Origin of the sequence: Longibacter salinarum, from assembly GCF_002554795.1 — a bacterium.
Lineage (GTDB): Bacteria > Bacteroidota > Rhodothermia > Rhodothermales > Salinibacteraceae > Longibacter > Longibacter salinarum.
On sequence record NZ_PDEQ01000005.1, the window covers coordinates 115,344 to 173,014 of the forward strand.

The window sequence follows — 57,671 nt, forward strand, 5'->3', positions numbered from 1 at the left end:
GCACCTGACTCGCATGATATCGGAAGCGGCCGAGCGGGCAATGAAGTCATAACGAGCGACGCCGTGCCATATCACACCTCTATGTCGTCTCCTTCGCCCTTCGCACTCCGCTTTTCGCCCTCGGATCACCCCACCCGGGCGAAAGAATCCTGGCGTGGGCGGTACTCCGCGTCGTATCGGTCTCGGATGCGGCTGTGCTCCGGTGCATCGAGCTCGGGGTCGCGTTCGACGAGTTCCTGCGCGCCCTCCCGCGCCTCCTCGATCAGATCCTCGTCTTCCGTGATGTCGGCGATCTTCAGGTCCGGCAGACCGCTCTGGCGCGTGCCGAAGAAGTCGCCGGCGCCGCGGATCTGCAGGTCGCGCTCGCTGATCTCGAAGCCGTCGTTCGTATCGACCATCGCCTGCAGACGCTCCTTCGCCTCGGCCGACCGCTTGTAGCCGGCCATGAGGATGCAATAGCTCTGAATGTCGCTTCGCCCGACGCGTCCGCGGAGCTGGTGCAGCTGGCTGAGACCAAATCGCTCGGCGTGCTCAATGATCATGAGCGTCGCGTTGGCGACATCCACGCCCACCTCGATCACCGTCGTAGACACGAGCAGGTCGATCTCTCCGTTCTTGAACCGGCGCATCGTGGCGTCCTTCTCGTCGGACTTCATCTGACCGTGGACGAGCCCGACAGTGTGATTTGAAAACTGCTTCTGCAGCTTCTCGTAGCCGCTGACGGCGTCCTTCAGGTCGACCTTTTCACTCTCCTCTACGAGCGGATAGACGACGTACGCCTGCTGCCCCTTCTCCAGCTGGTCCTGGACGAAGGCGTAGACCTCGCCGCGCCGCTTCTCGGCGCGAAGCACCGTTTTCACCGGCTTGCGCCCGGCCGGCATCTCGTCCATGATCGACACATCGAGATCGCCGTAGAGCGTCATCGCAAGGGAGCGCGGGATGGGCGTTGCCGTCATCAGCAGCATGTGCGGACGGTCGCCCTTGTCGAAGATGGTCGCCCGCTGCGCCACACCGAACCGGTGCTGCTCGTCAACGATGGCAAGACCGAGCCGGTCGAACTGCACCTCCTCCTGGATGAGCGCGTGCGTACCCACGGCCACGGGCGCATCTGCGGAGCGAACGGCCCGAAGCGCCTCTTCTCGCTCGCTCTTGGACTGGCTCCCGATCAGAAGGCGCGGCTCGATACCAAGCGGGTTCAGATACTTGCGCAGGTTGGTGTAGTGCTGCTCCGCGAGGATCTCCGTCGGTGCCATAAACGCGCTCTGATAGCCGCTGTCGAGCGCATGCATCATGGCCGCGACGGCAACGACGGTCTTTCCGCTTCCCACGTCGCCCTGGACCAGCCGGTTCATCTGTGTGCCGGTCTGCGTGTCGGCAATCACGTCTTTGAGCGCCCGCTTCTGCGCTCCGGTCAACTCGAAGGGCAAAACCTCGCGGACGAACTGGCGCGTGTAGTCGCCCGGCTCGTCGAACATCGGCCCCGCGATCTCGCTACGGGACTGGCGCATGTCCGCCAGAAGTAGCTGGATGTAGAAGAGCTCCTCAAACTTCAGGCGAGTGCGGGCGCGGGATAGCTCTGACTGCGACTTCGGGAAGTGAATGGCCCGGAGCGCGACTCGCCCCTCCATGAGTTCAAACCGGTCCGTCATCCAGTCCGGTAGCGGTTCCTCGAGCTTCAGACCGTGCTCCTTGAACAGGTTGTACACCACGCGGCGGATGCTGCGGCTGTTGAGACCGACCTTGTCCATCGCCTCGCTGCCCGGGTACAGCGCCACGATCCGGCCGGTGTCGAGCAGAGCGCTCTCACCCTCCAATTTGTCGTAGTCCGGGTGCGTCATCGAAAACCACCGGCCGTACTTCTGCACTTTGCCGTGGAACGCGACGCGTTCACCCACCTCGAAGACCTTCGGAATAAACCAGATGCCCTGAAACCAGGTGCATTTCATCTTTGCGCCTCGCTCCCCTTCAAGGATGAGTTCGAAGCGCTTGGACCGCTTGCCCGGAACGATATCCTTGGCGCGGACCGTCCCCACGACCGTGACAGGGTCGCTGCTTTCACGGAGTTGCCCGACGGGCGTAATGGTCGAGCGATCGAGGTAGCGACGCGGATAGAAATGAAGGAGGTCGCGGACCGTCCGAACCCCAAACTGATCGTCCCAAACCTCCGCCCGACGCTCCCCCACGCCTTTCAGATAGCGGACCGATTCCTGGAGAAAGTCGTCGCTCATGATCCCTCGGCGGCAGCCTGATCGAATCCCGGATTCATGTCCGACATACCGACAGCGGCGATATCCGGACGATCAGGTACACACAGGATACACAGTCTGCGTTCCGAGAGGATTGGTTCCTCGTGAATGGTAGATCGCGGATCGGATTTACTCCCTCCAAAGGAGTCACAATCACCGAGCTACGGAAAAACCCTGACCGTACAGGTCAACTACACTGCGCGACCGGCAGCGCAAACCAACTCTGAACTTTGAACTCTGTACTTTGAACTATTTACCGTACAGCGATACAGCTGACTTCCACGCGTGCGTTGCGCGGAAGGGCGGCGACCTGCACGGCCTGACGAGCCGGCGGGGTCTCGTTGAAGTACCGAGCGTAGACTTCGTTGACCTGCGCGTAGTCGTTCACGTCGGTCAGGAAAACCTCACACCGGACGACGTTCTCGAAGTCCATACTGGCTGCATGGAGGACGGCACCCAGGTTCTCGAGAACACGCTCGGTCTCCTCCTCTACGGAGCCCGAAATCATGCTACCGGTTTCCGGATCGATGGCGATCTGACCGGACACATACAGTGTGTTATCCACCAGAATTCCCTGGCTGTACGGACCGATCGCGGCCGGGGCGAGCGGCGTTTTCACAGTCGTACGAGACGTACGCGTTGAAGACGAACTGGACATAAAGAAGCGGGGGATCGGCACCTGAGAACTGACAGCTTACAACATCTACTTCGCCCCGGCACAGTACAAGCGAATATTGAGGAAAGACACCCCGTCCCCTGTGAGTTATCTGGGAAGAGAAGGACAATACGGGTACAGAAAAGACAGTAAGCGCCTTCACCGGGCAGTGACGTCCCCCCGGACGTTGAATCTGACAGCCCCTCGCGGTGCCCTCCAGCGTCTCAAACCCGGAACGTCTAGTCATACGACGCCGTTTTCATTCTCTGCACGCGGGAAAACCGCATTTTATAGAACGATCTGGAAGATTCATGAGCAGCAAGGGACGCGTACTGGTCGCGATGAGTGGCGGCGTGGACTCGTCGGTGACGGCGGTTCTCCTGGCCGAGCAGGGCTACGATGTGGTCGGGATTACCATGAAGACATGGGACTACTCGACCAGTGGGGGGCGAAGTGACAAGGAAGTCGGCTGCTGCACGCTGGAGTCGATGAATGATGCTCGCGCAATTGCGCTGAAGCACGACTTCACGCATTTCATCGTCGACATCCGGGAAGAGTTCGGCGACTGGGTCATCAACCGGTTCACGAACGACTATCTCGCCGGCCGGACACCGAACCCATGCGTTCTGTGCAACACGCATATCAAGTGGGCCGCCCTTCTCCGACGCGCCGACGATCTCGACTGCGAGTACATCGCGACAGGGCACTATGCTCGCGTTCGTCACGATGAAGAGTCGGGGCGCTACCTCCTCCAGCGAGGGAAAGACAGAAATAAAGACCAGAGTTACGCGCTCTGGGGCCTTCCGCAGGAGCACCTGTCCCGCTCGATCTTCCCACTGGGCGAATACACGAAGCCCGAGATTCGCCAGATGGCATCCGATTTCGGTCTCGACCGCGTGGCCCAGAAGCCCGACTCGTACGAAATCTGCTTTATCCCCGATAACGACTACGGTCGGTTTCTGAAAGATCGGGTGGACGGCCTGGAGGAAGAGGTAAGCGGAGGTGACTTCGTCCTGAAGGATGGAACGGTCGTTGGCCAACACGAGGGGTATCCGTTTTACACCATCGGGCAACGCCGTGGGCTTGACCTCGCACTCGGCCACCGCGTGTACGTGACGCACATCAACCCCGACACGAATACGATCACCGTCGGGCCGAAGGAAGACCTGATGCAGCAAACGCTGACGGCGCGTGAGATCAACCTGGTCAAGAAGCCATCGATTGACGAAGAGCAGCCAGCCTGGGGCTCCATCCGATATAATGATGATGGTGCCGGATGCCTGGTGTGGCAACCGGATGATGATACCCTCAAAGTGGCGTTCGCTGAACCGCGGCGCGCTATTACCGCCGGGCAGTCGGTCGTGTTGTACGAGGGCGATGATGTTCTTGGCGGGGGGTGGATCCACGAGGTCGGCTCGGACCCCGATGCGACGGAGCGCGTCCCGCAGGTCGATGTCCTGGAATCCGATGTCGGCATCCTGAGCTAACGTTTCCCTTCTCGCTTTCCTTTACGTCCCTGCCTTTCGCCCATGCGATGTGCTCTGACTCTACTTCTTGGACTGGTCCTCGCGTTCGGCACGGCTGGCTGCTTGACCAGTGACTCCACGCCGGCGAACCCACCGTCCGCTTCGCAGGATACGTCACAACACTCTGACAACACCGTGACCGGCACAGGCACCATCTCATTCGTGGATCTCGAAGGCGGCTTTTACGCCATTACATCCGACGACGGCGTGAAATACGACCCAACCGGCAGCCTCGAAGAGGATTTCCAGCAGGAAGGATTGCGCGTCCGATTTACCGTCCGCCCGAAGGAAGATGTCATGACGACACGTATGTGGGGGACGCCCGTCGAAGTGGAAGAGATCGAGCGCATCGAAGACGAGTAGCGTTGCTGCGCATTTCTACTGTTCGCTACGCATAATCCAGCTTGACCGTGTGCGGGCAGAGACGTCAGAATTCTCGGATAGACGCTTCCGAGATCTCCGCACGGTAATCCGTCCGTTTGTGCTTTAGACTGCAAGACAGTACGACACTGCCGGATCGGTCTCCACAGTTGGGGCTGGCGGACGCTCCTCGTCCGATCTCCTGCTTGGGACGGGGCCGTTCTTTGTCTTCCGCTTCCACTCAAATCCCGGAGACCATGTTGAAAGGCAAAGGTACGATTTCATTCGTCGACCAGAAAGGCGGATTCTTTGCAATTCACGCCGATAGCGGTGCACAATACAACCCTGGCGGGCTGCACGAGAAGTTTCACAAAGAGGGACTTCGTGTCCGATTTGCGGTCACGCCGAAAGAAGGTTCTATGGTCGAAGAGCAGTGGGGCACGCCGGTCGAGGTCCACGAGATCGAAATGCTGGACGAAGAGTCTACCCCTGACATGAGGCAGTAGGCAATGGCGGACGGAAACGGTCGAAGAAGCCACCTTAGTACGAGATCGAAACTCGTTGCTTCTGTCTATCGGGTCAACGCAGCCGTCCAACTTCATTCGTGCTCTCGGCTAGGTTGCGTCGAGCTGATTGACGTCGCACATGTCGTAGATCCGTGAGACGGTACGCTCGAACTTCTCGGCAATGGCCTGCGCGATGCCCGCGTGCGCGTCGCGGTCGAACCACTCCTCCGGCGGATGGGCGGCGCTGAAGTGAACGTCAGGAGCATCCGGGGCGAGGTACAGATCATCAATCACCCGTAGAAGCCGGAGTGCGTCGTCCGTGTCGTGAATCTGAATTCCAGGCACATAGAGAGACTGCGCCTCCATCAGCGCCCGCATGAGCACAGGATGCGGCGTCTCGGTCGTCTTCCGCCGCAGCTCTGAAAAGGGCAGCCATAGCGCCTGTTTTTCGTCGGACTCGTATGCCGCGCGAATGGCTTCGTCCGCAGTCTGCTCTGGCCCGATCCACCCGCTCCCCGGTCGCTTCTTTTTCTGTGACCGTCGGTAGTCTTCTCCGCCGACGAACAGCACATCGTACTGCTCGCGGAACGTTTCCCGGAGAAACCGGCGGAATCGGCCCGGCCCCACCTTGTTTGACAGAAACTGTTCGGGTTCGACATTGCTCGTCGCCAGTAGACGAACGCCGCGCTGCTCCAGCGTCTGCAGTACCAACACCAGTCGTGCCTCGTTGGCAGCATCGTCGATCTCGATTTCGTCGAGGCACAGTACCTCACAGCGATCGGCTACACGTTCCGCGAACCGCGCCGGGTGCTCCGTGAGGCGAAAGAGCGCGTTCGAGTGCAGAAATCCGCAGGGCACGTCCGGGGTAAGGGCGTGGTACGCCGACGCCAGCAGGTGCGTCTTGCCCGTTCCAACGGGGCCGACGAGGTAGAGCCCCTTTGACTGACGGCTTGACTGGGAGAACAATCGCCGCATTCGCTGCCCGAGCGTAGGCACGGTTTGCGCATTTTCCACAAACCGACGGACGGCACGAACGGCTTCCTCCTGACTCGACGTTTTCGCTCGATACGACGAGAAGGTCGCGTCGGAAAAACGATCCGGAAGTGAGAGCATCGGCGATAAGAGCGGAAAATCCCAGGGTCCACGGTCCTCCATTGGCGTTATAGGCACATCCCGGCCACGGATGTGAAGACGCCACAGACCGTACGTATGCGTATCATGAAGGACGGATGCGTAGGAACACTGAATTTCCCACAGCGGTTAAATTTCTGTCTTAACCTCTCACATTGCAAGCCGAGTGTAGTGATGCCAAGGGATCTGTCCACCGGACAGTCAGCCGTATCGGTCCCCGTGTCGCGCACCACAACGTACCTCCATGGATCGGAAAGACTTGACGCGGATCGACGACTACACGTGGGAAATCCCCCAGTCTTTCCGTGAGGGTATGCGCGTCCCGATCCGGATTCTCGCCAACGAGGAGCTGGTCGACGACATCATCACCGGCGAAGCCATCGAACAGGCGGTTCAGACGGCCCATCTTCCGGGCCTTGTCGGTCACCTCGTGGTGATGCCGGATGTCTACTCCGGTCAGGGTGCGCCCGTAGGCATTGTGGCGGCGTCGAAATATCCTGCTGGAGCGATTGCTCCCGGCGCCATCGGTCACGACATCAACACCGGTGTCCGCCTCCTCGGGTCGAGCATCAAGCGGGCAGACGCGGACGACCTGATGGATGAGCTCGCCGACAAGCTCCACGAGTTCATCCCGTGTGGAGTGGACGCCGAGGGCTCCCTTCAGCTGAGCAAGAGTGAGATTGACCACGTCGCGCAGTCCGGCGCGCAGTGGGCACTGCGGAAGGATATGGCCAAGCAGGATGACCTGGTTCGGGCCGAAGAGGGAGGACGCCTGAACGAAGCCAACCCGTCGAAAGTCAGTGAAACGGCCCGCGCGCTCGGCGCCCAGCAACTCGGCACACTCGGAGGCGGTGAGCACTTCATCGAGATCAGCTACGTCGATGAAGTCTTCAACCGCGCCGCGGCCATCACGATGGGCCTCAAGGAAGGCCGTCTCACGGCTCAGATCCACTGCGGCTCTCGTGGATACGGCCGCCAGGTCTGCGCCGACTACATCGAGCGCTTCCAGGACGTTGCAGACAAGTACGACGCCCACCCGCCGAACCCGAACCTTGCGTTCGTCCCCCTGGACGCGTCGGAGGCGGAGGACTACATGGGTGCAATGCGAGCCGCGGCCAATTACGCATATGCCAATCGCCAGGTGCTCGCTCATCGCGTGCGCGAAGCCTTCGACGAGGTCATCGAGGGGGGCGGCGACAGTCTGCGCACCGTGTACGACGTAGCACACAACCTCGGCCAGGTCGAGATGCACGAGGTGGAAGGAAAGCACATGCGCTGCTACGTCCACAGGAAAGGTGCTGCTCGCGCCTTCGGTCCCGGCACGCCCGGCATTTCGCTCCCGTACCGCGCGCTCGGCCAGCCGGTCATCGTTCCGGGCAGCATGGGAGAAACGTCGTGGGTCATGCTCGCAACGCGCGATGCCATGTCGAAGAGCTTCGGTAGCGCCTGTCATGGTGCCGGCCGCACGATGAGCCGCCACGAAGCCAGCTATCAGGGTGAGGCGATACTGGACGACCAGCTCGAGAACCGCGGCGTCCGCGTCCGGTCGGGCGATACCTCCACCTCCGGCGGCGTACAGCTCAAAGAAAATATCGATGCCGTGGTCGACACGGTCTCCGGTGCGGGCCTTGCCGGCAAGGTCGCCCGACTCAAGCCGCTTGCCGTCGTCCACGGATAGGAGACCGGTCGCCCTTCCAAGGCATCTCATTCCAGAACCGCCGCCTTCCCTGTGCAATTCTGCATGGGTGGAGCGCGGTGGTTTTCTATTGGTGGTCCCAAAAACTCCGTGTCGAGGAGCCCTGCTCCTGCAGTGGGCATGTCCCCGACATCGAGTTGACGGAAAAGAATTAAAACGAGTGGTTACGTTTAACCCGCCGTCAAATCATTTTCACGCCTCCAGCACGACTACGGGGTAACGTCCCGAATCCGGTTTCTTCATTTGTACGTAGGCGAGTATTGAGAATCGAAATCACTAGTCCTCCCCCGCTTACGTGCTTCGTTTTCGAGACCTTTACAGTATTCATGCGGCGTGAGTAGCATACTGCATGTTGTCGGAGCCGCAGTAATAACGTGACATTGGCGCTGACGTGCGCACCCGTCTATCGGCCGAATAAGCCTTCAAGACGAGCAAACCCTGGGGCCGCAAACACCCCAGAAACGCGCGACACAACCGTTCATGCACTTCACTTAACGACAGTTTGCCCGCACACAGGAAGTTTTCCTCACTCGGGATCCGGGGACACCCCGCAACTGGCGCATCCCCGCCTGTCACCCTCAGGTATGCAGCGGCTTCGTCCATGCTGCCGCCTCATTTCTGTCTTTGAGACGTGAGTCCGATCTACCATGAAACAAGAAAAGAACGCTCCATACATTCTCGTTGTCGAAGACGACAGCGAACTCAGCACCTCGCTTATGCTCTTTCTAGAGTCCGAGGGGTATCGCGTCAAACTTGCCGAAGACGGTGAGTCCGGTCGTGAAGAGGCTACGCGCCTCCCCGGCTACGACCTGATCGTTCTCGACGCCAAACTGCCGGATAAGAGCGGGTTTCAGGTTCTTCGCCAGGCGCGCACCGAAGGCGTGCAGACTCCTGTTCTGATGCTTACGGGACTCGGCGATCACGAGCACAAGATGCGCGGCTTCCACCTTGGAGCCGATGATTACCTGACCAAGCCGTTCGCTACGGAAGAACTGCTGGCACGGATCGAGGCTCTCCTGCGTCGCGAGGCGCAGGCGCATGAGGAAGGCGGCGTGTTCCACGTTGGTGGACTCGATGTTGACCTCAACGAGCATACCGTCACACGGGACGGATCGAGCGTCAGCTTGACCGATCTGGAGCAGTCGCTGCTTGAGTATTTGCTCCGCCGCCGCGGTCGTACCGCCACGCGCGAACAGATTCTTCGCGATGTGTGGGACCTTCCCGCCGAGGTGGAGACGCGTACCATCGACCGCCATGTCAACGCCCTCCGCGACGTTATGGATGGCACCGACGAAAAGTCGTGGGCGATTCAGAGCGTGTATGGTATTGGCTATAAACTGGTCGGTGCCGAGCGCTCCAGCGCCAGTCCTGCCGCCACAGCATGATGCCAACAAACGTCCCGGATCGGTAGCACAACCCCTCAAACGCAGAGCGGGCGAACGGAGCCATCACTGGCCGTTCGCCCGTTTCGCTTTTCGTCGCGTGGTGGATTTCCGCGTGGTGTAGACGTTAACCTCAGGCACAACGCCTATGGCGACGTCTCTGTCTCAGTATGCTACTTATCCTCGAAACGATACCCGATGCCGTACACGGTTTCGATGTACGTGGGCGCCGACGGGTCCGGCTCGATCTTCTTTCGGACCGACGCCATGTGACGGTCGATCGTCCGGGTGATGATGTTTTCGTCGATCCCCCAAACATCCCGGAGCAGCTGCTTCCGCGTCACGGTGCGGCCCTCGTGCTGGATCAGGTAGCGAAGGATGTCGAACTCGAGAGCGGTGAAGTTAATCTTCTCGTCGCCACGGTAGGCCTCGTGGGTCGTGAAGTTCACCTCTACATCGCCGATCTCGTAGACGTCCATCGGGGCCTCCGACGGCGGCATGGTCCGCTGCAGAATCGCTTTGACCCGAGCCGCGAGTTCTTCGACGTTGAACGGCTTCGTGATGTAGTCGTCTGCGCCGAGCCCGAATCCCTTCAGCTTTGACTCTTGCTCGCCCCGGGCCGTGATCATGAGAACGGGCGCGCTGAAACCCATTTCCTGCGACTCACGGAGGACCTCGAAGCCGTCTTTCTTCGGCAACATCACATCCAGGAGGACGACATCGCATTCGTCCATCTCCTCCATTTTGTCGAGGGCGTCGACGCCATCCTCGGCGGTATCGACATCGTAGCCTTCGAGCTCGAAATACTCCTCCAGACCCATGAGGATGTCGGGGTCATCCTCAACAATGAGCATCTGGTAATTGCGATCCGTCGTCTTCGGCATAGAAGCGGGCGTATATGTAAAATCAGAAGTGGCGTATAGGTATATGACCGCGCGGCCGCGCCGCCCCGGTGGCCGCGTCGAGTCATTCGATCTAATATAACAATCTGCGCACAGTAACCAAATGAATGACCCCGCCACTCGCGTCGCTCACGGATTAGTTACGACCGGTACGACTCCGACGGCACTCGGCCCCTCACGTATTTCCAGATTCCTCCGTTCGTGCAGAATCAACCCACTCGGTCACGGCATACATGGATCATAGAAATACGACCTAGATGTTGACCTCCTCTCGAATAGCGACTGCTGGTGCGCATGACGAACGACGCGAAAACGTTTCTCTTCGACCTTCTCGACACTCCAAGCCCGACGGGCTTCGAAGCCACCGGCCAGCGCGTCTGGGCCGACTACGTCCGTCGGTTTGCTGATGACGTGCAGAGCGACGCCTACGGTACGGCCTGGGCAACCCTGACGGGTGCCGACGACGACAGTCCATCGGTCATGTTCGATGGACATGTCGACGAGATCGGCTACATGATCAGCCACATCACGGACGAAGGATTCTTGCACGTCAACCGTATCGGCGGCTCCGACCGTGCGATCGCTCGAGGCCAGCGGGTGCGCATCCTCGGTAATGACGGCGCGGTCCTGGGCGTCGTTGGCAACACGGCCATTCACCTGCGCGACAAAGACGACAACTCCATTCCGGAGGTGCACGAACTGTTCGTTGACATCGGAGCCTCCAGCGCGGACGAAGTCAAGGAACGGGGTCTGCGCGTCGGCCATCCAATGGTCATGGACGTGGCTCCCGCCGACCTCACCGACACCCGCATCACCGGCCGTGCCATCGATAACCGCCTCGGCGGATTCATTATTGCGCAGGCGCTCGAGCGTCTGGCGGAGAGCCCGCCCGCATGGACCGTGCACGCGGCCAACTCGGTGCAGGAGGAGATCGGCGGCCACGGTGCCCAGATGATCACGCACCGCCTGAACCCGGATGCTGCGATCGTCTTTGACGTGACGCACTCGACGGACTCGCCCGGCATCGACGCTGCAAAGCACAGCAATATCAAGATCGGCAAGGGCCCGACCGTCACGCACGGCACCTCAAATCACCCGGACCTGGTCGACCGCGTCATCGAGGTGGCCGAAGCGAACGACATTCCGCTGCAACACGAGCCTAGCTCTCGGCGCACGGGAACGGACACCGACTCGATCTTCAAGACGCGGCGCGGCGTGCCGAGCGTTCTGCTGTCCGTTCCGCTTCGGTACATGCACTCCACCGTCGAGGTCGTCGACACGGAGGATATCGAGCACTGCATCCAGCTCTACGTGGAGGTCACGCGCTCGCTACAGGCCGATGAGCAGTTCCACGTCTCGATTTAGCACCTGTCCGACCAGGGTGGATAGAGCCCGAGACAGGCGCATTGCATTGATGTAACCTCCCCGACGCCGAATACCGGGCAGACCATTCAAAAGAAGAAACGCCGCCGTGGCCCAGAGCCCGGCGGCGTTTTTATATGCGTCGCTACCTTAACACGTCAACACGTTCACACCTCAACACATTCACACTTCAACACGTCCATACGTTCACACGTCCAAACCACCGTTCCGCGCCTTACGGACGACACTGAATGCCATCTCCAGTGTCTGCTCATAGTTGAGGCGCGGGTCGACGTGCGACTTGTACGCGCGCTCCAGATCGGCTTCCTGCAGTCCGCGAGCACCGCCGATGCATTCCGTGACGTTCTCTCCCGTGAGCTCGAAGTGGACGCCGCCCAGCATGGAGTCCTCCGCTTTGTGGATGTCGAAGGCCTGCTCCAGCTCGCCGAGGATATTCGCAAATCGACGGGTTTTGATTCCGCCGTTCGTTTTCTCGGTATTGCCGTGCATCGGATCGCAGATCCACAGGACCGGATGCCCGGTCGCCTGAACCGCATGTAGCAACGGTGGGAGGCGTTCGCCGATCTCGTCGGCTCCAAACCGCGTGATCAGGGTGAGGCGGCCCGGCTCCTTCTCCGGGTCCAGGTGGCGCACGAGGGAAACGAGCTTCTCGCGTGTCATGTCGGGGCCGACCTTCAGGCCCAGCGGGTTTGCGATGCCGCGCATGTACTCCACGTGCGCGCCGTCGAGCTGATTGGTCCGCTTGCCGATCCAGGGGAAGTGTGTCCCGAGGTTATACGCGCCCTGGTTGTGCGGAACTGTCCGCGTAAGCGCCTCCTCGTACGGCAGCAGCAGGGCCTCGTGGCTCGTGTAGAAGGTGACACGATCCATCGAGTCCGCCCGCCGGCCGGCGACGACATCGAGAAAGCTGAGGGTATCCTCGATCGACTCGACGATGGCGTGATACTCGTCCGCCAGCGGCGAATGCTGCATAAAGTCGAGATCCCAGTACTCCGGGTGACGGAGATCCGCGAAGCCCCCTTCGACGAGCGAGCGCACCAGATTCAGGGTCAGACCCGACTTCATGTAGGCTCGCTTGAGCCGCTGCGGGTCCGGTCTACGCGCCTCTTTCGTAAACGCCGGGTCGTTGATGATATCGCCCCGATAACTCGGAAGGGTGGTACCATCTTGCGTTTCCGTATCCGATGATCGCGGCTTAGCATACTGACCGGCGAAGCGCCCCACGCGCACCACGCGCTTGTTGAGTCCGTACGTCAGGATCAGGCTCGTCTGGAGCATGATCTTGAGCCGGCTCGTGATCACATCTGCCGTACAGTCCGCGAATGATTCGGCACAGTCGCCGCCCTGGAGAACGAATCGCTCGCCGTTCGCCGCACGCGCAAGTTCGGCTTTCAGATTCTCGACCTCCCACGACGTGATGAGCGGGGGAAGCGTCCGGAGGTGACCGAGGACATCCTGCAATTCATCCTCGTTTTCGTACGTGGGTTGCTGCCGGGCGTCGTGTTCTCGCCAGGACGACGGAGTCCACGACTGAACGGGGGTGGGCATGTTGGTTTGCGAAGCGGAAGACAGATCGAAAAGAAGAGCCTCGGAGATGCGCGACGGCATTCCGTCACTTACGTGATGGCGGAATACGGCAGAGGCGGGTCCCACGTTTCGATGAGACCCGCCTCTATACCGAGTACGTCGCGTAAAACGAACGCTTTTGAGGATTACTTAAACAAGACGGACACTTCCTCCTGCGTCTCAATCTTGATTCCCGGCAGATCAGAGATCTGCGCTGGATCGTCCGTTTCGCTCTCACTGAACTGAGCGAAGGTCTTCAGAGCGGTGGTATCCCGAACCATCTCACCGAAATTCATATCCATGATCGTGACCTCGCCATCCGAAACGTGAGAGGCATTGGTCTCAACGATCTCGCCGTCAATTTTGATGGCCATTTTGAAGGCCGCATCGCGGAGCATCATCTGCAGCATGCGCATCTCCTGCGGGTCCATCGCCGTCGTGTCCGCGTCGGTATCGGCTGGCATGTCTTCTTCAGCATCGCCCGATTCCTTGTCATCCTGCGGCATGCGAATCGTGAGCTTGGCCGGCGCACCGGGGGTGAACTCAATATCCATCTCGTCCATCATGCCGGAGAGATTGTTATCCGGCTTCTTATCCGTCTTTCCGGACATGATCTTGTTCGGGTCCCGCTGGAACGTGACCTCGCGGATATCAGAGAAGGTGTACACGCTTTCGTACCCCTTTCCATTCATGTCATCGATCATCGTGACCGACTTCAGTTCGGCTCCGGGGTAGGCGTTGGATTCACGAACCTCTTCTTCCGAAAACATCGAACCACTGGACGTGGAGGACGAATCCATCTGCTCCATCGACTCCATCATCGCCGCCATCTGGGCACTTACGACGACGCGTTCTCTAATTTCACCGGAGCCGTCTGGACGAAGTGTCATGGTGCTCTCAAGCTTCATGCAGCCGGTCGTGACCGCAAAAGCGAGTAGCAGTAGCAGAAGCCGCGCACCGGCCCGCTTCGACCATCCGGAAACGTTGTGACAATGACTCATATCTTGTCGTTGCAAAAGAAAGGGTAGGAAAAGAAAGGGAGGTGATAGGGCCAATCTCGGCGATCCCTCCGTCGATAGCAACCCTTTCTGCCACGGCAGGAAAAATCAGGCGTGAGATTCAGGCAGCGAGACGTGCGTCTGCACCAGCTTCCAGTCGCCTCCGCGCTTTTCGAGAACGCCGGTAAACCGGGCGCCCTTCCACACCTGCGTCCCAGAGGCCGAGTCGATCTCCGCATCCAGCAAGTGCGAATACCACGCGGTGTCCCCGTTCTCAGATGTGTGAATGGCTAACCGCCGGATCGTCGCCTCGTACCGCTGCAGGCCGTCGAATTGCTCGATCGTGTCAGCGTGTAGGTGCTCCCACCCACGCCAGATCTCGCCAACATCGGTGCCGATATGCACCATATGCGGGTCGTGCGCGGTGATCTCCACCATCTGCTCAAGATCCTGGCGGTTCATCGCATCGAAAAACTTCCGGATCGTCGAACGAACACCACGCACCGCATCGTCAGGCGCGTTCGTTTCGATCATAGATTCTACGGTCGGAGACGACATTGAGAATTAGAATCGATTCGCGTTTGCGTTCGGGTGCTATCGCTCATCTACATGCTGAACGCCGATCCGTTCGCCGTTAGCCAGATCCGACATCATAGCGCCCGTAGCCGTTTTCCTTCGCCTGTTGCACAGCCTGCGTGTACATCTCCTGTGCCCGGCGGTAGGCCGTACCGTGATCGACGATCGGCGGAGGGTAGTCGGCGGCCTGGGTCGAATAGTCGATAGGCTCGCCCGCGGTCAGCAGATCCGGCGACACGTCCCGAAGCTCCGGCACCCATGTTCGCACGTACTCAGCTCCTTTGTCGTACTTCTCGACCTGCGTGTACGGGTTGAACATGCGCATCGGGATCGAATCCAGCCCCACGGACGCGGACCACTGCCAGTTGCCGTTGTTGACGGCAGGATCGTAGTCGAGAAGGTGCCGGGCGAAGAACCGCTCCCCGCGCCGCCAGTCGATCAGGAGGTGCTTCGTCAGGAACGACGCCACCGCCATACGTGCCCGGTTGTGCATGTACCCAGTGGTGACCATTTCGCGGATCCCGGCATCCACAATTGGCACACCCGTCCGCCCCTCACACCACCGCTCCCAGGCGTTGTCGTCATTGCGCCAGTCGATAAAGCGATCCTTCGGGCGAATGGCCTGACCAAAGACCGATGGGAAGTGATAGGCAAAGTGCGTGTAGAAATCCCGCCAGAGGAGTTGGCTGTTGAGCTTGTGCCGTGCGCCCCACTCGCGTCGGACGGCATGGTACATCTCTCGTGGCGAGATCGTCCCGAACTTGAGGGCGGCCGAACACATCGTTGCCTGCCCGTAATCGTCCATCCGGTGGCGCTTCTTTGAGTAGTAGCGAAATTCGCCCATCCGGCCGATCATGTCGAGCGCCTCCTCGCGGCCACCGCTTACCTTTAGCTCCGGATTGGGCGTCGGCCGGAAGGCATCGATGGATACGGTGTCGAGGGAGCCGTCGCGCGTCTCCCAGTGCGGTGCTTCAACAGCCACGGGTGTCGGGATGCTAACCTTCCGCGCCGCTTTTCGGAAATGACTGTAGACGAAAAACGGATCGCCATCGCGGGTGAGGACGTCCTCCGGCTCGGTGAGCAGAACGTTTGACTCCGCATGAAACGCAACGCCGTGCTCATGCGCTACATTTTCTAGTGCGGCATCACGTTGTCGGGCGAACGGCGTGTAGTCGCGGCTGACATAGACGGCGTCGATCGTTCCACTTAGCAACAGACGCTTGAGCACGTGCTCCGCTTCCCCCTCAAACACGTACAGCCGCCCACCCCGGTCCTCCAGTTCACGCTCAAGGTCAGCGAGTGCGTGGATGAGCACCCGGAAAGCGTTCGGTGAGAAATAGCTGTTGGCGTCTTCGCTCGTCTGTCGTGGATCGAAAACGAATGCCGGAACGATGCTGCGCGAGGCCATGCACGCGGCCTGTAGCGCTCGGTTGTCGTGGAGCCGAAGGTCCCGCCGGAAGAGAAAGAGGCTGCGGCGGTAACGAAGAGACATGGCGAAGTTGGAATCAACCGGTGCGACGATGGTCTCTGCCCTACGGCAGCAAGGCTCGTCCGGTTTATCCAGGACCTGCAATCTTCCCGTCCGATTTCCGCATGAGTGGCGCGAACCGTCACGCGCAGCGTGGGTTTTCACGACCCATCTTGCCCTCACGAAGCCACCCGTTGTCGCATGTCCAGCGGTATCGACCGACTTCACGCGCTGCCGCGTTTCAGCGGTGAGGCTGACGCCAGCTTCAAGCCCGGCCTTGAGCGCATGCACGCGCTGCTCGACGCGATGGGCAATCCCGAGGAAGCGTTCCCCAGCATCCATGTTGCGGGAACGAATGGCAAGGGCTCAACGGCCTCGATGATAGCGGCCATTGCATCCACCTCGGATCGCCGGGTCGGCCTGCACACGTCGCCAGAGCTAACCCACGTCACAGAGCTCATGCGCGTGAACGGCCGGCCGGCAGCGGAGACATGGCTCGACGAGGCGGTGCATCGCCATTCTCACGTGATCGACCATGTACAGCCCAGTTTCTTTGAGGCGACCGTCGCGTTCAGCTTTCTGTATTTCGCAGAACAGGCGGTCGATCTTGCGGTCGTGGAGGTAGGACTCGGTGGGCGACTCGATGCCACCAACGTGCTGGACTCGACGGCCAGCGTCATCACGAGTATTGACCTCGAGCACACGAACCTGCTCGGCGACACGCTGTCAGCGATCGCGCGGGAAAAAGCGGGGATCATCAAGCCAGGGCGGCCCTGTGTCACCGGGGTGACGCAGGACGAGGCGCTAATAACGATCCGCGCCGTCGCCGCAGAGCTGGGCGCGGCGGTCCACGTGCTGGATGAGGAAGGCACGATCAGGATCCACCACGGCGGCGTGCAGGAATCGCCCATGATCGATCTCCGCACCCCCGACCGTTTGTACGAACGCTTGACGCCGTCCCTTCCGGGTGCGCACCAGTTTCGAAACGCGTGGCTAGCGGTTCGGGCTCTTGAAGTCGCCGGCATGGACATCAGTCCGAAAGCAGTTCGAGAAGGGCTTGCGCATCTCGCGGACCGGTCCGGCCTGCGCGGACGGATGGAGGTTCTGTCGCGTCGGCCGCTTGTCATCGCCGATGTCGCCCACAATCCGTCGAGCCTCGCCGCCACGCTCACAGCCATCGGGCCGTCTGTTGATGGTCAGCTCTACGTCGGGCTCGCCCTCGCCCGAGACAAAGACGCCGGGGCAATCGCACAGCTTCTAACTGATCGGGATGCAACCATTATCCCGCTCCAGATCGACGCGTCTCGGCTCCGTTCTGCCGACGCCCTGACGGACGTTCTGCGGCACGCTGGCGCACGCATCGTGGCACCCCAAACCGTGGAGGGCGCCCGGCGTCAATTCGAGCGGGATGCCCACCATGACGATGCGCTGCTGCTCACGGGATCGCATCACGTCGTACGCGAAGCCATTGAAGCCGAGGGGGCCATCGCCCCCTCGTGATGCGTCACCTTGCAGTCAGGACGGTCGCGACGCCCCTCCTTCCTCAAGAGCCAGAATTCCAAAGACACAATTACACTTCTTTTCGAGCGGACGCGATATCTTAACCATGCGTCCCGTATCGCGGCGCCCGTCTCTTTCCATATTTAGACGTTCTTCCGTTCCCTTATGCTGTTTCCAGACGACGACGCGTCCGCGCCATCCGCTTCGCCGCGCATTCTGCTTTTTACAGGGAAAGGTGGCGTAGGCAAGACCACCTGTGCCGCGGCCACGGCCCTCCGCGCTGCCCGGGACGGGCACAAGACCCTCATCCTCAGCTCCGACCCTGCGCACAGCCTCGCGGATGCTGTCGATGAACCGCTCGGGCCCGAGCCGACGGAAATCGTCGAGAACCTCTTCGCCCAAGAGGTCGACCTGTACTACTCGATGAAGAAGTACTGGGGAAACATGCGCGAGCTCATGCTCACAGTTTTCCGCTGGCAGGGCGTCGAGCAAGTCGCGGCGGAGGAACTGGCGGCCCTGCCAGGCATGAACGAAGGCTCCGTCCTACTATGGCTCGAACAGGCTATCCGCGAAGAAGACTTCGACCTTATCATCGTCGATAGCGCGCCGACGGGCGAGACGCTCACGCTCCTCACGCTTCCGCAGGTCACGCAGTGGTGGCTGTCGAAAGCCTTTCCTTTCCAGAAACTCGCCGTCAAATCGCTGGGATTTGGCGTTCGAAAGACAACCGGTATTCCGCTCGACAAGGGTTACGAAGAGCTGGAGCGGATTTTTGAAAAGCTCGAGACCGTGCGCGCGGTCCTTTCCGACCACGCAATCACCTCGATTCGCCTGGTTATGAATCCCGAGAAAATGGTCATTGCAGAGGCGCGCCGGGCGTACACGTATCTTCAGTTGTACGGCTACGGTGTGGATAGCGTCATCGTGAACCGCGTGCTGCCGGAAGATCAGATTCCCGAGAACTCGCTCTTTTCTGGATACCTGGCCTCGCAGCGCCAGTACATGCGCGATATCGAAAACAGCTTCGCTCCCTTGCCCATACTCACGGTGCCCCACCTCGGCGAAGAAGTGTTCGGGCTCGAGCGATTGACGCGCATCGCGAACGGCATGTACGAAGACAACGACCCGGTCGCCGTGCTGCACGACGAACCAACGTACGAGGTTCAGGAGTCGGGCGCCGGATACAAAATCCGCATTCGGCTGCCGTTCGTCGACGAGCAGGAGGTCGAGGCTCGTCAGTTTGGGGATCAACTCGTGGTTCAGGTCGCTAATCAACGGCGGAATTACGCTTTGCCCAATTTTTTAAGTTATTATACCGTTCGCGACACGACCTTAGCCGACGGTTGGCTCACGGTCCATTTCGATGAGGACGACCGCGAAGCCGCGTAGTGGCGATCGCGCCCTTTCCGTTTCTCGCATACTCTCCTCTTTGCGTCTCAAGCATATCCAACTATGTTCGTCCCTTCTGTGCTGCTGAAGCAGCTTTACACATTCGGCAGCCTCGAGAATACCGACCGAGGCGTTCAGTTCTCAATCAAAAACCGGCTCAAAGACGCCACGTTAACAGAACTGATCAGCGTTTCCATTAACGGGGATCCGGTACCCTCCGATCAGCTGGAGCTGTATCTAGGCGATGGCGAAGTGTATACGCCCGAAACCATCAGCAAGGACAATCCGGTCGATTTTCCTCTGCGCCGGAGCCTTCATGTTCGCACCCGGAGTATTTCGCATCTGGAGATCGGTAAGCACCAGATCGAGATCTCCTTCCGGGCGAAGCCCTTCGGCAAGCTGAACTTCAAGGTTGAGGATGCCATTACCGAGGAGGAAGACGAGATCATCCGGATTCCGCGCGATGAACAGGATGACTACAGTGAGGCGGCCATCGAGCGGCGTCAGAAATGGATCGAGGAACGGACGGGACAGGAACTGAAGCACACGCCGGTCTACTCAATTGACCCGAAGACGGCAAGGGGCAACTGCGAACACTTCACTGGGGTGTCGCAGATTCCGCTCGGCATTGCCGGGCCGCTAACCGTGAACGGCGAGCACGCAGGGGGCGACTACGTCATCCCACTGGCCACAACCGAAGGAACGCTTGTTGCGTCGTACAACCGCGGCATCAAGGTGTGCAACCTCGCCGGCGGCGTGAAGGCAACGGTGGTGAACGACGCCATGCAACGCGCGCCCGTGTTCGTCTTCCGAGATGCCCGCGAGGCCCGCGACTTCACCCACTGGGTCAACGACAACATCGACACGATCCGCGAGGAGGCGGAATCCACGTCGAGCGTCGCGAAACTGATCTACATCGACAACTACCTGTCGAACCGGTTCGCGTACCTCCGTTTCAATTACAAAACGGGCGACGCAGCCGGACAGAACATGGTCGGGCGGGCGACCTTCGCCGCGTGCGGGTGGATCATCGACCACTACCCGGAGCCAATCCAGCACTTCTACCTCGAATCGAACTTTGCGACCGACAAGAAGGCATCGCAGGTCAACGTCATGCGCACACGAGGCAAGCGCGTGACGGCCGAAGCCACGATTCCGCGTAAGGTGCTCGTTCAACACATGCGTGTCGAACCTGAAAGCTTGCACTACCACTGGAACGTAGCAACCGTCGGGGCCTTCCTCTCCGGTGCAAACAATAACGGCGCCCACTCGCCCAACGCGATCACGGCGATGTTCATCGCGACCGGGCAGGACGTGGCCAACGTCTCGGAGTCGTCCGCGGCCGTCCTCTACACGGAGATTACGGAAGAAGGCGACCTGTACATTTCGCTCACGATCCCGTCGCTCATCGTTGCTACGTACGGCGGCGGCACCGGCCTCGCTACGCAGCGCGAGTGCCTGGAGATGATGGACTGCTACGGAAAAGGCAAGGTGAATAAGTTCGCAGAGATCGTCGCGAGCGTCGCCCTGGCCGGCGAGTTGAGCCTGGGCTCGGCGATCTCGTCCTCTGACTGGGTCTCCTCGCACGAAACCTACGGGCGAAACCGGTAGGGTATCGTTTGAGGTTCAGGGTTCAGGGTTCAAAGTTCAGGGTTCAGAGCTCAGGGTTCAGAGCTCAAAGCTCAACGCGAGGAACCGTCGCACGGCCGTGCGACGGTTGTTTTCGCTCCGGCTTGCCCCTGTACAATAGAACGATTCAGGGAGGCGGTGTGCGTTTAGGGTTCAGCGTTCAAAGTTCAAAGTTCTACGTTCGAACGCCTCAACGCCTCAACGCCTCAACGAACTAACGTACCAACGCATAACGGCGGTGTCGACGTGAAGCGGTCGCGAACAATGCATGCGGATAACGACATATGCGCCCAAATGCGGTGTTTTGTCTTGCGTCCACGCGATCGGGTTGATAGATTGCGGTCTTGTAACGGACCGGACCTGCGCGACCATGTGCTGCGCTCTGTCCGGCTCTGCGCACACGATTGAGTCGCTTGTTGCATCACCTGGTCCCCATCTATGGTCGCCGCCCTTGAGGTCGTCATCCCCGCGTTGTACGCGATCTCCATTGCAGTTCTCGTTGTTTACGGAGGCAACCTGCTCTGGCTCGCCGTCTTTCATGCACGTGACGAGGAGCTCATCGACGGTCCGGTACCGGATCCGGACAACCTGCCCAAACCGGACGATTCCTGGCCTGTCGTCACCGTCCAGCTTCCCCTGTACAACGAGGCCACCGTCGCCGAACGCCTGATCGACGCCTGCGCTGCGCTGGATTACCCCCGCCGCAAGCTCGAAATCCAGGTGCTCGACGACTCCACGGACGACACGGTCAAGGTCGTCGAAAAGCGGGTCTCCTACTGGCAGGATCGCGGACTGGACATTGTCCATATTCACCGGACGGACCGGACCGGATATAAGGCCGGAGCCCTCGAAAACGGGACGCGCCTCGCACGCGGCGACTACCTGGCCGTGTTCGACGCCGACTTTCTCCCGCAGCCTGAGTTTTTGCGGCAGATGATGCCGAAATTCTTCGAGGACGACAACCTCGGCATGGTCCAGGCCCGATGGGGCCATATCAACCAGGATCACTCGCTGCTCACGCAGGTCCAGGCGTTTGGGCTCGACGCCCACTTCGCTATCGAGCAGCACGTTCGCCAGCGCAGCGGCTGCTTCATGAACTTCAATGGCACCGCCGGAATCTGGAAGCGTCAATGCATCGAGGACGCCGGCGGATGGGAGCACGACACGCTCACGGAGGATCTCGACCTTAGCTACCGCGCACAGCTTGCGGGTTGGCGATTCGAGTATCTCCCGACCGTCGAAGTGCCGTCCGAACTACCGGCAGACATGAACGCGCTCCGCACCCAGCAATTCCGCTGGACCAAAGGCGCCGTCGAGACAGCGCTCAAAATGACGGGACGCCTCTGGCGGTCGTCCGAGCCCATACGGGTTAAGATGGAAGGCACGATGCACCTCACCGCGCACTTCGCCTTCCCCTTCATCCTGCTCGCGGCCTTCACCCACGCCCCACTCCTCTTGCTCAAGAGCCTCGGATACGGTCCGGGCGAGACGTACTTCGGCGTGATGGGCCTTGGACTCATCGGATTCGCCGGATTCTTTCTCGCGCAACTTTTCGCCCAGCGGGCGCTCTATCCCGACTGGTCCAGCCGGGCCCGACTCTTTCCCGCCTTTATGGCCGGGTCGATGGGTCTCGCACTGTCGAATACGAAGGCACTCTGGCAGGCTCTCCGCGGGAAGAAAACCGCCTTCGTTCGCACGCCGAAATATGGCGATACGCAAAGCGGCAACTGGTGGACGAGCCGATACGCCATTTCCGAAGTCCCTCGTGTAATCTGGGGCGAAGCCCTTCTTGCACTCTACTGTACCGTCGGCCTGGGCGTGACGATCGTGCTCGGTGAATGGGCGGCCATCCCGTTTCAAGCCCTCTTCGCCGCCGGGTTCGTCCTCGTGACCGTGTCGAACGTGCAGCAAGTTCGCACCGTCCGACAGGCCGCGCCCGCCCCCGCAACCTGATTCCATTTTAACGGCTGCAAGCGTCCGGTTTTCGGCACGATCCCGGGCCCGTCTCCGTACACCCCGTCCTTTCACTTGTGGCCTTAGCGCGAGAAGCGTGCAAATTTACGGTTCTCGACATCAATCCGCCGCGAGTCGACTTTTAAATACGGCCGGTTCATCGTACGTTGCTTTGTTCCAGAAGCACATGCCTTCTGACCCGGCTTCAGTAACCTGCCGCTCGCACTCCGACGACGTCTTATGTCCGTTCCCGATATTCAGCACGCCCTCGAACTCCTGCGCAAGCGGGATGTCGACGCCGCGATTTCGTCGCTGAAGCAGAAGGTGGATGAGATCCCCGCCCACCTTACGGCGCACGTGCTTCTGGCCCGGGCCTATGAGGCGAAACGCGAATGGACGCTCGCCCTGCGCTCGTGGGAGAATGCGCATTTCCTGATGCCGAACAGCCCAATCGTGACGGCCGGCAAGGAACGAGTGCTGGAGAAGATCCGCGAGGAAGACGATCTGTCAGAGGAAGGTGCATCCGAAGGCGGAGATACGAAAGAGCCCCCTGTCGAAAATCGGGGCGACGCATCCCCGTCCCCCACGCCCCCGCAACCGGCTCCGCCCGAGCAAACATCGTCAGAGGATGAGGCTCATGAGCCCAACGCGGAACCGGAAGATACCTCTTCGGATTCTGCGGCCTCCGATCCAATAACGCCACCCCCACCTGCAGACGAAGCCACGGAGGAACGGTCTGAATCCGTACCGGACGGCCAAACGGAAAGCGAGGACGACGACGGATCGTCCCCTAACCGCATTGCAGCGCAGGCGCAAGCCCTTCTGTCGCAGAATCCGGGCGAGACCTCCGCGTCCGACGAACCGACCGCAACAGATGAGCCGGCCGACAGCGGCCCACCCTCCGAGCCGAGCGCCCAGGCGAAACAGATGGACGAGGCGCACCCGGCTCCGCCCTCCACACCGGATCCATCCGCGCCTGAGATTCCAGCGTCACGCACCTCCGATGGCACCGGATACCGCCCCGACACCGCTATTATCGACGCCGCTGCGTCTCTTCTTGCGCAGGAGCCAACCCCGGTGGCTAAAGGTCCAGAGTCGGAGCCTACCGAGGACTCGAACTTGACCACGGGCGAGAGCAAGACATCTTCCCCGGCCGACACCAACAGCGACGCAGAACCAAGCGATGCTGACAGCTTCATCCCCGACTTTGTCGCCCGCCAGACCGGCGGCACGTCGGAGCCCAAGGAGGGATCATCCGAGGACTCGCCGGCACAGCAACCAGCGGTCGACGGTGCGGACGATCCACGCAGCGATGATGAAGCCGACCGGCCGTCGACCGGTACCGCGCCCACGCCAGAGGCTGACGACACTGCACAGGAGCGCGAGCTTAGCATCCCGAATCCGGACGACCTGATGCCGTCCGACACCCAGCTTGGCGGGAGCGATGACAACGATGACGAAGACGACGGGCTGTCCGAACTGGAGAAGCTTCGCCGTTCGGCCGAACAGGAGGCACGATCACGAGGCGCCCGCGGACTCTCGCAACCGGAGATTTCGTCTGCATCCGACGCCCCCGACGAGCAGGACGACACGATCGGCGACCTCGACCGGCTGATCCAGGATCTTGAGTCTGCCCGCATCGAGCCGCGCCCGGATCTTGACGATTTGCCCGAGCCTGACCTCGAGGATGATGTCGAGGACCTGGTCTCGGAAACGCTTGCGCGCATCTACGCCGCACAGTCGCAATACCGCGAGGCCGCTCGCATCTACGTAAAGCTTGCCTCGCAGGAGCCAGCAAACGCGAGGGATCACCTCGAGCAGGCGGCCGAGATGCGCAAGCAAGCGGAAAAGAAAGAAGCACAAACAAAAAGCTCCCGCGACGCGTCCGACGCGTAGACCCACTCATTCTCCCGCGTCGTCATGCCCCTTCGCTCCCGCTCCACTCGCGTAGTTGCCGGCCTGATGTCGGGGACGTCGCTCGATGGCGTTGATGCTGCAATCACGCATCTCGTGGGTAGCGGCCGCTCGCTCTCGGTAGAGGTGCTGGCGTTCGTACATCACCCATACCCGAAGGTGCTTCGGGAGCTCATCCTTCAGGCATCCGAACCGAAGCGCTCTTCCGTTCGGGACATCGCCCGGCTGAACTCTCGGCTACCAGTAGAGGCCGCTCGTGCCATCAGGATGGCTGTTGACGAGGCGAATCTGGATCCAGAAGACCTTGACCTCGTCGGGTCCCACGGTCAGACGATCCAACATCTGCCCGATCCCGCATCCGTCGCCGGTGAGACCGTCCGGACAACGCTTCAGGCCGACGATCCATCTCTGCTGGCCCAGCGTCTCGGCGTGCCCGTCGTTGGTGACTTCCGGCGGGCGGACATGGCTCTCGGCGGACAGGGGGCACCGCTCGCCCCGTATCTCGACGACGTCCTGTTTGCGAGTGAAAACGAAACGCGCCTGCTTCTGAACCTGGGCGGCATCGCAAACCTGACCGTTCTTCCGGCGGGAGGTGGCCCTCAAGATTTGCGGGCCTTCGACACCGGCCCGGCCAACATGGTCATCGATGCCCTGGCGCAGCGCCTGTTCGACGAGCCGTACGACCCGAACGGATCGTACGCAGCCGATGGCACCCCGGATGCCGACCTCCTCGCCGACCTGCTCATGGGCGACTACTTTCGCCTGCCTCCGCCCAAATCAACCGGCCGCGAAGCATTCGGGACCGGCTACGTGGATACGTTTCTCCAGCACGGGCGCTCGAAGTCGCTGTCCGATGCGGACCTGATGGCCACGGCGACCATGCTCACGGCGGCCTCGGTGTACCAGGCCTACGCTCGCTATATCCGGCCATCCCACACCGCAGAGACGGTCTACGTCAGCGGCGGCGGCGTCCATAACGATACGCTGATGAGCATGCTTGGCGCCGCATTCGCACCAATTCCCGTGCAGCGTACAAGCGACCTCGAAGGCGGCGTCGACCCGGACGCGAAGGAGGCGGTTCTCTTTGCCGTCCTCGCCCACGAAACCGCGAACGGCGTCCCGACGGGGCTTCCGAATGTCACCGGAGCACGTCGACCGGCGATTCAAGGGGGAATCTACCTTCCGCCGCCCGACACCGGCATGGGATCTGCTGCATCGGTTTGAACATTGCGACGAGATCCGGCCCGAACTCAAAACACGAGCCGGGCCTCGGGGTATGGTCTTGATGGACGTAAATTCGTTTTTACGACACTATCCCGATCCTCTGGCGACTACATGGACACTCCCTCTGCAAACGGACCTTCCGCTGCCGGCAACAGCTCACAGCCGGAGATTCACCCGCAGGAAACGTCGATCTCCGAAATCGGCGAGTTCGGTCTGATCGCCCACCTCCGCGAGACGCTCGGCGAGACGGATGACGAATCTATCGTGGCCGGCATCTCGGACGATGCCGCGGTCTATCGCGTGGACGACGACACCGTGCACGTGGTCACCACCGATGCTTTGATTGAGGGCGTGCACTTCGATCGCACGTTCATGCCGATGGAGCACCTCGGCTTCAAGGCCATGTCGGCGAACGTGAGCGACATCGCGGCGATGAACGCGACACCACGCTATGCTACGGTCGTCATTGGCGTCCCGAAGAACGCGTCGGTTGAAGCCATCGGCACGCTGTACCAGGGCATCAAGCAGGCGTGCGATGCATACGGGGTCACCGTTATCGGCGGAGACACCACGGGATCGCACTCGCTGTCCGTAACAGTCACAGTGATCGGTGAAGCGTCGGAGGAGGACGTGGTCTACCGTCGCGGGGCCCAGCCCGGCGACAAGATCTGCGTAACGGGCGATATCGGAGCATCGTATGCCGGCCTGAAAGTGCTGCTGCGCCAGCGGGAGCAGTTGCAGCAACAGGGCGAAGATTTCCAGCCGCAGCTCGACAAGTTCTCGTACGTCATTCGGCGTCACCTCGCGCCTCCGGCACAGGTCCAGGCTGTGCGCGAGTGGCGGGATGCGGGCTTCCGCCCGTCGTCTCTGATCGACATCTCCGACGGTCTGGCGTCCGAAGTCCATCACCTCTGCGAGGCAAGCGGCACGCGCGCACAGATGTATGAACCGTCACTTCCAATTTCTCCGCACACCCGCAATACAGCGACAGACTTCGGCGAGGAAGTCACGATCTACGCCCTCTTCGGTGGCGAAGACTACGAACTCGTGTTCACGGCTTCGGAGGAAGAGCTCAAGTCTCTCGATCCGCAGACGTTCAACGTGATCGGAGAAATGGAGGAGCCGGACGAGGACGAACCCCGCGTTCAGCTACAGCAGGCCGACGGTGAGAACGTTCGCGTCCGCCCGGGTGGATTCGATCACTTCGGCGATGAACAGCCCGACGGCTGACCCGATCCGTTCGTTCGGGCAGCGAGCCCCGGACCACCGAAGCGACGTACCTGTCAGTCGGCGGCGAAGAGAGCGAGCGTGTCTGCGTACGCCTCCGCGACCGTCGGCTGATTCTGTTTTGTCTTGACCGCGACGAGCTGTTCGAGGGCCCACCGGGTTTCCTGGTCGCGTCCGTCCACCGAGCGAAGATGCATGTAGCCCTCTTCGAGCAAGGACGCCGCCTCGGTGTGCTGCCCAATACGGGCGAGACTCGCACCGAGAACGTTCTTGGTCTCGGCGATCAGCCAGTGGTCGGCCGACAGCGACGCGTCACGTAAAGCGAGCGCATCGCGCGCCAGTCGAACGGCTTCTGGACCGTCTTTATCGAGACGGAGGAGCGTCCGAGCGAGTCCCAGTAGCGGATAAGCCACATGCGGATGGTCTTCCCCGAAGGCGTCTTTGAATCGTCGAACCGCCGCCCGATAGGTCTCTTCCGCGTCGACAGCGCGGCCCGTCTTCAGGTATACGGCCGCCAGGTTGTTCATTCCAATAGCCACTTGCGGATGGGATGGACCGAACATCCGCTCCCGCATCTCAAATGCCTGTTCGGTCAGTTTTCTCTCCTCTTCCTCCCGCCCGAGTCGACCCACAACCCCCGAAAGGTTACTCATCGTAGTCGCCACTTCGGGGTGCACGTCGCCGTAGAGACGTCGGCTCATCGAAAGCGCCTCACGCAGAAGTTCTTCGGCCTCCTCCAGGCGGCCCGCGTCGTCCAGGATGAGGCCGAGACTATTCAGATCCCACACGATCTCAGCGTGTACCGGCCCCAGTGCCTCACGCCGAATCTCAAGAGCCTCGCTCACAAAGCGCTCCGCTCGGTCATATCGGCCCTGGCTCCAGTGTAGCATACCAAGGTTGCTGAGGCTGACCGCGACCTCCGGATCGTCAGGGCCGAGCAGATTCTGTCGTAGTGCGAGTGATTCTTCCAGAAGAGGCCGAGCCTCCGCGTAGTTCGCCTGATCGCCGAGAAGTTCGCCGAGGTTATTCAGGCTCGCCGCCACCTGCGGGTGAGATTGGCCGAGATGCTGCTCTCGGATGGAAAGAGCCTCCCGGTAGAGAACCTCGGCCGTATCGAGACGTCCCTGGGCTTCGAGCGTTTCGGCAAGGTCATTCAGGCTGGTCGCGACATCTGGATGACGGGGACCGAGCAGCGCTCGTCGCTTCTCCAGGGAGCGCCGAAGCAACAACTCGCTGCGATCGTACTCGGCCAGCTTGAAGTAGACCCGGCCGATGACGTCAAACATCTCGGCTCGCACGACGGGTTGATCGTCGAGCGACTCGGCCCGTTCGACACCACGCGACAACAACTCTCTGGCCGTAACCGCCTCTCCCGGCGAAATGCTGGGATCGTTGGCCTCGAACAGATCCATCAGGAAAGACGTGACCTGAGCTGATTTCTCCGCTTCCGTCCGGGCATCTGTGAGCGCGTCCTGAACCCGTTTCGACTGAATCGTCACCGTCAGAGCGTACGCGACGATAACAAGGAGAAAGACGGCGGCCGTGGCGCTCTCCCAGCGGTGACGATGAATGAATCGCCGGGCGCGGTACCCTGCCGAATCGCCGCGTGCGTGCACTGGGCGCTTCTCACGGTAGCGACGCAGATCGTCTGCAAACTCAGATACAGACGAATATCGTCGATCGGGCTCCTTGAGAAGCGCGGTCATCACGATCGCGTCGAGGTCTCCGCGCAGCTTCCGCTGCAGGCGATCGGGATCAACGTTCCGGGAGCGAGCAACCTCATCAGCATCATCACCGGTCGAGCTCTTGTCCTGCTCCATGCGCGTTACAGCCGTACTTGGACGAGACGGCAACTCCTCGCACACCACCCGCTCCATGTCGCTCAGGGAGCGCCCGTTTAGGTCGTATGCTCGCCGCCCTGCGAGCAGCTCGTACAGGATAAGACCAAGCTGGTAAACGTCGGACGCGGTCGTAATCGCCTCGCCTTGGAGCTGCTCTGGACTGGCATAGGCGAGCGTCATCGGGCGGGCCCCGGGTCGCGTTGTCGGCGGGTCGTGCGGACCACCCGAAATGGATGGATCCAACCATTTTGCGATGCCGAAGTCCAGAAGTTTTACGCGGCCCTCACCGTTGACGAGTATGTTCGACGGCTTCAGGTCGCGATGTACAACGAGCGCGCGATGAGCAGCCTGCACCGCGTCGGCCACGGTGATGAACAGATCGAGCCGCTCGTCAATCGAAAGCTTGTTGTCGTCGCAGTAGGTTGTGAGCGGCGTCCCGTCGACGTACTCCATCACGAGATATGGCCGTCCGTCGGGCGTCGTCCCGCCCCCGTGGAGCGTCGCGATGTTCGGATGGTCGAGTGTGGCAAGGATCTGCCGCTCAAACTCGAACCGACGTGCCACGTCGCGTGACACGATGCGGCGCACCACCTTGATCGCTACGCTGTGATCGAACGCGTTGTCCGCCCGTTCAGCGAGGTGTACCACGCCCATGCCACCGTGTCCGATCTCTCGGATGAGCCGATACGGTCCGAGCGTCTCGCCGTCAAGGGACCCGCTAGCGCCACGCTCATCTTCGGATGCAGCAACCAGCGATGTGTCGAGAATTCCGCCCGTTCGCTCATGTGCATGGACGAGTCGCTGGACCGTCTGATAGAGCGACTCGTCCTCTCCACACGCGTTCTCGAGCCACGAGTTACGCTCCGACGGGGGATGCTCAAGTGCCTCGTCGAACAATGCAGCGATCCGTTTCCATCGATCAGACATAGCTTTAGATAAGCTAGATAGGCTGTTTGTCGATAGCACAGCACGGCGTCCGCGGAGGCTAAATCTCCTACGATGACACCGTCACCTCGACCTCGGCGTGGTTGCCGTCACTCGTCCGAAGCTCCCGTTTTTGCTCGCCCTTCGGTTTCATAAAGCTCTCGGTACAACCAGGCGCGCGCTTTGGCCCAGTCGCGCTGAACCGTCCGAGTGGACACGTCAAGAACCGCTGCGATCTCCGGCTCGGTCATTCCACCGAAAAATCGGTACTCCACGACCTTCTGCAGCCGTTCGTCGACGTTGGCGAGGCGGGTGAGGGCATCGTTCAGCGAAAGCAGGTCGTTCACCGGAACCTCCGTCTGCAGATGGTGCGACGTCAGAGGCATCCGGACTGGATCGCCACCCCGTTTCGTTGCTTTCCGCTTCCGTGCCTCGTCGATCAGGATCTGGCGCATGGACCGACTCGCGATGGCGAAAAAGTGCGCCCGGCCATGCCAGTCCACCTCCATGCGTCCGTCAAGCTTCAAGTATGCCTCGTGCACGAGCTCCGTCGTGGTCATGACTCTCCTGTTGCGTCGGAGAAGGTGCTTAGCAAGCGAACGGAGCTCATCGTAGACCATGGGCATCAACCGGTCGAGAGCCTCCTCATCGCCCTCTTGAGCTGCCGTCAAAACCGCCTCGAAAACGGTGGTGTCGAATGCTTCAGATGTAGACATGGCGACCTGCACGTTGTCAAAACAAAGGGATTCGCCCGAAGCGTGTCGTGATACGAGCGAACCTTACGTAATGGGTGAGTGCAGGGTGAAGGGCAGAATTGGTACGCCGGAACGAGCAATGCACTCGCGATACCGCCGGTCGGATGAGCGCGAATCGAACCCCTAATTCGATCCGATAGACAATCAGCCGACGACGCGAGTGGAAAGATAGGCCTGAGATCAACTGTGAAGATACGAATCAGAAACGGTCTCGTCAATGTGTTGACGGCTAGGGGAGGTCTCGTCCTCCGGCTGTGACGTGCGAGACCTCCGGCAAATCGCCCTGTCGATCATGCTTCCCTACGATCACAAGTATGGCTGGATACGATCTATGAAACGCGCACTCTTCTTCGCCTACGGCATCGTCAGTTATCTCATTTTCCTACTGGTCTTTTCGTACGCCGTCGCATTTATCGGGGACTTCGCTGTGCCCAAAACCATCAACTCGGGACCAGAGTCCGCCTTCTGGACGGCCATTCTCATTAACACGGGTCTCCTCGGCCTCTTTGCAGTCCAGCACAGCGGCATGGCCCGATCGCAGTTCAAAGAGTGGTGGACGCGCATCGTGCCCCCTTCCGTCGAGCGGACCACCTACGTGCTCGTCGCCTCCGGTGTACTCGCGCTCCTAATGTGGCAATGGCGCCCGCTGACGGGCATCGTCTGGGAGGTGGAGGCCGGCTGGGCAGAAACAGCTCTCTGGGCCGGATTCGGCCTGGGATGGCTGATCGTCCTCGGCACCACGTTCATCATTAGCCACTGGCATCTCTTCGGCCTGAAGCAGGTGCATTCGCACTACCGAAAGCAGGAGGCGCCCAAGCCGCAGTTTCAGGTCCGGAGCCTGTACAAATACGTTCGTCATCCTCTCTACCTCGGTTTCTTAATCGCCTTCTGGTCGACGCCGACAATGACGGTCGGACACCTTCTCTTTGCGGCAGCCTCGACCGGATACATTCTCGTTGGCGCCACGCTGGAGGAGCGCGACCTCATCGCCCGCTTCGGCGAACGCTATCGACGCTACCGGGAGCGCGTGCCGATGCTATTACCTGGATTATCCGGGGGGAAATCGACCGCAGCGAAAGAGACGAGCGCACGTCCGCACCACTCATAAACCGTCTCATGCCAACCGCACGCAGCCGACATGTTCGCTGACGAACGCTTCCGGTCTCGCTCTACACGCATCGTCGTCTCCATTCCCGTCCTTGTCCTGTTGCTCGCCACTACACTGCTATTTATCGGCTGCGACAGCACGGACTATCGGGCGGAACCTGACGAAGACGATATCGCCACCGTCATCATTTCGCCGGATAGCGCCAGAATCGGCGTTGGGGATCGCCTCGACTTTTCTGCAGCCGCACTCACCGAATCTGGAGACACCGTTGCCAATATTTCCCTGAACTGGATGACGACGGATGCCGATGTCTTTACCGTCGACTCGACCGGGCTCGCAACGGGAGAATCGCCAGGAGCGGCCTTCTGCACCGTCACGACCCAGCGTTTCGTGGGGCGCGATTCGGCATTCGTGTCGGTATTCTAGTCCGCTTCCACGCTCACTTCTCCTCTCGCACTCGAACACGCTCCGACTCCCATGAAACGCTCTGCTGCTTTCGTCCTGCTTCTCGTCCTGGTGGTCGTCGGCTTCCTCGGGTACTCCCGCAGTGCGACCTCACTTGCCGATGATCGCATCGCCCCCCTGCTAGAAGGCATGGGAGACCATAGCATGACGATCACGACCGATGATTCGATGGCCCAGCGTTACTTCGATCAGGGCCTCGTCCTCGCTTACGGATTCAACCATGCCGAGGCTGCGCGATCGTTTCGCGAAGCCGCCCGGCGCGACTCCACCTGTGCGATGTGCTACTGGGGCGAAGCGCTCGTTCTCGGTCCCAACATCAACGCTGCTATGCAGGAAGACCACATTCCAAGCGCGTATGCCGCGCTGCAGCAGGCTCAGAAATATGCGTCGGACGTGACCGAACGTGAGCAAGCCTACATCAAGGCGCTATCTCATCGATATGTCGAAAACCCACCGTCCGACCGTAGCTCACTCGACCGCGCCTACGCCAACGCGATGAGAGAGCTCGCCCGTCAATTTCCCGACGACCCCGACGCGCAGGTGCTGTTCGGCGAAGCACTGATGGACACGACGCCGTGGGACTACTGGCAGGCGAACGGAAAGGCCAAGCCGGTGACGGACACGATCTTGGCTACGTTCGAATCCGTCCTGGAACGACAACCAGAGCATCCCGGGGCCAATCATCTGTACATCCATGCCGTGGAGGCGCAGCATCCAGAGCGGGGCGTCAAGTCGGCGGAACGCCTGAAGGACCTCGTGCCGGGAGCCGGCCATCTCGTCCACATGCCATCGCACATCTTCATCCGAGTCGGGCGCTACCACGAGGGATCGCTCGCCAATGAGCGGGCGATTGCGGCCGATGAGTCGTACGTCACGCAGTGCCATGCGCAGGGCCTTTATCCGATCGGGTATATCCCACACAATCATCATTTCCTCTGGGCGACGGCAACGTTGGAAGGCCGCGCACAGCGAGCCATCGATGCGGCTCAGACGCTAGCTTCACGAATCGACACGTCGCAGATGCGTGCACCAGGTCTCGGTACCCTTCAGCATTACCGGGTGACGCCGCTCTACGCCCAGGTTCGGTTCGGGCGCTGGTCTGAGATTCTAAACACGGACGCTCCCGCCGATGACCTCGTGTATCCAACGGCCGTGTGGCATTATGCTCGGGCGATGGCCCTCATTCGCACCGACGAACTCTCGAAGGCAGAGCAGCACCTGACTAAGCTCAAGCAGCTCTCATCTCATTCAGACCTTGAAGAGGTGACGATCTGGGACATCAACACGACCGCTGACATCATGCAGGTGGCGTCGCGCATCGTCGCCGGCGAACTCGCCGCCGCCCGTGGCAACATGAATGAGGCGATTCGACATCTCCGCGAGGCTGCATCGCTGGAGGACGACCTCAACTACGACGAACCCCCGTCATGGCATCACCCGGTCCGGCAGATCCTCGGCGCTGTGCTGCTGCAGGCGGACCGGCCCGCCGAGGCGGAACGCGTCTACCGCGAGGATCTGAAGCGCTTCCCCGAAAATGGGTGGTCGTTGTTTGGTCTAGAGAAAAGCCTGCGCGCTCAGGGCCGTGACGCCGACGCCAAGGACGTTCATCGTCGATTTGACGAGGCGTGGCAGTACGCAGATGTCGAACTCGCGTCCTCGCGAATGTAGCGCACTCAGGTGGAGCCCGGAGGCCGTTGAATCAGTGCGCGTGCCACCGGCACAGGTCGGGGCGTCCACTCCAGGCCTCCAAGGCCTCGGATCGGGCGTTCTGACGCGCCCAGGGCGTGTCGCCTGCCCCGATGGGCGACCCCGGCGGCGTCTCCAGACGCGAGACGTCGTCGTCCGCCCGTGCGTAGTCGCGGTCGAGGTAGCGGTCGATGACGGACCGAATCCGTGCCCGGTGCGCCTTCTCCCGGTCGTCGCCGCGCACGTCTCGGGCCTGCTGCCGAACTCGACGGAGATGCTGCTCCAAAGTCGCCTTCACCGAAGGACTCGTGCTCGCGTTCGTCGCCGTCTCGATTAGAACGTCGACCCAGACGCGTTGTACGGTTCGCTTCAGATCGGCATCCATGTCGTCGCCGTCCGTTTCTCGCCATACTCGACCAGAAACGGTCCGCAAAACCTCCTGGAGCCCCAACTGGTCGTCGTCCGTGCCCTTCTGCTGCATGAGTCGCTCCGCCCGTTCGGGGTGAATGATCCCAGAGAGAACCATTGATGCTGCGACCTCCGCGGGGGCGTAGGCATCCAGCGTGAGACCCGTGCGGCCGGGGAAAAGCTCGCGGTTCGACGGATAGCCCGGCGGCCGGGGCGGCAGGACATCGAGCGCGGTCTCGGGCAGGCGCAGTGCTTCGGGCGAAAGCGTCGCCAGAAGCGCACCCAAAGCGTCCATCTGCCGCCCGGATGGCACAGGTGTTGGCAAGGTCGCATTGTCATCACCCCGGACGGCGTAGGTGTACGTTACGCCGCCGATGAGCTTCGTCGTCGCCTGCACCTGATAGCGGTGCCGCAGGTACAGAGGAACGAGCACCTCCTCGAGCACAGCCAGCGGCTGTCCCTTCCGAATCGTTTCGCCGCCGAACCGCTGCATCGCAACGCGCCGAACGTCCATCTCACGCTCCAGCGACGCAATCATATTGCTTCCGTTGTCCCAGAGGTTGGCGTATGGGTGCGCGGCTCCGGCCGGGCGAGCATCTGCATCGGTGATGTACCGCAGACCGGCATCCTGTCGCGCCTGAATCGCTGCCTCAAGAAACTCCGCCTCCGACTGCCCCTCCCCCGGACGTCCGTAGCCATAGCGGATGGCGTGAATGTCCCATTCGCCGATACCGACATCGTAGGCGTTCGCGAGAGAGATGGAGTCGCCCTGCACGGCTGCGAGGGGGGCCGGGTAGTCCATGACCGACGCACGCTCGTTTGTCGACGCTGCAAAGTTATGGCGCAGGCCGATCGTGTGGCCAATCTCATGCGCAGAGAGCTGTCGAATCCGAGCCAGCGACATATCCAGCATCGGGTCATTCTCGTCAAATCCGTTCGCGTTCGGTCCGACGTAGGGAGCAAGAAGACCTTCCGCCAGCAGGTAATCCTGTCGGACACGAAGCGATCCGAGCGTAACGTGGCCTTTCAGAATCTCGCCGGTACGCGGATCCCAGACCGACGCCCCGTAGCTCCAGCCACGCGTCCGCCGGTGCACCCACTGGATCACGTTGTAGCGAACGTCCATCGGATCGGCCTCGTCCGGCAGCATTTCGACGCGAAAGGCATCGCGAAACCCGGCTTCTTCGAACGCCTCATTCCACCAGCGAGCGCCATCGAGCAAAGCGGAGCGCACCGGCTCGGGTGTCCCGCGATCGAGATAGTACACGATGGGCTCTTCCGGCTCGCACATCCCCTCGGCGTCCGGATCGGAAGCGCAAACGAGGCGGTGTCGTGCGATGAGTCGCTGCGGGATCTCCTCCCCGATCGGCACGGCGTAATCGCGATACGTCTGCGCGTAAAAACCGGCGCGGGGGTCGGAGCGACGCGGCGAATAGGCTTCGCGATCTGTCAGTGCGACGAGCGAGTGGCGAATGCGGAGAGTCACCGCATACGGGTCTGCAGCCGTTCCACGAACGTAGCCGCCCGGCTGCTCGTCGGTGGTGAAAGTCAGCCGAGCCTCGAGTTCCGTGTTCTGCGGAAACGACTTTGTCGACGGCAGATACGGCGCGCTGCGGCTTTTGTCGAGGGTGTATGTTCCCTGATCGGCCCGTTTCAGTGTTCGAACAATGCCATGGACGTCGCGCAGGATGAAATCAGTCGCATCCACGAGCACACGGCCGTCATCGTCCTCCGCGGCCACCTCGAAGCCGTAGACCACCGACGACGCAAATGCCTCCTCCACGGCCTCCTGCTCGGCCGGATTATCGGAGGGCGCCCGGTAATTCAGATTCGGCTGAACGAGCATAACCTTCGGTCCGACCCGCTCGAACCTCACCACACGCTCGCCGCTAAGTTGCCCGCGATCCAGACCCACCGGATTGGATCCGAGTCCGGCCGCGAGGTACGAAACGTAGAGCAAATCCTCATCGAAGCGCGAGATCTCGAGCCACACCTTTCCCCTGCGAGCATCCCAGTAGATCGGCACAAACCCATCGCGCTGCTCCATTCCGTCTGTCGCTTCGGCGATCGTAGGGAGCGGATCCGGCTCCTCAGAAAGCTGGGCAAAGGACGATGGTACAACGAGGAGCAGAACGAGCGACAATAACAGCGTACGCATGAGGAAATGAGGCAGCGGGCGGGGCAGAATCCGGACGAAAACGCGCTTCAGTATACGTAAACCGCCACACGAATGGAACCGCTATTTACGCTGCCTTCTGTGCCAGTAGACGGACCTGCTGCTCAATTGCATCCACGACTTCTGACACCCGATCGAGTCCGTCGGGATAGATGCACGCGTACGCCGGCACCGTTCGAACGAGCGTAGCTAGCGCCTCCTGCCGTTGCGCGGACAGTCCGAGAGCATGGATCGACTGAGGCAGAAACGAATGCCGAATGCACTCCATGATGGCTTCTGTGGGGGAAAGACGACGGAAGGCCACGTCCTGTGCGTCCGGACCTCGCTCCGGTATAAGCAATGCACGTAGCGGGACGGGATCGGACTGAAACGTGCCAAATCCATCGACCCCGACGGGCACCCGCCGCTTGTCAAGATGAGGCACGACGCGCGGGAGGTCTGCCTCTCCAACCCAGCGCTGTACCTGATCCGACCAGAGGCGCATCTGCGGATAGCCCGGCTGCGCCACCGGTCCGCTGGCACTCGTCGTGACAGCCAGAATGTCGTCCGTGAGCAACGGGTGCCCCCGCTCCATCATGGCGGCCGCCAGCGTGCTCTTCCCGGACTGACTTGTCGCAAGCATGCCAATGCCCGCCCCGTCCACGCTGACGCTCGCTGCATGCAGGGCCAACACCCCGCGCCGCTCCAGCCAGATCGCGAGCACGGGACCGAACAGCCAGACCTCGAGCGCGTCCGTCAGGTGCGGCTTCTTGAGATGACACGCGATCGTCTCCCGCCCGATGTAAATATCGGCCGCGCTGGCAAACCGAAGCACGGCGATGTCCGCGATGTCATCGTTCAGAAAAATCGCATCCGCCAGTCCGTCTTCGCCCTGTGACTCGATGTGTACTGGGCGTGCTCCGTCCCAGAAGTCGGGACGTGGAGACTCATCGACGACGCGGATACGAACGTCTGGAGCCCCACTGGCTCGTGAAAGCGAGAACCGAAACGGATACGTCGATTCCAGCGTGATGCCATACGCCCGATAGATGGATGGAGAGGTCACGAAACCGAAGCGTGATCGAAAGGGGCGGACGAAGACGAATGCTGCAAGACGTCGAACCGGACCAGTTCACCGATGAATTGTCGGGTATCGTCACGGAGCGACGCGGGAGACACGCTCGGAAACGAATCGGCAAGCCGTTCAATGGCCTCGTCGATGGACGACGCCTCCCAGAGCGCCTGCCAGAACATTGCGGAGCTGCCCGACATCGACATACACACGCCCGACCGCGTGCTTGCAATGATCCACTTGGAATCGACCTCTGCGACGAACGTATGGGGACCGAGTGCACAGCCGGCGGTGGTTTCGGGCTGACGAAAGACCGGCGGACGTGTTTCTGGGTTGGTGGCGTGACGGTTCTTGAGGCATGATGACGGCGAAACGACCGGCAGGCCACGCATGACCCGACCAAGCTCCTCGTCCCACACGCCGACATCGGGCTCGCTCCAGGCAAATGCCACGTGCTCGGGAACCCCCGTCCAGTACCGCTCCACCGGCCGGTTCTCCCAGCGATTTCGATACGTACCAGCGTGATCACCCCAGCGCTCATCGGTGAAATCCTGCACGTCGCGCGCTCGGATGCACGCCCGCATCGCTGAATCCGTTTCTACCGCATCACACAGAGCAGGCGTCGCATAAAGTGCGGCCACAACGAGATCGCGTCGGGACGCATTGTTCGTCACGAAGCGGTTTCGCTGTGCTCGAATCCGTGCACCGGTGATGACACAATCGTCCACGATGACAAGCGGGTGTCCGTCGCTCGTTGCTTCCACGTCCCGCAGATCGATGATTTGATTGGGTCGCAGACCCAGCGCGTAGCTCAGCATGCCAAGCACGATCATTCCACCGCGCGGCAATCCGGCAAATCGCGCCTGCTCTAGGTCGGCACCGAGTCGATTCGACAGGTTCGCTGCCAGCACCTCGCAGTCTGTCTCCGCCTGCTGGTAGTCAACGTACCGAAGGTCGCGGACAGTCGACGGAACCTGGCGGACGAGCGCCTCCAGCCGGGATGCATCGGTATCGTTCAGAAATCCGAGCATCGCGACCCGGCGGTCCGGCCTGGGTCGCACAACACACGCCATCGGAGGAAACGAAGACCACGCCGGACTTGTGACCATTCCTTCAGCCACGCGCATGACCCGTTCCGGGTCTGCGCCAGCAGCCTCTATCGGTATCTCAGTAACCACGCAGCGGGGCCGAAGGGGAGAAGACATACGGTCCGGTCTTCAGGGAAACAGCGACACATGAGAGAACAGGCGTGCGACGCACCTCTTTCGGTCTACGCCCCACGCCTGCCCAAGAATCTCCTGAGGGGTCCCGACTAACTCTGGTTCCCCCAGCAGTTTGCGTTCATACTTGATCCGCGTAGGTCATCTCCATACACCTGACAGTCACTACCGGGATTGGTGCGTCCCGCGGCTGTCAGGTCGGCCACCGTTCCATGCACTTTTAGGCGTGGCGACTCATATTTTTTGGAGTCTTTCATAACGTCGTTGTGTGTCTATGAGAAAAACTTGGCCGGGACTTGTCATCTGAAGCGTGAGCACAGTGTTGCCGCAGCCATCGCTCAAGTACCAGCGTATACCAGAACCGGTGATCGTTTTGCCGACCCTCCCGGAACTCATCGTAATACGCACGCAGACGATGGACATCGATAAAGCCCAGGTCGCGTAGCCTTGGACCCTTTAATAACGCGGCGACATGTTCTTTCTCCGTCATCCTTAGCGCACGGAGAAACAGTGCTTCCGGATATATCTTCTGCGCTCGCACACCGGGCATCATCTCCTCAAAGGCCGCTCGAGCAACAGATTTATTCTCCCCACCACGGCAGATTACCGACGGTGGAACGGCCATAACCCATTCGAACAGCCGTCGGTCGCTCCACGGATCGGCCGACGCAAGTCCCTCACGGACTGCATCAAAGTTATTGCGTGTCCCGCCTCGCATGTGCCCCCCGAGCGTAGCCAGTTCGTACCGCTCGCGGCGAACACCGCTCAGTCCGATCGGAATGTGCGAGGACGAACCAGACGGCGCCGGGTAGTGACGCAGAGCATCGGTCGCCCAGGGCGGACAATCGACTCGCGGTACGGGCGAATCTTCCGGTGAACGCAAGCCGCTCGCTCGAAGCCAACGACCGACTCTGACACGTAGTGGCCCGATGACTTGCTCACGCACGACATCACGCAACGGCCGATTCTCCCGCTCCGCATGCTGGAGAAGCTCGCTCACCAGACGGTACCATTGTCCCGACCCCAACAGGCCGAGATAGTCGAATAGCCGGCCGCCCACCATCAGATCGCCATGATGCCCGCTCATCAGCGTGCAGCACGAGTCACGCGCCGCCAGCTCGTATCCCCTGAGTAGAAGGTGATGAAACCCGGAGACGTACGGCTCCTCCAGGTTGGGCTCCGGGTCGCGACGGACGAGCGGTACGGAATCAACGTCAATGAGCGTCGACGAAAATCCGTACCGGCAAACGATTTCGTCGCTGACGAACCGCTCATCACACACGGGCAGCGTCGGGAAGTCGAACGAATACGTTCGGAGTGGCGCGACCGAAACGCCTTGCTCATCAAGCCAACCGGCCGTCACGGCGATAGCGGTTGAATCTACACCGCCACTCAGCAGCAGGCCGACCGGGTCGGGCGTTTGCAATCGACAGCGAACCGCCTCGGCAAACAGTTCGCGGAAATGCTCGACGTACTCCTCGTCCCGCCGATAGCGAATTCTTTGGCCGGGGTCAATGTCCCAGACCCGGCGCACGGCCGACGATCCCGGCGATGCAATGAGAGCATGCGCCGGAGGCACGGCGTGGATGCCCTCAATGAACGTGTGCGAGGGATGCTCGAAGTCGCCAGCCAGATATGCGGCAATAGCAGGCTCGTGCAGGTCGCTCGACACGCCGGGGACCGCCGTGATCGCCCCAACCTCGGATGCTAGCAGGAGTCGATCGCCGTCCTGCCGGTAGTACAGGCCGCGCATGGCCATCGGGTCGCGGGCCGCAAAGAGCCGGCGTCGGGCTGGATCCCAGACCGCGAAGGCAAAGTCGCCAATCAGGTGCTCGAGGCAAGCCGTGCCCCATCGTCGAAATGCCGCGGCGATCAGGTCCGTGTCCGATGCGTCGGGACGCAGATCATTAGCCAGTATATGCTCCAGATCCTCACGGTTGTCGATTCTCGCATCGGCCACGACGATCAGGCCCCCACGCCGCGACGCATCACCGTGCTTTCTAATCCTGCGCTCTTTCGTCGCGTGATCCGCGTGCGTGACGTGCAGGTCGAATTGCACGAGAGCTGCGTCCGCGTCCATCGAAGCCTGCACGCCATCCGGTCCTCGGTGCGCGAGCGCTGAGACCATTGCCTGTGCCGCGTCCGGCGCCCCGGGGCGACGATCGAAGTGAATGCAGGCACAGAGGCCTCCCATGATAACAGCCAGTCAACGAGATCTGCAGTGAAGTCACACCGCCGCGATGGGTGGCGCGAGCAGGAAACAGTGTACAGCGACCCGTCTCCTCCGGCATCGATCGGCGGCGCAGACGCACCGGAAGAATTGGAGCAGATGGGGCATTTGCCGATGGAAAACAATCGAGAAGGGTGTCTTCATGGAGGAGACGTCCCACGCCCCCGATGACCGAGATGACTCAAATTTCAACAGAACTGGGGCCAGGGGGTGGAAACGCGAGACGGTCGATCGCTATTGACCTTCCATAGTGCGTCCACACTTCCCCAGACCGTCAAGACTTGACGAACCGTGGCTGTGGGCGGCGAAATTCCCGGATTCTTTGCTGCCTCTGGATCGAAATCCCGATGCAGTGATAAGCAATTGCGTACGCTGGGTTTTACGTTCATACTGGTCTGAGTGGGCCCAGTGCACAGGCTCACGCCCCGGCCACCCCTTCGGCGGATCGCTCTCAGACATGGGCACGCACAAATGCATGCCCTGGCTGCGGTACGTGCGGATTCCGCGTCTACCGTCGTTTTCGGCGTACAGCGTTCCTTGCCGCAGGACATTCCCGACTTGATACAGTATTCCCGACGGCCTCCGGTCCCGTCATTGTCCCGAATTAATCGAGCCCACCTCCCATGGAAGTTGGATCAGCACAAATGAAAGGTAAGATCGTCGAGATCGTTGGACCGGTCGTCGACGCCGAGTTCAAAGCGGACGAGGTCCCCGACATTCTCGACGCTCTCGTCGTCGAACGTGACGGCAAGGAAGACCTCATCCTTGAGGTACAACAGCACCTCGGCGAGCACCGTGTTCGCGCCATCGCGATGGACTCTACCGACGGCCTGCAACGCGGCCAGGAAATCCTCGCCTCTGGCCAGCCGATCGCCGTACCGATCGGTGAAGAGATTCGCGGTCGCCTGTTCAACGTGGTCGGCCAGGCCATTGATGGTCTCCCGGCACCGGATGTGGACGAGTACCGCCCGATTCACCAGAAGGCGCCGGAGTTTGAGGATCTTGCTGCCGAGCAGGAAATCCTCGAGACCGGAATTAAGGTGATCGACCTGATCCAGCCCGTTCCGAAAGGCGGTAAGGTCGGCCTCTTCGGTGGTGCCGGTGTGGGTAAAACGGTGCTCATTCAGGAGCTGATCAACAACATTGCGAAGGCGCACGAAGGCCTGTCGGTGTTCTCCGGCGTGGGTGAGCGTACACGTGAAGGGAATGACCTCCTTCGCGAAATGCTCGAATCCGGCGTGATGACCTACGGCGAGGAATTCGCCGAAGCGATGGAGGAAGGCGGATGGGACCTCGACAAGGTCGACATGGAGGCCATCAAGACCTCCAACATTTCGCTCGTGTTCGGCCAGATGAACGAGCCCCCGGGAGCGCGTGCCCGCGTGGGTCTGACTGGCCTCACGATCGCCGAATACTTCCGCGACCTCGGCGGCCGTGACGTGCTGTTCTTCCTCGACAACATCTTCCGCTTCGTCCAGGCCGGCTCCGAGGTATCCGCCCTGATGGGTCGTATGCCGAGTGCTGTGGGATACCAGCCGACGCTCGCCTCCGAAATGGGCGACCTGCAGGAGCGCATTACATCGACCAAGAACGGATCGGTCACGTCCTTCCAGGCCGTGTACGTCCCGGCGGATGACCTTACCGACCCGGCCCCGGCCACGACCTTTGCTCACCTCGACGCTACCACGGTGCTCTCCCGTCAGCTGTCGACGCAGGGTATTTACCCGGCCATCGACCCGCTCGACTCGACGAGCCAGATGCTCAACGAGCGGACGCTCGGGAAAGAGCACTATCGCACCGCCCAGGACGTGAAGGAGATCCTCCAGCGCTACAAAGAGCTGCAGGATATCATCGCGATCCTCGGTATGGACGAGCTCTCGGACGAAGATAAGCAGGCCGTGAACCGCGCCCGCCGCGTCCAGCGCTTCCTCTCGCAGCCGTTCTTCGTCGCTGAGCAGTTCACCGGCCTCGAAGGGAAGTTCGTGAACATCGAAGAGACCGTTCGCGGCTTCCGCATGATCCTCGACGGCGAACTCGACCACCTTCCGGAGCGGGCCTTCCTCCTGAAAGGCACCATCGACGAAGTGATCGAAACCGGCGAAGAAATGCTGGCCGAAGAGTAAGCGGAGTGACCTCTAAAACACTTCGCAATTCGAACTTCGAAATTCGAAATGATCTATGCCTGACGATCTTTACGTAGACATCGTGACGCCCGATGACCGGGTCTTTCGGGGCCAGGCGAGTGGTGTCCGCGCTCCCGGCGTCGAAGGCTCCTTTGAGGTGCTCCGCGACCACGCCCCGATGATCGCGGCATTCGGTGTCGGAACGCTCTCGGTGCAAACGAAGGACGCTCACCGGTTCGCCGATGTGCACGACGACCGCGTGGTCTTTGCGACCAGTGGCGGCTTCCTCGAAGTCATCGACAACAAGGTGACGGTGCTCGCGGAAACGGTTGAGCCTGCATCTGAAATCGACGTCGAGCGCGCGCAATCCGCTGAGGAACGCGCTGCCCGACGCCTGAAAGAAGGTGGTCTGGAAGGCTCCGAGCGCGAAGAAGCCGAGGCCGCCCTGGAGCGCGCCCGCAACCGCGTACGAGTATCCATGGGTCAGGTCGGTAAGTAATTGACCTCGACCACAGCAGCATTCGAAAAACGCCCCGACGGCTCACGCCCCGGGGCGTTTTCTTTTGCCCCTGCCCTACGGGTCGGACAACGGTAGATACCGTTTTCCTGACATACCAATCGAGAAAATGCGCAACCCGTAGCTACCCGATTCCTGCGAACGGAATACGCTGAAACCGGTTAACGGAGCATAGCAGTTCGTTCTACTTTTTTGTATCCGGCATGAACGCCTTTGCTCATCCGTGGACAAGGGCTGGCGGGCGCGGTCGCTGTAGGCATGTCGGTATTCACACGTATAACCTCCCACCTACAGCCACTAGGATCGCGATGAAAACAGACACCGAATGGGGATACGTTGGCGAGGAAGGTCCCACCCACTGGGCCGACCTGTCGAATGAGTTCTGCGCATGCGGAGGAGATCGGCAGTCTCCGATCGATCTACCCGTTCATGCGGCGGCGGAAGAGACCCTCGCCCTCTCCATCGACTACACCAAAGCTGATGGTACACTGAGTTATTCGAGTTACGGCGTCAAGATGCAGCTGAAGGGGGGCACGCTCACGCTGGACGGGACGACGTACGAACTTGTCCAATTCCACTTCCACACGCCCAGCGAGCATCAAATCGGGGGGCGCAGCTTCCCCGGCGAGATGCACCTCGTCCACGTGAGCGAAAGCGGTCATCTAGTTGTTATCGGCATTTTTCTCGAGAATGGGAAGACCAACTCCACCCTTGCTCCCATCTGGTCAACCTTTCCCGAGGTCGAGACGGCCCCGCCCATACCGTTCGATCCCTCGGACCTGCTGCCACCCAGCCGGACGGGCTATGTATACGAAGGCTCGCTGACCACGCCACCCTGCACCGAGGACGTGACGTGGCTGGTGCTAAGTGAGCCGCTATATCTCTCCGACGTTCAGATCGAGAAACTGGCGGCCGTCCACGCGGAGATCAACGTGCACAACAGTCGGCCCGTCCAGCCGGTCAATGATCGACACGTACGGTTCGTGTCGCTACATCCAGCGCCCCGACTTGCGTAATCAGCGGTTTACTTGTTCCTGTGGACGCAAGCGTAGAGGCTATTGCGCGTAGGTCATGGTTATCACATTTGTCACAACAGGTGCCCCTCGATTGCCGGAACCAATCGAGTGAAAGAAAGGTCTGTGTCTATGCTGAACAGACCATCCATCTTGCGATGCACGGGTGGTCGACGCCCCCGTACAATGAAGATGAATACATTCACTCAACTGAATTGTAGTCCTCGTGTCAGGGCAGGATACAGGTTCCTCATTACGAGGATGGGTACGACGTAGCATCTGAACATGTCGCTCCGGGTCTGAGCCAGAATCGCTCCAGGTTTATGTTCGCGCCGTAGAGGCCGAACCTCGATGATTCTGGCTCGGGGCCGGACCCGAGCGGGCCAACCACACCGCGTCAATGGTCCCACGCGTTCGGAATCCCCATACCCGGCACCCTGCCGGAATCACCCATCCCATACGATTGATCAGTCGATACAATGAGGCGAATTCTGTTTCTCTTTTCCCTCCTCCTCGTTATCCAGACCGGCGTCGCCGTTGCTCAGGAAAAACCCGACGTGTCCGATCGGGATCTGACGCAGGCGCTCACGAAGGAAATGCAGGCGGCACTAACCCCGATGGATGTCATCCAGCTACTGAAGGATGGCAACCAGCGGTTTATAAATGACGAAGCCCTTGAGCGCAACTTCCTGGAGCAGGTTGCGCAAACGGCCGAGGGCCAATACCCGATGGCCGCTGTTCTCGGCTGCATCGATAGCCGCGTCCCCCACGAGATCATCTTCGACAAAGGCGTCGGCGACATCTTCTCCGCTCGCGTCGCAGGAAACTTTATCAATACGGACATCCTCGGTAGCCTTGAGTTTGCGGCCGCCGTTGCTGGCTCCAAAGTGATCGTCGTCCTCGGCCACTCCGAGTGCGGAGCCGTCAAAGGGGCCTGTGATCAGGTGGAACTCGGCAACCTGACGAGTACGCTCGCCAACATCGCCCCCGCGATCTACTCCGTCACCGATGTCGAGGGAGAACGCAATTCGTCGAATAAGGCGTTCGTCGATGCGGTCGCTCACGAGAACGTGGACATCACCGTGCAAAACATTGTGGATCGCAGCCCGGTAATCCGTGACCTCGTGGAGAAAGGCGAACTGATCGTTGTCGGCGCTATGCACAACGTCACGTCGGGCGAGGTCACGTTCTTCGAGGACAACATGCTCACGGCAGATACGCTCTAAGAACACAGATCCCCCAATCATCTCGATCTGAACCGATGCCCGAGGCTCCCGCGAGCTCTCGGGCATTGTTTGTTGATTCCGGATCTGAGGCGCAGATCTCCGATCTTGCATGGGACCATCGCGACATCCTATGTTTGAGGTGTCTTCCTTCCCTCTGCCTCTGGACCTTCGTGTATGGCTGTTCTGCTCCGTTCCACAATCTTCAGCTGTCTCCTCCTTACCCTCGTCATCCCACCCAGTACACTCGCCCAGTCGCGACCGTCAGATCATCTTCGGGACGAGTACGACCTGCAGAAGGTCGTGAACGCACAGGTGAAGCGCGATGGAGAGGCCGTCATCTCTTTTCTCGACAGCGACGATCCTGCCATCCAGGCGAGGGCAGCTTTCGCGCTCGCCTCCGTTCAGGACTCGACTGCGATAGCCCCCCTCGTTGACCTTCTCACATCTGACGCCGAAACACAGGTCCGCGCTAACGCCGCGTTCGCACTCGGGCAGATGCCCGGCACGGTGCCCAGTGGACCTCTCCTGAAAGCCGTTGCGAATGATGAACCAGAGGTTAGATCTCTGGCCCTTGAGGCCCTTGGAAAAACGGGCGACCGGGCGGCGCTCCGGCAGGTCGCAGAACTCGATGTTGACGCTGAACAAACGAATGCTCTGGCGCTCTCTATTGCCCGCTTTGGACTTCGGGAGGTGCACGATTCCCTCGCGGTCGACCGACTCATCACCCTCCTCACGGAGTCCGACAGCGCCAGCGTCCGCCGGGACGCCGCGTACTACTTTGGTCGCATACAGACGACGAAGCCATGGCAGCACCGAGCCAACGATGTTCGGCGTGCTATCACCGAAGCGGATCCGTCCGACGCTGCCGCCATGCATTTGCTTCTCGGGATCAGTCGCCTCGGGGAGCCGGAAGACGACGCTCTGATCTTCGACTGGCTGCGCATGGCAACGGACTGGCGGACGCGGGTTAATGCGGCGCGGGCCCTCACACCCCGAACAGAACGGCCGGCCGTCGTGGCAGCGCTCACTCAGAGCCTTAACGACAGCATTCCCCACGTGGCACGAACGGCTGCCACGGTCCTGTCTGACGCGACGATAGCGCCTTCGCAGTCCGATGCTCTCATCGCCTGGGTAAAAGCGCATCCAGACCGATGGCGCGTCGTCGGGCCCCTTCTTCAAAGCATCGCCCGGAGCTCGGATGACCCGGTCGGCCGTCCCTTTGTGCGAGGCATCGTCCGCCGGTATGCCTCTCAGCGGAGCGCCGTCGCCCACGCAGCTGCACTCCCCGCGCTCGGCTTCCTCAAACCGGACCGTATCGATCAGGCACTGGTAGCGGCCGCCTCCCACGAAGACCCTCGCATTGCAGCGGCAGCGCTAACGGCCATCGCCGACCGATGGGAACGACGACATGCTGTTGCCGATCGCCTCAGCCCCGCCCGCGTCTCGCGCTACTTCGACGCGCTGGCCAGCGGCGTCTTTCGCGGGGATGTTGCAACGATCAATGCCGCCGCCCCGGCCCTCACGGACTCTGCTTTCACGACGCAGGGCGCCAGTGGCATTCTCGTTCGCACCCTCGACCAGCTCTCCACCCCCGACGACCTCGAGGGAATCACCGCCATTCTTCGCGCTCTCGGCGACGTTCCGACGAGCGACGCTGTCGCCGCAGCTCTACGCGAACAGACTGGTCACCCGCACCCGGTGATTCGGCAAACAGCCGCATCCGCCCTTGAGAACCACACGGGCGCCCCGGTACCCGTCGACGGCGGAACGGTTGAGACACCTCCTATCGATTGGAAAGCGGCTGAAGAACTCGGACGACACCCGCGCCTCGTTCTGGAAACGAACCGGGGAGTTGTCGTGATCGAAATGGATGTCGAACAGGCCCCACAGACCGTTACGACCCTCGCCCAACTCGCGCAAGCAGGCGAATACGAGGGCGTGCCGTTCCACCGCGTTGTCCCCAATTTCGTCGTCCAGGGTGGTGATGTGGCCCGGGGCGATGGCTGGGGCGGACCGGGCTTTACGATCCGGTCGGAGTTTACACGCATTCCCTATCACCGGGGAACGGCCGGGATCGCAAGCGCGGGCAAAGACACTGAAGGCAGCCAGTACTTCATCACACACAGCATGCAACCACATCTCGACGGACGTTACACAGCCTTCGGGCGGGTCATAGACGGAATGGACGTTGTCGATGCCCTGCTTCCGGACGACCGCGTGATTTCGGCACGCATTCTCCCCGATGACGAGATGTGAACGATCCCAGGCCGTATCCTTAGTAGCCTGGCAACGAACGACCAGATACCGCTCACGGTGGTGTCCCGGTTGCCGATGAACCTTTCTCGCGTCTCGATCCCCTTCGTACGGAGCACCTGAATGCTAATCGACGATCTCACCACGCCCGCCGTTCTCGTAGACGCCCAGCGCCTGGACCGAAATATCTCGCGGATGCAGGCCAAAGCATCAGACAATCATGCCTCGCTCCGTCCGCATATCAAGACACACAAGTCGGTCGACATTGCCCAGCTACAGGTCGACCAGGGCGCACACGGTCTGACGGTGGCGACCATCGACGAAGCGGAAACGTTCGTTCACGCCGGATTTAGCGATATCCGCGTCGCGTATCCAGTTATCGGCAACGACAAGTACGAGCGCCTGCTGAACCTGATGGATGACGCTCGAATCTCGTTCTGCGTCGACACCCCCGCCGGGGTAAAGCAGGCGTCTTCGTTTTTCGCCGATGCCGGACGAGAGGTCGAGGTGCTGATGGAGGTGGATGTAGGCCACGGTCGATGCGGTGTGCCGTTCGGCAAACCCGATGAAGCCATACAGTTGGCCAAACAGATTGTGAACGCACCGGGTCTCCAGTTCGCCGGCCTGCTCACCCACGCAGGGCAGGGCTATCACGGACCGAGAGACGGGGAAACACCCGAGCACGCGCTACGCCGTGCAAGTCTTCAGGAGCGAGACCGCATTCTGGATGTCGCTGCCCTCCTGTTTGACGCCGGCGTGTCCGCCATCGACCGGGACACGTTTGAGGTCAGCATTGGCTCGACGCCCACAATCACCTACTTCGAAAACACGGAGCGCGACGGACTTACGGTCACGGAAATTCGTCCGGGCAACTACGTTTTCCATGACGCCATCCAGGTCGGACTCGGCGCCTGCCCCCTTGACGACTGCGCTCTTACCGTTCTGGGGACGATCGTCAGCAAACGCCGCGACGACTCTGGAACAGAACGTGCGTATATCGATGCGGGCAAAAAGGTTGTCACCACCGACAAGGGGGCACGAACCGATGGCTACGGCATCGCGCTCTACAACGCCACGTACATGCGCGAACACCCGCACGTGGATATCACCGGGTTGAGCGAAGAACACGGCTGGCTCAGTATTCCGGGAGCCGCCACCTTCGGGGTTGGCGACCGGGTGCGCTTCGTGCCAAATCATGCTTGTGTCACCGTTGCGACCCAGCACGAACTCGTCGTTGTGGACGACGACGAAGTCATCGACCGGTGGCCGGTCGCACATAAAACGCCGCAAACGGACGCCTAAACCGTTGCTGTGGATATTCCGCGGCATTCTAAACGAACACTGGCTTGATCCATGGTCGGCGTCTTTTCCCCCGCATGTAGATCAACCAGATCGTCTTAGTGTAAGACAAGCACATCCTCACCGCCGAACGGCTCGAAATCGTAGCAGTAAGCTGGCCCAAGTATCGCAATCTCCGTTGCGAGATCGATGACCATATCATTCGCCAGCCTCTTCCGCGATGCTTCAGTTTCCTATACAGATTCCAATAGGTCGCCGCATCCATATCTATGATATCGCTTCGCCACTCGAAAACGTCTCCCGAGATTGTCGTGGAAGCCGAGGGAAGCGTATCCGGCGCCGATGTACGACGTGAACTGGCCCCGATGCGCGACCTCCTGGAAGACATCGAGCCCGGCTTCGTTTTGATGACGGTTTATCCCAACCTCGTCATGTTGCAACCCGACGCGATCGGCGCGCTGTTCTACTATGTCGCCCGCGTCTTCGATGCGAATCCTGGGCTCTTCATCCTCGTCGATGGCGGACGGTCGCCCCATCCAGGCCTCCGCTCATTCGTCCAACAGTTGGGCATCAAGGGCCAGGTCGAGTTCGCTGCGACGGTCGAGGAGGCCGAATTGATCATCGAGCGGCGTGCAAACGAAGCCTGACTCCGCCAACGGGTATCGCGCCGCATCTGCACTGACATCCCGGCATCTGCTTACCTCAACCGGGCCCTTCATCCCGCCTCAGTGAACAGGATTCCCGTGTCTAAATCGGGACGAAGAACGGCCGATCTCGGTCTCGTCCGCACCAGAAAGGCGAACTGGGGACGCGCTGGCCTCGTTACGAATGGTCGGGGAAGCGGAATTCTTGTGCTTCCTTATCGCCGTTTGTCCGATTGCCGCATCTGTTGCCCGTGCCATCCCTCACCGCCGACTCCATTGCTCAGGCCCTCGACCAACGTTCGTACGCGCCCATCTTGCGGCGCATCGGCAAGGTCGCCCAGAGCGTGTCCATCGAAGCCTACGCCGTCGGCGGACTCGTGCGGGACGTGCTGCTCGATCGACCCACCACGGACCTCGATTTTGTCACTGTCGGCCCCGACACCGGCATCGAACTCGCCCGAGCGGTCGCCGAAGATCTCGGCGGCTACACCGCGCACGTCTACCCCAACTTCGGCACCGCCGCGATCCGTATTCCCGCCGAGCAATGGGCGGATGACGAAACCGACGAGCCACTGGTTCTTGAGTTCGTCGCGGCGCGAAAGGAAAGCTATCGATCCGACTCGCGGAAGCCGATCGTCGAGGACGGCACCCTCGAAGACGACCAGTACCGCCGCGACTTCACGATCAACGCGATGGCGGTCCACCTCACCCCCGATCGTTTTGGCGAAATCATCGATCCCTTCGATGGCCGAACGGACCTGCAGCGGGAAACGATCGACACGCCGCTCGACCCGGAGGAGACGTTCGAGGACGACCCGCTCCGCATGATCCGCGCCGCCCGGTTCGCGACGCAGCTGGAATTCCGAGTATCCGATCGCGTGTTCGAAGCGCTGAATACCAAAGCGCACCGCGTCGATATTCTGAGTCAGGAGCGCATCACGACCGAACTGCAGAAGATCATTGCCGCCGACACCCCGTCGATTGGTTTCAAGATCCTGGAGGCAACGGGCATCCTGAAGCACATCTTCCCCGAGCTTCAGAATTTGAAGGGCGTCGACGAAGTGAATGGACAGCGCCACAAAGACAACTTTTACCATACGCTGAAGGTGTTGGACAACGTCGCCGAGCGCACCGCCGACCGCGACGGCGAAGACACGATCTGGCTCCGCTGGGTGGCGATCCTGCACGACATCGCTAAGCCCGAGACCAAGCGCTTCGACCCGCAAAACGGCTGGACCTTTCACGGCCACGAGGAGCGGAGCGCCCGAAAGGTACCGAACATTTTTCGGAAGTTGCGGCTGCCGACCGACGAACGCATGCGCTATGTCGAGAAGCTGGTCCGCCTCCACCACCGCCCGATCGCCCTGGTCGACGACGACGTCACCGACTCAGCCGTGCGCCGGCTGCTTTTCGAGGCCGGAGATGATGTCGACGACCTCATGACGTTCGTCCGTAGCGACGTCACGAGCGGGAATCCGCGACGCCGTCGACGCTACCTCCAGGCGTTCGACGAGGTCGAGGAGAAAATGCAGGAGGTCGAAGAAAAGGACCGTCTGCGCAACTTCGAACCGCCGGTCGACGGCTACGAAATCATGGAAACGCTCGGCATTGACGAAGGCGTCGCTGTGGGGATTGCTAAGGAATGGATTCGCGAGGCCATTCTCGATGGAGAAATCCCGAACGACCACGATCCGGCGTTTCAGTACCTGATGGATATCAAGGATGAGGCACTCCGGCGGGGCGAACTCTTCGAGGCCATGCTCAAACGGATGAGCGGTCCCGAACGCCGCGCAACCGGCGCCGTCAAGGAGGCGGTGTTCAACGACGAGCTTCCAGAAGACGATAAGGCAGCCATTTCGTATCTCGATACGATTATCGAACAGGAGCTTGGCGGCGAGGAGTAGCCGAGCAGCACGACGAGCACGCGATTTAGATACCCAGTTGGGGTCAGGAGACCGGTCACGCCCGGTACCCTGACCCCAATTTTTGTTTCTTCGCCATCCTCCAGATTTCGGTCGTCAGAGAAACGACCGTCGCACGGCCGTGCGACGGTTTGTGATCGTGGTATGCCGACACGCTGTGAGATCCGCCGCGCGTGAGAAAGTCAGATTCACGATGTAGCAAGGCCAGGCCCGTGGGAGGCGGACCGCCGGAACGTCAGGGCAACAGGAGCCCTCAGCCCAAATCGACCAACCGATTCTGATTCTGCACGCATATTTGCAACGAACCCGGCACAGAATCGCCATATTACCAGTTCTTAACAATACGGTTTAACCATATGGTTGAAGTCGTTCACCCCAATTCATTATGTGTATAGCAGATCCCACTGAACCGGCATCGCCTATGACCGACTCGTCCGACACACCGTCCCACGATTCCCCGGCCTCTTCGTCCGGCGACGACGCAACGCAGCAGAGTCCGCTCGAAGTGAGCGAATACTCCGACACGGAACAGAAAATCTTCGATGCAGCGCTCGAGGAGTTCGCACGTAAGGGCAAAGACGGCGCTCGCATGCAGTCCATTGCCGACGCCGCAGACATCAACAAGGCGATGCTGCACTACTACTTCCGCGGGAAAGACCAGCTCTACGCGGATGTTTTTCGGCATACGATGCATCGCTTCATGGCGTCGTTCGGCGCCTCTCTTATCGACGCGCCGACGTTCGCGGAGACGCTCCGAGCCTTCATTGAGGGCTACGTTTCCTTCGTTCGCGACAATCAGCTGTGCGTCCGCCTGATTGTAAACGAGAACCTGGCCGGCGGAACGCTGGTCGCGGAGAACGTGCAGCGAATGAAGACGACCGAAGGCACGCCACCGCAGGTCATGGTGCAACGCATCCGAACAGCCGTTGACGAGGGGGAAATTCGGCCGGTTGACCCCGAACACACCATCCTGTCTATCGTCTCGACCTGCATTTTCTTCTTCGCCATGCGCCCGACCGTCGAGGCATTACATGATGATGCGTCCGACTGGGAGTCGTTCGTGACGAGCCGAGTCGACCATATTTACAAGCTGATCTACTACGGCCTCGCCCCACGAACCGACAAAACGGCAACCGACAACTCGGCCGACGCCGACTGAGCCGACCTGACGCTATCTCCGCTCCACCCACTGCTCTTTTCCGGCATGCACGCATCTCGCCGCATCTTCGCCGACGGCCTCCTTCCCCTTGCTGTGGCAGCCCTCTTCCTCACGGGCTGCTCCATGACGCCCTCGATGCCCACGCCCGAGGCAGAATCGGAGCTCCCGGAGACGTACACCACGGACGAGACGTCTGAGCTCCTCCCGGCTGCTACGGCGGACACGAATCGCGCCGTGCCGACGGAATGGTGGACGAGCCTCAACGACCCGACGCTCGACGCGCTGGTCGACTCCGCCCTCGTCGGCAACCTTGACCTCCGAACCGCCCGTGCTCGCCTGGACGAGTTGCAGGCCCGCTTCCGCATCGCTCGCGCCCCGCTCTTTCCGAGTGCAACCGCAAATGCAACGGCGAACCGTCAGTCGCAGCCGCTTAACACGGGCCTTGGTGCCATCTTCGGCGGTGGGCAGCAAGGCGGAGGCCAGGAGGTCCAGCGCGTGAGCTACACGACGTACAGCGCAACCCTCGGGCTGAGCTACGAACTCGACTTCTGGGGACGTATCCGAAGCCAGCGGAAAGCCGCCCTGAGCCAGTTCTTCGCGAGCGCCGCGGACCTTCAGAACACGCGCATCGCTGTGGTAAGCCAGACAATTTCGGCGTACACGCAGTACGTCACGCTCCAACGTCAGGAAGAACTCTCAGCCAATGCCATCGCCCTGCTCGAAGATCGATTGGCCACGACGCAGGATCGCTACAACCGCGGCATTGCCTCCTCCTTCGAGCTGTACTCTGTTCACCAGCGCCTCGAACAGGCCCGCGCCGACCAGCCACCGCTTCGCGCTCAACGCTACGACGCACAGACGCGCCTTGCCGTACTCACCGGACGACTCGCCGGCGAAGAGCAAGAGCTACTTTCCCCGCCATCTCGCGACTCCCTGCAGCTTGACGCCGTCCCGGCCGGTCTCCCATCAGACCTGATCGCGCGGCGACCGGACGTGATGGCGGCATCGGCTCGCCTCGAGGCCGCCCGACAGCAAATCGGCGTCGCACGGGCGGAAATGCTCCCACGCCTCTCGCTCACTGCGGAAGGGGGCCTGCAGAGCGCCAGCCTCGACGACCTCCTCGACATCGACCAACGGTTCAGTTCGCTCATCGCCAACCTGTCAGCTCCACTCTTTCAGGGCGGAGCGCTCTGGGCCCGCGTCGACGTCACAAAGGCCCAGTACCGACAGCAACTCGCTGCATACGAAAAGACGCTGTTAACTGCTTTCCAGGAGGTGAAGTCCGCACTCGTAGCCGACCATCAGCAGCAGATCGCATACGAGCGCGTGCAACAACAGCTGGACGCGGCTCGCGCATCGTTCGAAACGCAGCGAAGCCGCTACGAGCGCGGCATCGGCGACTATCTCGCCCTGCTCGATGCCGAGCAAAACCTTCTGACCGTCCAGCAGCGAGCCGCCGCAGCCCGGCAGCAACGCATCGCTGCCCGCCTCACGCTCTATCGTGCCCTCGGCGGCCCATGGACCGAGACCGATCCCCCCGAGGATCCCCGTTTCTTCCAGTAACGCCCTGGCCTTCGTTCTCTCCTCTGATTCTTGCCTTTCCGCAACACCCGCGTTCCTATGAAAACCTATCTAGTCGGCGCCGGCATCATCGGTAGCGGGATTCTTCTGGCCGTCCTGCTCGGCGTCTTCGCGCCCGCCCCGAAGAAGTCTGCTCCGCCGCCAACGGCTCCGCTCGTCAACACCGCCTCCGTGGACGTTCGAACCGGTAGCTTGTACGTCCACGGCACCGGCACCGTCCGACCGACCGAGGAGATCACGCTCACAGCCGAAGTGGCGGGACGCATCGTCTCCACGAGCAAGGCGCTCGTTAGCGGGGGCCGCTTCGACGCGGGCGATGTGCTGGCGCAGATCGATCCGTCCGACTACAGAAATGCCGTTCGGCAGGCGGAGGCACAGGTCACACAGGCCGAGTTTGCCGTGCTCCAGGCGGAAGAGGAAGTCGCCGTCGCGCGGGAGGAATACGGGCGCATCAAGGAGCGGACGGGCCGCGCCCCGGAGCCGGATAGCACGAACCTCGGGCGTCTGATCTTCCGGGAGCCGCAGCTCCGCCGCGCGGAGGCAAACCTCGAGAGCGCTCGCGCCACACTCGACGACGCGCGAACCCGGCTCAGCCGCACGCGCATCACCGTACCCTTCGACGGCATCGTGCGCTCCCGGCAGGCCACGCGCGGATCGTACGTCGGCCCCGGCACCCCCATCGCCACGGTGTACGCAACCGACGCCGTCGAAATCGTCGTCTCACTCCCGTCGAGCAAAGCTCAGCTAATTGACGAGCTGTGGTCCGCGAATCAGCAGCTTTCCCCGTCCAAGCTGCCCGCAACGGTCTCCTCCGACTTCGGTGGGCAGAGCTTCACCTGGGACGGCTACGTCGACCGGGTCGAAGGTGCCGTCGACGCACAGACCCGCACCATCGATGTCGTCGTGCGGGTGCAGAATCCGTATGACCCGATGCCGACCGTCGCCTCCCAGCGAAGCGAAGGCCCGGGGACGAAGGGACGGCCGCCCCTATCCATCGGCAAATTTGTGAGCGTCGACATCCAGGCCCAGCGCGACGCGAACTACGTCGTGATCCCGCGCAATGCACTCCGCTCCCGTGAGGCCGATGCGTCACCTGTCGTCTGGACCGTCGTCGGCGACACCATGCTCGTCGAACGCGGCGTCCGACCGATCCAGACCGTCGAGAGCACCACCTACCTCGCCGCCGACCCGGCCCTCTCCCCCGGCACCTCCGTCATCACCACCGACCTACGCGTCTACGCGGATAGTATGCGGGTGAGGGTTCAGCAGTGACGTTTGAACGTTAAGACGTTGGAACGTGTGAACGTTTAGGCGTGGTGGCTGGAGCTAATCCGAGGACTTCGTGCATCCATTGAACATCTGACTTTGAGAAATGGCTACAGTGCATCGTTTTGAGGAACTCGAAGTCTGGAGAACGGCCCGATCACTCACAACGACGGTGTACCGGCTAACCCAAACACGGTCGTTTTCTAAGGACTTCGGGCTGAAGGATCAGATTGAGAGAGCCGCTGTCTCGGTGATGAGCAACATTGCCGAAGGATTCGACGCCGGACGCAGTCCACGTTTATCCAGTTTCTCGGATATGCAAGGCGATCTGCAGCGGAGGTGAAGTCGCAACTATACGTTGCCCTGGATCTCGAGTATATCTCTCAAGACGAGTTTGAAGTCGCATTCGATCTGGCGGACAAATGCTCGAGACAGCTTTTCCGATTTATCCAATACCTGGAGTCCCGCCCGAACGAGTCCCGTGTCCGCGAAGATGGTGTCCTGTACGAGATCGACGACGTTCACTTGGCTGACAAAAAGACCTGAATCAATGGCTACGAGGGTTCCAATTGAAACCCGACGCTCTCAAACATGAGCCGTAAACGCTTCAGAACCTGTTTGGCGTACAGCCTCTGGCCACCCACGGGTACGAACCTCCCGACGATCGGTCCTTGCGACGCTAATAGCACGGAGGCTTCGTGGACCTCGCTCATCGAGTCTCGTGCGACCGTACTAGAGGATCACTTCGTTCCTTCCAGAGACACGGCTTTCGGTCTTTCCTTCGCTCATATCAGCTCACGAACCATCCGCCAAGCAGGTTTTCAACGCCCTAACGCTTCAACGCCCTAACGCCTCAACGCGGCCTTACCTGAACGCCCGAACGAGTTACACCTTAACGAGTCTGCCGTCCCCCCATGAACCGAGCAATTGAATGGTTTGCGCGTAACGGCGTGGCCGCCAACCTGTTGATGCTATTCCTCCTGATCGGGGGTGGCGTCGCGGCGGTGACGACCGTCCAGGAAACGTTTCCCGAGTTTAGCCTGGATGCGGTACAGATTCGCGTGACGTATCCCGGCGGCTCGCCGCAAGAGGTCGAGGAGTCGATCGTGCGCCGCATCGAGGATCGCATCGAGAGCGTCGAGGGCATCGATCGGGTTCTGGGCACGGCATCGGAGAACGCGGGCATTGTGACAGCGGAGCTCAAGCTGGGCACCGATGTCACGAAGGCGAGGAACGACATCAAGCAGGAGGTCGACCGCATCAGCTCGTTCCCGCCTGAAGCCGAGGAGCCGATCGTAACGCAACTCGAGAACCGCCAGCAGGCGCTGCAGATTGCGTTGTACGGAGATGGCGAGGCGCGCGTCTTGAAGGAGATGGCCGAACAGCTGAAGGACGACCTGATCCAGTATCCGGAGATCTCGTTCATTCAGGTCATTGGCGTTCGGGACTACGAGGTCTCGATCGAGGTCCCGCGCGATGCGCTCCGGGAGTACGGCCTTACGCTCGGACAGGTATCGGCGCTCGTTCGACAGGGCAGCCTCGACCTTCCCGGCGGAAGCATCGAGACGAGCGA

At 60.9% G+C, this 57,671-nt stretch carries 44 protein-coding genes and 1 pseudogene (2 of these 45 cut by a window edge); 30 read left to right on the forward strand and 15 right to left on the reverse strand.

Annotation, left to right across the window (positions count from 1 at the left end; all coding sequences use genetic code 11):
- Nucleotides 1-52, forward strand: the final stretch of a protein-coding gene (locus CRI94_RS10610; protein WP_143815366.1) for a Fic family protein. 809 nt of this gene lie to the left of the window's left edge; 52 of the gene's 861 nt are visible here — the last part of the coding sequence; the start codon falls outside the window, past its left edge; the stop codon is at nucleotides 50-52.
- A 73-nt stretch (nucleotides 53-125) separates the two neighbouring features.
- Here the strand turns inward: CRI94_RS10610 and recG are convergent, their stop codons facing one another.
- Together recG and CRI94_RS10620 are read right to left on the reverse strand one after the other, a co-directional pair.
- Entirely contained in the window at nucleotides 126-2,228 is a 2,103-nt protein-coding gene (gene recG / locus CRI94_RS10615; protein ID WP_098075690.1) for an ATP-dependent DNA helicase RecG, read from the reverse strand.
- A 271-nt stretch (nucleotides 2,229-2,499) separates the two neighbouring features.
- A complete protein-coding gene (locus tag CRI94_RS10620) occupies nucleotides 2,500-2,904 on the reverse strand; it encodes a RidA family protein (RefSeq protein WP_098075691.1) in 405 nt (134 codons plus the stop codon).
- Between the two features lie 308 nt (nucleotides 2,905-3,212).
- Between CRI94_RS10620 and mnmA the strand changes: the two genes are divergently transcribed.
- The 3 genes from mnmA to CRI94_RS10635 all read left to right on the forward strand — a co-directional run bounded on the left by mnmA (nucleotide 3,213) and on the right by CRI94_RS10635 (nucleotide 5,293).
- Entirely contained in the window at nucleotides 3,213-4,388 is a 1,176-nt protein-coding gene (gene mnmA, locus CRI94_RS10625) for a tRNA 2-thiouridine(34) synthase MnmA (protein ID WP_098075692.1), read from the forward strand.
- A gap of 42 nt (nucleotides 4,389-4,430) precedes the next feature.
- The gene (locus CRI94_RS10630; RefSeq protein WP_098075693.1) at nucleotides 4,431-4,790 is read left to right on the forward strand and encodes a hypothetical protein; all 360 of its coding nucleotides are present in this window, start codon (nucleotides 4,431-4,433) and stop codon (nucleotides 4,788-4,790) included.
- A gap of 254 nt (nucleotides 4,791-5,044) precedes the next feature.
- Nucleotides 5,045-5,293 carry a hypothetical protein gene (locus tag CRI94_RS10635; protein WP_098075694.1) on the forward strand — a complete coding sequence of 83 codons (249 nt, stop codon included), beginning with the start codon at nucleotides 5,045-5,047 and terminating at the stop codon, nucleotides 5,291-5,293.
- A gap of 108 nt (nucleotides 5,294-5,401) precedes the next feature.
- On the opposite strand, the gene zapE is transcribed toward CRI94_RS10635, so the two are convergent.
- Nucleotides 5,402-6,406, reverse strand: a complete 1,005-nt coding sequence (gene zapE / locus CRI94_RS10640; RefSeq protein ID WP_098075956.1) for an AFG1/ZapE family ATPase — start codon at nucleotides 6,404-6,406, stop codon at nucleotides 5,402-5,404.
- Nucleotides 6,407-6,668: 262 nt separating this feature from the next.
- On the opposite strand from zapE, the gene CRI94_RS10645 reads away from it, so the two are divergent.
- Both CRI94_RS10645 and CRI94_RS10650 read left to right on the forward strand, forming a co-directional pair.
- On the forward strand, nucleotides 6,669-8,102 hold the full coding sequence (locus CRI94_RS10645) for an RtcB family protein (RefSeq protein WP_098075695.1): 1,434 nt from the start codon (nucleotides 6,669-6,671) through the stop codon (nucleotides 8,100-8,102).
- Nucleotides 8,103-8,767: 665 nt separating this feature from the next.
- Nucleotides 8,768-9,505: a response regulator transcription factor gene (locus tag CRI94_RS10650; protein WP_098075696.1), complete on the forward strand. Its 738-nt coding sequence runs from the start codon at nucleotides 8,768-8,770 to the stop codon at nucleotides 9,503-9,505.
- A gap of 170 nt (nucleotides 9,506-9,675) precedes the next feature.
- On the opposite strand, the gene CRI94_RS10655 is transcribed toward CRI94_RS10650, so the two are convergent.
- On the reverse strand, nucleotides 9,676-10,386 hold the full coding sequence (locus CRI94_RS10655) for a response regulator transcription factor (RefSeq protein ID WP_098075697.1): 711 nt from the start codon (nucleotides 10,384-10,386) through the stop codon (nucleotides 9,676-9,678).
- A gap of 312 nt (nucleotides 10,387-10,698) precedes the next feature.
- Between CRI94_RS10655 and CRI94_RS10660 the strand changes: the two genes are divergently transcribed.
- Entirely contained in the window at nucleotides 10,699-11,769 is a 1,071-nt protein-coding gene (locus CRI94_RS10660; protein WP_098075698.1) for a M42 family metallopeptidase, read from the forward strand.
- A 204-nt stretch (nucleotides 11,770-11,973) separates the two neighbouring features.
- Here the strand turns inward: CRI94_RS10660 and CRI94_RS10665 are convergent, their stop codons facing one another.
- The 4 genes from CRI94_RS10665 to CRI94_RS10680 form a co-directional block, all read right to left on the reverse strand.
- Nucleotides 11,974-13,335: a class II 3-deoxy-7-phosphoheptulonate synthase gene (locus CRI94_RS10665; protein ID WP_098075958.1), complete on the reverse strand. Its 1,362-nt coding sequence runs from the start codon at nucleotides 13,333-13,335 to the stop codon at nucleotides 11,974-11,976.
- Nucleotides 13,336-13,499: 164 nt separating this feature from the next.
- Nucleotides 13,500-14,354 (reverse strand): hypothetical protein, encoded by an 855-nt coding sequence (locus tag CRI94_RS10670; RefSeq protein WP_143815367.1) that lies wholly within the window; start codon nucleotides 14,352-14,354, stop codon nucleotides 13,500-13,502.
- A gap of 105 nt (nucleotides 14,355-14,459) precedes the next feature.
- Nucleotides 14,460-14,909: a nuclear transport factor 2 family protein gene (locus tag CRI94_RS10675; RefSeq protein ID WP_098075700.1), complete on the reverse strand. Its 450-nt coding sequence runs from the start codon at nucleotides 14,907-14,909 to the stop codon at nucleotides 14,460-14,462.
- A gap of 76 nt (nucleotides 14,910-14,985) precedes the next feature.
- A complete protein-coding gene (locus CRI94_RS10680; RefSeq protein ID WP_098075701.1) occupies nucleotides 14,986-16,419 on the reverse strand; it encodes a cryptochrome/photolyase family protein in 1,434 nt (477 codons plus the stop codon).
- A gap of 177 nt (nucleotides 16,420-16,596) precedes the next feature.
- Between CRI94_RS10680 and CRI94_RS10685 the strand changes: the two genes are divergently transcribed.
- The 7 genes from CRI94_RS10685 (at nucleotide 16,597) to thiL (ending at nucleotide 27,234) form a co-directional block, all read left to right on the forward strand.
- Nucleotides 16,597-17,895 carry a bifunctional folylpolyglutamate synthase/dihydrofolate synthase gene (locus tag CRI94_RS10685; protein WP_098075702.1) on the forward strand — a complete coding sequence of 433 codons (1,299 nt, stop codon included), beginning with the start codon at nucleotides 16,597-16,599 and terminating at the stop codon, nucleotides 17,893-17,895.
- 165 nt (nucleotides 17,896-18,060) lie between these two features.
- Nucleotides 18,061-19,284: an ArsA family ATPase gene (locus CRI94_RS10690; RefSeq protein ID WP_098075703.1), complete on the forward strand. Its 1,224-nt coding sequence runs from the start codon at nucleotides 18,061-18,063 to the stop codon at nucleotides 19,282-19,284.
- Between the two features lie 63 nt (nucleotides 19,285-19,347).
- Nucleotides 19,348-20,895, forward strand: a complete 1,548-nt coding sequence (locus CRI94_RS10695; protein WP_098075704.1) for a hydroxymethylglutaryl-CoA reductase — start codon at nucleotides 19,348-19,350, stop codon at nucleotides 20,893-20,895.
- A gap of 456 nt (nucleotides 20,896-21,351) precedes the next feature.
- Entirely contained in the window at nucleotides 21,352-22,866 is a 1,515-nt protein-coding gene (locus tag CRI94_RS10700) for a cellulose synthase family protein (RefSeq protein WP_098075705.1), read from the forward strand.
- A 240-nt stretch (nucleotides 22,867-23,106) separates the two neighbouring features.
- On the forward strand, nucleotides 23,107-24,762 hold the full coding sequence (locus tag CRI94_RS17695) for a hypothetical protein (protein ID WP_179862258.1): 1,656 nt from the start codon (nucleotides 23,107-23,109) through the stop codon (nucleotides 24,760-24,762).
- 24 nt (nucleotides 24,763-24,786) lie between these two features.
- On the forward strand, nucleotides 24,787-26,004 hold the full coding sequence (locus CRI94_RS10710) for an anhydro-N-acetylmuramic acid kinase (protein ID WP_098075706.1): 1,218 nt from the start codon (nucleotides 24,787-24,789) through the stop codon (nucleotides 26,002-26,004).
- A gap of 111 nt (nucleotides 26,005-26,115) precedes the next feature.
- The gene (gene thiL / locus CRI94_RS10715) at nucleotides 26,116-27,234 is read left to right on the forward strand and encodes a thiamine-phosphate kinase (protein ID WP_098075707.1); all 1,119 of its coding nucleotides are present in this window, start codon (nucleotides 26,116-26,118) and stop codon (nucleotides 27,232-27,234) included.
- A 53-nt stretch (nucleotides 27,235-27,287) separates the two neighbouring features.
- On the opposite strand, the gene CRI94_RS10720 is transcribed toward thiL, so the two are convergent.
- Nucleotides 27,288-29,999 carry a serine/threonine-protein kinase gene (locus tag CRI94_RS10720; RefSeq protein WP_098075708.1) on the reverse strand — a complete coding sequence of 904 codons (2,712 nt, stop codon included), beginning with the start codon at nucleotides 29,997-29,999 and terminating at the stop codon, nucleotides 27,288-27,290.
- A 107-nt stretch (nucleotides 30,000-30,106) separates the two neighbouring features.
- Nucleotides 30,107-30,712: an ECF-type sigma factor gene (locus CRI94_RS10725; protein WP_098075709.1), complete on the reverse strand. Its 606-nt coding sequence runs from the start codon at nucleotides 30,710-30,712 to the stop codon at nucleotides 30,107-30,109.
- Between the two features lie 370 nt (nucleotides 30,713-31,082).
- Here CRI94_RS10725 and mddA point away from each other — a divergent pair, with 370 nt between their 5' ends.
- The 3 genes from mddA to CRI94_RS10740 are packed head-to-tail and all read left to right on the forward strand — an operon-like array spanning nucleotide 31,083 to nucleotide 33,992.
- Nucleotides 31,083-31,859 (forward strand): methanethiol S-methyltransferase, encoded by a 777-nt coding sequence (mddA, locus tag CRI94_RS10730; protein ID WP_098075960.1) that lies wholly within the window; start codon nucleotides 31,083-31,085, stop codon nucleotides 31,857-31,859.
- Between the two features lie 30 nt (nucleotides 31,860-31,889).
- On the forward strand, nucleotides 31,890-32,285 hold the full coding sequence (locus CRI94_RS10735; protein WP_098075710.1) for an Ig-like domain-containing protein: 396 nt from the start codon (nucleotides 31,890-31,892) through the stop codon (nucleotides 32,283-32,285).
- A gap of 51 nt (nucleotides 32,286-32,336) precedes the next feature.
- Entirely contained in the window at nucleotides 32,337-33,992 is a 1,656-nt protein-coding gene (locus tag CRI94_RS10740) for a hypothetical protein (RefSeq protein ID WP_098075711.1), read from the forward strand.
- Nucleotides 33,993-34,023: 31 nt separating this feature from the next.
- On the opposite strand, the gene CRI94_RS10745 is transcribed toward CRI94_RS10740, so the two are convergent.
- The 5 genes from CRI94_RS10745 to CRI94_RS10760 form a co-directional block, all read right to left on the reverse strand.
- Nucleotides 34,024-36,576, reverse strand: coding sequence for a zinc-dependent metalloprotease (locus CRI94_RS10745; RefSeq protein ID WP_098075712.1), 2,553 nt, complete (start codon nucleotides 36,574-36,576; stop codon nucleotides 34,024-34,026).
- A gap of 85 nt (nucleotides 36,577-36,661) precedes the next feature.
- Complete coding sequence (locus CRI94_RS10750; RefSeq protein ID WP_098075713.1) at nucleotides 36,662-37,639, reverse strand: hypothetical protein; 978 nt, start codon at nucleotides 37,637-37,639, stop codon at nucleotides 36,662-36,664.
- Complete coding sequence (locus CRI94_RS10755; RefSeq protein ID WP_179862259.1) at nucleotides 37,636-38,676, reverse strand: PqqD family protein; 1,041 nt, start codon at nucleotides 38,674-38,676, stop codon at nucleotides 37,636-37,638. The genes CRI94_RS10750 and CRI94_RS10755 overlap by 4 nt, the downstream gene beginning before the upstream one ends.
- A 281-nt stretch (nucleotides 38,677-38,957) precedes the next feature.
- Nucleotides 38,958-39,122 carry a lasso RiPP family leader peptide-containing protein gene (locus CRI94_RS18155; RefSeq protein WP_143815368.1) on the reverse strand — a complete coding sequence of 55 codons (165 nt, stop codon included), beginning with the start codon at nucleotides 39,120-39,122 and terminating at the stop codon, nucleotides 38,958-38,960.
- Nucleotides 39,119-41,059 (reverse strand): asparagine synthase-related protein, encoded by a 1,941-nt coding sequence (locus tag CRI94_RS10760; RefSeq protein WP_098075715.1) that lies wholly within the window; start codon nucleotides 41,057-41,059, stop codon nucleotides 39,119-39,121. The genes CRI94_RS18155 and CRI94_RS10760 overlap by 4 nt, the downstream gene beginning before the upstream one ends.
- Before the next feature lie 659 nt (nucleotides 41,060-41,718).
- Between CRI94_RS10760 and atpD the strand changes: the two genes are divergently transcribed.
- The 13 genes and pseudogenes from atpD to CRI94_RS10825 form a co-directional block, all read left to right on the forward strand.
- Entirely contained in the window at nucleotides 41,719-43,218 is a 1,500-nt protein-coding gene (atpD, locus tag CRI94_RS10765; protein WP_098075716.1) for a F0F1 ATP synthase subunit beta, read from the forward strand.
- Between the two features lie 55 nt (nucleotides 43,219-43,273).
- Nucleotides 43,274-43,717, forward strand: a complete 444-nt coding sequence (gene atpC / locus CRI94_RS10770) for an ATP synthase F1 subunit epsilon (RefSeq protein WP_098075717.1) — start codon at nucleotides 43,274-43,276, stop codon at nucleotides 43,715-43,717.
- A gap of 326 nt (nucleotides 43,718-44,043) precedes the next feature.
- The gene (locus tag CRI94_RS10775) at nucleotides 44,044-44,751 is read left to right on the forward strand and encodes a carbonic anhydrase (RefSeq protein WP_179862260.1); all 708 of its coding nucleotides are present in this window, start codon (nucleotides 44,044-44,046) and stop codon (nucleotides 44,749-44,751) included.
- 476 nt (nucleotides 44,752-45,227) lie between these two features.
- Nucleotides 45,228-45,974 carry a carbonic anhydrase family protein gene (locus tag CRI94_RS10780; RefSeq protein WP_098075719.1) on the forward strand — a complete coding sequence of 249 codons (747 nt, stop codon included), beginning with the start codon at nucleotides 45,228-45,230 and terminating at the stop codon, nucleotides 45,972-45,974.
- A gap of 174 nt (nucleotides 45,975-46,148) precedes the next feature.
- Nucleotides 46,149-48,230: a peptidylprolyl isomerase gene (locus tag CRI94_RS10785; RefSeq protein ID WP_098075720.1), complete on the forward strand. Its 2,082-nt coding sequence runs from the start codon at nucleotides 46,149-46,151 to the stop codon at nucleotides 48,228-48,230.
- A 120-nt stretch (nucleotides 48,231-48,350) separates the two neighbouring features.
- The gene (locus tag CRI94_RS10790; RefSeq protein ID WP_098075721.1) at nucleotides 48,351-49,529 is read left to right on the forward strand and encodes an alanine racemase; all 1,179 of its coding nucleotides are present in this window, start codon (nucleotides 48,351-48,353) and stop codon (nucleotides 49,527-49,529) included.
- 266 nt (nucleotides 49,530-49,795) lie between these two features.
- The gene (locus tag CRI94_RS10795; protein ID WP_098075722.1) at nucleotides 49,796-50,173 is read left to right on the forward strand and encodes a hypothetical protein; all 378 of its coding nucleotides are present in this window, start codon (nucleotides 49,796-49,798) and stop codon (nucleotides 50,171-50,173) included.
- A gap of 248 nt (nucleotides 50,174-50,421) precedes the next feature.
- Complete coding sequence (locus CRI94_RS10800; RefSeq protein WP_245846162.1) at nucleotides 50,422-52,074, forward strand: CCA tRNA nucleotidyltransferase; 1,653 nt, start codon at nucleotides 50,422-50,424, stop codon at nucleotides 52,072-52,074.
- A 439-nt stretch (nucleotides 52,075-52,513) separates the two neighbouring features.
- On the forward strand, nucleotides 52,514-53,251 hold the full coding sequence (locus tag CRI94_RS10805) for a TetR/AcrR family transcriptional regulator (RefSeq protein WP_245846163.1): 738 nt from the start codon (nucleotides 52,514-52,516) through the stop codon (nucleotides 53,249-53,251).
- 45 nt (nucleotides 53,252-53,296) lie between these two features.
- Nucleotides 53,297-54,814, forward strand: coding sequence for an efflux transporter outer membrane subunit (locus CRI94_RS10810; RefSeq protein WP_098075724.1), 1,518 nt, complete (start codon nucleotides 53,297-53,299; stop codon nucleotides 54,812-54,814).
- A gap of 57 nt (nucleotides 54,815-54,871) precedes the next feature.
- A complete protein-coding gene (locus tag CRI94_RS10815) occupies nucleotides 54,872-56,104 on the forward strand; it encodes an efflux RND transporter periplasmic adaptor subunit (protein WP_098075725.1) in 1,233 nt (410 codons plus the stop codon).
- Between the two features lie 100 nt (nucleotides 56,105-56,204).
- A pseudogene (locus CRI94_RS18025) lies at nucleotides 56,205-56,644 on the forward strand (four helix bundle protein).
- A 368-nt stretch (nucleotides 56,645-57,012) separates the two neighbouring features.
- Nucleotides 57,013-57,671, forward strand: the 5' end (the start) of a protein-coding gene (locus CRI94_RS10825) for an efflux RND transporter permease subunit (RefSeq protein WP_098075726.1). The gene runs 2,563 nt beyond the window's last position; 659 of the gene's 3,222 nt are visible here — the first part of the coding sequence; the start codon lies at nucleotides 57,013-57,015; its stop codon lies beyond the right edge, outside the window.

Excerpts from the sequence above, each read along its gene's own strand:
- CRI94_RS10735 (WP_098075710.1), top strand. The coding sequence starts at position 31,890 with ATGTTCGCTGACGAACGCTTCCGGTCTCGCTCTACACGCATCGTCGTC.
- CRI94_RS10695 (WP_098075704.1), top strand. The coding sequence starts at position 19,348 with ATGTTCGTCCCTTCTGTGCTGCTGAAGCAGCTTTACACATTCGGCAGC.
- CRI94_RS10745 (WP_098075712.1), bottom strand. The coding sequence starts at position 36,576 with ATGCGTACGCTGTTATTGTCGCTCGTTCTGCTCCTCGTTGTACCATCG.
- CRI94_RS10760 (WP_098075715.1), bottom strand. The coding sequence starts at position 41,059 with ATGGGAGGCCTCTGTGCCTGCATTCACTTCGATCGTCGCCCCGGGGCG.
- CRI94_RS10670 (WP_143815367.1), bottom strand. The coding sequence starts at position 14,354 with ATGAGTCATTGTCACAACGTTTCCGGATGGTCGAAGCGGGCCGGTGCG.
- CRI94_RS10810 (WP_098075724.1), top strand. The coding sequence starts at position 53,297 with ATGCACGCATCTCGCCGCATCTTCGCCGACGGCCTCCTTCCCCTTGCT.
- mddA (WP_098075960.1), top strand. The coding sequence starts at position 31,083 with ATGAAACGCGCACTCTTCTTCGCCTACGGCATCGTCAGTTATCTCATT.
- CRI94_RS10700 (WP_098075705.1), top strand. The coding sequence starts at position 21,352 with ATGGTCGCCGCCCTTGAGGTCGTCATCCCCGCGTTGTACGCGATCTCC.
- CRI94_RS10645 (WP_098075695.1), top strand. The coding sequence starts at position 6,669 with ATGGATCGGAAAGACTTGACGCGGATCGACGACTACACGTGGGAAATC.
- CRI94_RS10685 (WP_098075702.1), top strand. The coding sequence starts at position 16,597 with ATGTCCAGCGGTATCGACCGACTTCACGCGCTGCCGCGTTTCAGCGGT.
- CRI94_RS10655 (WP_098075697.1), bottom strand. The coding sequence starts at position 10,386 with ATGCCGAAGACGACGGATCGCAATTACCAGATGCTCATTGTTGAGGAT.
- CRI94_RS10755 (WP_179862259.1), bottom strand. The coding sequence starts at position 38,676 with ATGCTCGGATTTCTGAACGATACCGATGCATCCCGGCTGGAGGCGCTC.
- recG (WP_098075690.1), bottom strand. The coding sequence starts at position 2,228 with ATGAGCGACGACTTTCTCCAGGAATCGGTCCGCTATCTGAAAGGCGTG.
- CRI94_RS17695 (WP_179862258.1), top strand. The coding sequence starts at position 23,107 with ATGTCCGTTCCCGATATTCAGCACGCCCTCGAACTCCTGCGCAAGCGG.
- CRI94_RS10665 (WP_098075958.1), bottom strand. The coding sequence starts at position 13,335 with ATGCCCACCCCCGTTCAGTCGTGGACTCCGTCGTCCTGGCGAGAACAC.
- CRI94_RS10815 (WP_098075725.1), top strand. The coding sequence starts at position 54,872 with ATGAAAACCTATCTAGTCGGCGCCGGCATCATCGGTAGCGGGATTCTT.
- CRI94_RS10790 (WP_098075721.1), top strand. The coding sequence starts at position 48,351 with ATGCTAATCGACGATCTCACCACGCCCGCCGTTCTCGTAGACGCCCAG.
- CRI94_RS10775 (WP_179862260.1), top strand. The coding sequence starts at position 44,044 with ATGAAAACAGACACCGAATGGGGATACGTTGGCGAGGAAGGTCCCACC.
- CRI94_RS10660 (WP_098075698.1), top strand. The coding sequence starts at position 10,699 with ATGACGAACGACGCGAAAACGTTTCTCTTCGACCTTCTCGACACTCCA.
- CRI94_RS10795 (WP_098075722.1), top strand. The coding sequence starts at position 49,796 with ATGATATCGCTTCGCCACTCGAAAACGTCTCCCGAGATTGTCGTGGAA.
- CRI94_RS10785 (WP_098075720.1), top strand. The coding sequence starts at position 46,149 with ATGGCTGTTCTGCTCCGTTCCACAATCTTCAGCTGTCTCCTCCTTACC.
- CRI94_RS10725 (WP_098075709.1), bottom strand. The coding sequence starts at position 30,712 with ATGTCTACATCTGAAGCATTCGACACCACCGTTTTCGAGGCGGTTTTG.
- zapE (WP_098075956.1), bottom strand. The coding sequence starts at position 6,406 with ATGCTCTCACTTCCGGATCGTTTTTCCGACGCGACCTTCTCGTCGTAT.
- CRI94_RS10650 (WP_098075696.1), top strand. The coding sequence starts at position 8,768 with ATGAAACAAGAAAAGAACGCTCCATACATTCTCGTTGTCGAAGACGAC.
- CRI94_RS10740 (WP_098075711.1), top strand. The coding sequence starts at position 32,337 with ATGAAACGCTCTGCTGCTTTCGTCCTGCTTCTCGTCCTGGTGGTCGTC.
- CRI94_RS10780 (WP_098075719.1), top strand. The coding sequence starts at position 45,228 with ATGAGGCGAATTCTGTTTCTCTTTTCCCTCCTCCTCGTTATCCAGACC.
- thiL (WP_098075707.1), top strand. The coding sequence starts at position 26,116 with ATGGACACTCCCTCTGCAAACGGACCTTCCGCTGCCGGCAACAGCTCA.
- atpD (WP_098075716.1), top strand. The coding sequence starts at position 41,719 with ATGGAAGTTGGATCAGCACAAATGAAAGGTAAGATCGTCGAGATCGTT.
- mnmA (WP_098075692.1), top strand. The coding sequence starts at position 3,213 with ATGAGCAGCAAGGGACGCGTACTGGTCGCGATGAGTGGCGGCGTGGAC.
- atpC (WP_098075717.1), top strand. The coding sequence starts at position 43,274 with ATGCCTGACGATCTTTACGTAGACATCGTGACGCCCGATGACCGGGTC.
- CRI94_RS10720 (WP_098075708.1), bottom strand. The coding sequence starts at position 29,999 with ATGTCTGATCGATGGAAACGGATCGCTGCATTGTTCGACGAGGCACTT.
- CRI94_RS10805 (WP_245846163.1), top strand. The coding sequence starts at position 52,514 with ATGACCGACTCGTCCGACACACCGTCCCACGATTCCCCGGCCTCTTCG.
- CRI94_RS10620 (WP_098075691.1), bottom strand. The coding sequence starts at position 2,904 with ATGTCCAGTTCGTCTTCAACGCGTACGTCTCGTACGACTGTGAAAACG.
- CRI94_RS10710 (WP_098075706.1), top strand. The coding sequence starts at position 24,787 with ATGCCCCTTCGCTCCCGCTCCACTCGCGTAGTTGCCGGCCTGATGTCG.
- CRI94_RS18155 (WP_143815368.1), bottom strand. The coding sequence starts at position 39,122 with ATGAAAGACTCCAAAAAATATGAGTCGCCACGCCTAAAAGTGCATGGA.
- CRI94_RS10690 (WP_098075703.1), top strand. The coding sequence starts at position 18,061 with ATGCTGTTTCCAGACGACGACGCGTCCGCGCCATCCGCTTCGCCGCGC.
- CRI94_RS10635 (WP_098075694.1), top strand. The coding sequence starts at position 5,045 with ATGTTGAAAGGCAAAGGTACGATTTCATTCGTCGACCAGAAAGGCGGA.
- CRI94_RS10675 (WP_098075700.1), bottom strand. The coding sequence starts at position 14,909 with ATGTCGTCTCCGACCGTAGAATCTATGATCGAAACGAACGCGCCTGAC.
- CRI94_RS10630 (WP_098075693.1), top strand. The coding sequence starts at position 4,431 with ATGCGATGTGCTCTGACTCTACTTCTTGGACTGGTCCTCGCGTTCGGC.
- CRI94_RS10680 (WP_098075701.1), bottom strand. The coding sequence starts at position 16,419 with ATGTCTCTTCGTTACCGCCGCAGCCTCTTTCTCTTCCGGCGGGACCTT.